This is a genomic window from Geodermatophilus sp. SYSU D00965 (assembly GCF_054050075.1).
Genome location: NZ_JBJGYQ010000014.1, coordinates 1 through 56,591 on the forward strand (window position 1 = coordinate 1; position 56,591 = coordinate 56,591).

The following is a 56,591-nucleotide window of genomic DNA, read 5'->3' on the forward strand; positions in this document are numbered from 1 at the left end:
CACGCGGGCATCGTTGTTTCGACCCGCCGGGGCCCCGCACCCCGCGGGAGGGCGGGGCCCCACCCCCCCCCCCCCCCCCCCCCTCGGGGGGGGGCGCGCTGCTGCGTTCTCAGGCGGTGGGGCTCTCCTGCGTCCGCTCGATGGTGAACTTCTCGACGCTGACCTGGGTGCCGTCCTCCTCGAAGGAGACGGTCGTCAGCTGCAGCTTGATCCGGTCCCGCAGGCCCGGCGGCGGGGTGTCGCCGCCGCAGCGGCGGCGGACCAGCGCCTTGAACTCCTGCTCGATGCCGAACTGCCGCAGGCACGGCGAGCAGTCCTCGAGGTGCTCGGCGATGACGTCCCGCCGGGCCTCGTCGGTCTCGTGGTCCAGGAACTCGAAGACGTGCGACAGGACGTCGTCACACGAGTTGATCTCGATGGGCTCGCCGGCCCCGCGACCGTCGTCGCTCACGAGTGGCTCGCCTCCTCCCCGGCCCCGGCGCGGACGAAGCCGCGCTCGCGTGCGTAGTCGGCCAGCAGCTTCTGCAGCCCGCGCCGGCCGCGGTGCAGGCGGGACATCACCGTGCCGATGGGCGTGCCCATGATCTCGGCGATCTCCTTGTAGGCGAACCCCTCGACGTCGGCGAGGTAGACCGCCAGGCGGAAGTCCTCGGGCAGCTGCTGCAGGGCCTCCTTGATGTCGGAGTCCGGCAGGTGGTCCAGCGCCTCGATCTCCGCCGACCGCAGGCCGCTGGAGCTGTGCTCCTCGGCGGCGTAGAGCTGCCAGTCCTGCACCTGGTCGGTGGGGTACTGCTGCGGCTGGCGCTGCTTCTTGCGGTAGCTGTTGATGTAGGTGTTGGTCAGGATCCGGTACAGCCAGGCCTTGAGGTTGGTGCCCTCGGCGAACTGGTGGAACGCCGAGTAGGCCTTGACGAAGGTCTCCTGGACGAGGTCCTCGGCGTCGGCCGGGTTGCGGGTCATCCGCAGGGCCGCCGGGTAGAGCTGGTCGAGGTAGGGCAGCGCGTCCCGCTCGAACCGGGCGTCGCGCTCGGCACGGGTCTCGGCCACCTCGGTCCGGCTGCCGCCCTCGCGCGCCTCGGGTACCTCCACGGGGGTGGCGGCGGCCTGCTCGGCCGACTCCACCTGGGGCGTCTGGTCCGCGGACTCCTCGGGCACCGACCGTCCTCTCTGCGGGCCCCGGACGCGGGACACCGCCTCGGCCGATCCTAGCCGCGCCGCATCGGGGCGGCCCGGGGGACGCCGGTTCCCGGCCCGCTGCCGGGTGCTGCTGGAGAGGGTGCTGCTCACGGCCTGTCCAACCGCACCGGAGCCGGGCTCCATTCCCTGCGCGGCGGGGATCACCGCAACCCTGGCTAGGCTGCGGCGCCGTGGCGGCGACCCCGGCGGTGCGGGCTCTGGAGAAGGCCCGCGTGGCCCACACCCTGCACCCCTACGACCCCGAGCACCCGTCCGACCAGGGCCACGGCGAGGCGGCGGTGGCCGCGCTCGGCGCCGACGCGCGCCAGGTGTTCAAGACCCTGGTGGCCCGGGTGGACGGCGTCCTCACGGTGGCAGTCGTCCCCGTCAGCGGCACCCTGGACCTCAAGGCCCTGGCCGCCGCCGCGGGTGGCCGAAAGGCGGCCATGGCCGACCCGGCCGACGCCGAGCGGACGACGGGCTACGTGCTGGGCGGGATCAGCCCGCTGGGGCAGAAGAAGGCGCTGCCGACCGTGGTGGACGAGTCGGCGCTGGCCTTCGAGACGGTCATGGTCAGCGCCGGGAAGCGCGGGCTGCAGGTGGAGCTGGCCCCGGGCGACCTGGTCCGCCTCACGCGGGCGCGCACCGCCCCGATCGGCCGCTGAGGAAGGACCCGTGCCGGCGATCATGGCGCCGTGACCACTCGGGCACCCTGATCCGTGGTCACCGCGCCATGATCGCGGCGGGAGCTCAGGCCGCCGGGCGGTCGTAGGTGGTGAGCAGCTGGTCGACCGGCGCGTGGTCGTCGGTGAGCACCTCGGCGTCCCCGGTGAAGCGGACCAGCTCCTCGCCCTGGGCCACCTGCCAGGCGAGGTCGTGCCGGCGCATCGCGCTCTCGATGGCGTCGGCCGGCAGCGGCCGCTGCGAGGCCACCGCGACGACGTTGCCGCCGTCCTCCCCGGCCAGCACCGGCGCGCGGGCCAGCAGCAGCACGTGCGGGAAGACCTCCCGCAGCGTGGCCAGCTCGGCCTTGATGAAGCCCAGCGGTGGGCGGTCGATGAGGTTGGCGACGTACACGCCGTCGTCGGTCAGGGCGTCGTCGACCAGGCGCAGGGCCTCGACGGTGGTCAGCTGCCAGGGCACCGACAGCCCGCCGAACGCGTCCCCGACGACGACGTCGCGCTGACCCGGCGCCTCGTCGGCCAGCCCGACGCGGGCGTCGGCGACGCGCACCCGCAGCCGGTCGGACTCGGCCAGCCCGAGCTGCTCGCGGTCCATGGCGACCACGCCCGGGTCCACCTCCAGCACCAGGCTCTCGGTGCCCGGCCGGGTCGCTTCCAGGTACCGCGGCAGGGTCAGCCCGCCGCCGCCGAGGTGCAGCGCGGACAGCGGCTCCCCCTCCGGCTGCGTTCCCTCGACCACCGCGGCGATCGCCCGGACGTACTCGAACTGCAGGTACGTGGGGTCGGCGAGGTCGACGTAGGAGTGCCGCAACGTGTCCAGCACCAGCACGCGGCCGGTGTCCCGCTCCGGGTCGGCCACGACGCGCGCGCAGTGGTAGGCGGTCTCGGACTGGCACGGGGTGGGCGCGACCGCGGCCAGCAGCGTCCCGATGACCGCGAGCAGCAGCAGCGCGACCGGCACCCGGCCGGTCCCGCCGGAGGACCGCCGGCGCAGCAGGACGCCGACGGCCACCCCGACCGCCGCGGTCACGACGCCGGTGCCGACGAGGATGCCGCTGGTCGGGAAGACGGCGATGAGCAGGAAGCCGGTGACGAACGTGGCCGCGATGCCGCCGAGGGTGCCGATGCCCGACAGCCGGCCGACCACCGAGCCGGTCTCCTCCAGGCTGGCCAGCTGCAGCTTGACCACCATGGGCGGCACCGCCGACAGCAGCGCCGCGGGGACGACGACGGCCACCGCGGCCAGCAGCAGCACGCTGCCGGCCTCCGGCCCGGTCAGCCACGACCCGGCGAAGCGCACCAGCGGGAGGACGGCGACGACCAGCGCTCCCCCGGCGACCATGAGCGGCGCGATCATCCGCCGCGGGTCGGCGCGGTCGGCCGCCGCTCCCCCGGACCACGCGCCGACGGCGATCGCGGCCAGCGCGAAGCCGATGACCGCGGTGTTGGTCTGCAGGGTGATCCCGACGTAGGGAGCGATCAGCCGCAGCCCCGCGATCTCCAGCACCAGCACCGCGCCGGAGGACAGGAACGTGACGACGGCGGCCACCCACCCGGGCAGCGCGCCCGGCCGGCTGCCCTGCGCGACCGGCGGCAGCGCCTCCTCGACACCGGCCACGTCAGAAGAGGGCGGGCTGGTCGGCCGGCGGGCTGACCGTGTCGACGCGGGCCTCGAGCTCCGGGCCGTTGTTGTGCACGTTGTTCACGGCGGTGCCCACCGGCCGCAGCTCCAGCCCCTCGACGACCTGGGGCGGGGTCGGGGCGGTCAGCGCGTCGACGTCGTCGCGGGCGGGGTCGAGCCAGTCCGCCCAGCGGTCCCGGGGCAGCACCAGGGGCATCCGCTCGTGGATCTCCGTGAGCGCCCCGACGGCCGGCTCGGTGATGATCGTGCAGGTGTAGAGGCGGTCGTCGCCCTTCCCCCACACCTCCCACAGCCCGGCGAAGGCGAGCACCGAGCCGTCCTGCGGGGTGATGTAGTACGGCTGCTTGCCCGGCTTGTCCAGCCGCTTGGCCCACTCGTACCAGCCGTCGGCGGGCACCAGGCAGCGACGGGAGCGGGCCGCCGAACGGAACGCCGGCTTCTCGGTCAGCGACTCCACCCGCGCGTTGAGCATCCGGTTGCCGACCGAGGGGTCCTTCGCCCAGGAGGGCACCAGCCCCCAGCGGACGGTGCGCAGCTCGCGGTGCCCTCCGCCGGTGGGGCTGCCCCCGGCGTCGCGCTCCTTCTTGTGCCGCACGACGTAGACGTCCTTGGTCGGGGCGACGTTGTAGTCGGCCGGCAGCGCGGACTGCCCCTCGGCGCGGACCGCCTCGAACTCGAGGACGAGGTCCTCGGGACGGCGACTGGCGGCGTAGCGGCCACACACGGCGGCACTCCTCCCTGCGGGCGGACGGCGAGCGGACTGCTGGCGGCGGCCCGGCGGACCGTGCTCGCGAGCCTAGATCGCCCTTCCGACATCCGGCGTCCCCGGCGCGTGCTGCCAGGGGCGAGGGGTAGGACGGGACCGGACACACCCGAGCACCGCGACGGAGGCACAGAGCAGTGACCACCACCGAGACCACGCCGGCCGGCAAGACCGCCAGCACCACCGGCGACCGGCCGTACGCGACCGTCAACCCGGCCACCGGGCAGACCGAGAAGGAGTTCCCCTTCCTCGACAGCAGCGAGGTGCCCGGCGTCGTCGAGAAGGCGCACGCGGCCTTCCAGCAGTGGCGTCGCCGGCCGGTCGAGGAGCGCGCGTCGATCGTGGGCCGGATCGGCGAGCTGATGACCGAGCGCCGCGACGAGCTGGCCGCGCTCATCACCCGCGAGATGGGCAAGCCGGTCCGCGAGGCCACCGGCGAGACCATGCTGGTCGCCGGCATCTTCGACTACTACGCGAAGAACGGCCCGCGCTTCCTGGAGCCCCGGCCGATCGACGTCATGGACGGCGAGGCCGTCGTCGTCAACGAGCCGACCGGCGTCCTCCTCGCCATCGAGCCGTGGAACTTCCCGCTGTACCAGGTGGCCCGCGTCGCGGCGCCCAACCTGGTGCTGGGCAACGCGATCCTGCTCAAGCACGCGGAGAACAACCCGCAGACCGCGCTCGCCCTCGAGCAGCTGTTCTCCGACGCCGGCGTCCCCGAGGGCGTCTACACCAACCTGTTCCTGCGCATCTCCGACGTCGAGCAGGTCATCGCCCACCCGCACGTGGCCGGCGTGACGCTGACCGGCAGCGACCGGGCGGGCAGCGCCGTGGCCTCCCTGGCCGGCAAGTACCTCAAGAAGTCGGTGCTCGAGCTCGGCGGCAGCGACCCGTTCATCGTGCTGGACGCCCCCGAGGTGCAGCAGACGGTGAAGGCCGCCGCGATGTCGCGGACCATGAACGCCGGCCAGGCGTGCATCGCCGCCAAGCGGTTCATCGTCATGGACGACGTCTACGACGAGTTCGTGGGCGGCCTCGCCGAGGTCTTCTCGGACCTGCAGCCGGGCGACCCCAGCGACCCGTCGACCCGGCTGGGCCCGCTGTCCTCCGAGCGCGCGGCGGCCGACCTCACCGCCCAGGTGCAGGACGCGATCGACAAGGGCGCGACGGTGCTCGCCGGCGGCGGCCGCCCCGACCGCGAGGGCGCCTACGTGCACGCCACCCTGCTGGCCGACGTCACCCCGGAGATGCGGGCCTACCGCGAGGAGCTGTTCGGCCCGGTCGGCGTCGTCTACCGCGTCAGCAGCGAGGACGAGGCGGTACGGCTGGCCAACGACACCCCGTACGGGCTGTCGGCCACGGTGTTCAGCAGCGACGTCGAGCGCGCGCGGAAGGTCGCCGACCAGGTCGACTCCGGCATGGTCTGGATCAACTCGCCGTCCGGGACGTCGCCGGAGCTGCCGTTCGGCGGCGTGAAGAACTCCGGGTACGGCCGCGAGCTCTCCGAGCTGGGCATGTTCGAGTTCGCCAACCGGCGTCTCGTGCGCGTCGCGGGGGCCAAGAAGGCCAAGCCGGCCGACGCCGCGGCCGCGGGCTGAGCCCTCCCCTGCCCTGTCGCGCCGGCCGGCCCGTCGGCGCGACAGGGCAGGATGACCCCCATGCACGAGGTCTGGACGACGCCGTACCGGAGCACGCCGGTGGACGCCGTCGTGGCCCTGCCCGGCTCCAAGTCGCTGACCGCCCGCGCGCTCGTGCTCGCGGCGCTGGCCGACGGCCCCAGCCGGCTGGTGCGCCCGCTGCGGGCGCGCGACACCGAGCTCATGGCCGCGGGGCTGCGGGCGCTGGGCGTCGCGGTCGTCGACGACGGCGAGGACTGGCTGGTCACGCCCGGAGAGCTGCGTGGCCCGGCCGAGGTGGACGCCGGGCTGGCCGGGACGGTGCTGCGGTTCCTGCCGCCGGTCGCCGCGCTGGCCGCCGGGCCGGTGCGGCTGGACGGCGACCCGCGGCTGCGCGAGCGCCCCAACGCCGGGCTGCTCGCGGCGCTGCGCGACCTGGGCGTCGAGGTCGACGACGGCGGCCGCGGCCGGGCGCCGTTCACCGTGCACGGCACCGGCCGGGTGCGCGGCGGCGCGGTGACCGTGGACGCCGGCGAGTCCTCGCAGATCGTCTCCGGTCTGCTGCTGGCCGCCGCCCGCTTCGACGAGGGCGTCGACCTGGCGCTGGCCGGCGGGCTGCCCTCGATGCCGCACGTGGAGATGACCGTCGAGTCGCTGCGGGAGCACGGCGTCTCGGTGGCCGCCACCGACCGCGGCTGGCGGGTGGCCCCCGGCCCGATCGCCGCCCGCGACGAGGTGCTCGAGCCCGACCTGTCCAACGCCGCCCCCTTCCTCGCGGCGGCACTGGTCACCGGCGGCCGGGTCACCGTGCGTGACTGGCCGGCGCGGACCACCCAGCCCGGCGGGCAGCTGGACGACCTGCTGGGCCGCATGGGCGCGTCGGTGGCCCGGGTGGACGACGGCCTGCAGGTCACCGGCGCCGGCGGCGTCCGGCCGCTGGTCACCGACCTGGGCGAGGTCGGCGAGCTGACCCCCGTGCTGGCCGCGCTGTGCGCGCTGGCCGACGGGCCCTCCCGGCTGACCGGCATCGGCCACCTGCGCGGCCACGAGACCGACCGGCTGCAGGCCCTCGACGAGGTGCTCACCGCGGTCGGCGCGGCCGTGGAGCAGCTGCCCGACGGGCTGGTGATCACCCCCGGCCCGCGCCGTCCGGCCCGCCTGGACTCCTACGCCGACCACCGCATGGTCCACGCCGCCGCCGTCCTCGGGCTGGCGATCGACGGCGTGGAGGTGGCCGACCCGGGCGCGGTGAGCAAGACGCTGCCCGACTTCGTCGAGCGGTGGAACGCGATGCTGGGAGTCGAGCGCTGAGCCCCGCGAAGACGACGCGCTCGCGAGCACCGCAGGGAGGTGCCCGCCGCCGACGGGGAGTGGGCATCGCAGCGCGCGCCGGCGAGCGAGGAGCGGAGCGACCGCGGAGGCGGTTGACGGCGTCGACCGAGGAGCGGGACGAGCGCGGAGTCGAGCCGTGAGTCCGCGCAGGAACGACCGCCGGATGGACGAGGACGACGTCCGGGTCCGGCCCAACCCCCGGGGGTCGCGGCCGCGCACGCGCACCCGGCCGGCGCACGGCGACGCCGTCCCGGGGCTGGTCGTCGCCGTCGACCGGGGCCGGATGACGGTGCGGGTCGAGGGGCCAGACGGCGCGCCGGTCGACGTCACCGCGATGCGCGCCCGCGAGCTGGGCCGGCACGGGGTGGTCGTGGGCGACCGGGTCCGGATCGTCGGCGACACCAGCGGTCGGCCGGACACGCTCGCCCGCATCGTGGTCATCGAGGAGCGGACGACGTCGCTGCGGCGCACCGCCGACGACACCGACCCCACCGAGCGGGTGGTGGTGGCCAACGCCGACCTGCTGGTGGTCGTCACCTCGGTGACCGACCCGGACCCGGCCCTGGGCTTCCTCGACCGCTGCCTGGTCGCCGCCTACGCCGGCGGCCTGGAGCCGCTGCTCTGCCTGACCAAGACCGACCTGGCCAGCCCCCGGGAGCTGCTGGACCGCTACGCCGGGCTCGAGGTGGACGCCGTCCCGATGTCGCGGGAGACGCCGCTGGACGAGCTGCTCGCCCGCCTGGAGGGGCGGATGAGCGTGCTGGTGGGCCAGTCCGGGGTCGGCAAGTCGACCCTGGTGAACCGCCTCGTCCCGGACGCCGACCGGGCCACCGGTGAGGTGACCAAGGTGGGCAAGGGCCGGCACACCTCGTCGTCGGCGGTGCTGCTGGACCTGCCCGGTGGCGGCACCGTGATCGACACCCCGGGCATCCGCTCGTTCGGCCTGGCGCACGTCACCGCCGAGGACGTGGTCGCCGCGTTCGACGACGTCGCCGAGGCCGCCGTCGACTGCCCGCCCGGGTGCGGGCACACCGCCGACGACCCCGACTGCGTGCTGGACGCCTGGGCCGACGCCGGCCCGCCGGCCCGCCGGGAGCGGCTGGCGAGCCTGCGCCGGCTGCTGGACGCCGTCGGCCAGCTCGGCCCCGGCTACTAGGAGGACCCCGTCCTCCTCACCGCTCGCAGGCTCGCGGCGAGCCTCTGGACGGGGCCGGGGCCGGGCTACTGACGGCCCGGCTGCCATCCCCGGCGGCGGAACAGCCCGCGGCGCGGTTCGGTGAACAGCGCGTCGTCCATCGGCTCGTCGACGGCCTCGATCCGCAGGTCGAGGCCCGGCGTCAGGCTCTCCGGGTCGTCGATCCACACGCAGACGCCGGTGCCGACGTCGAGCCGCACGCGGTACCGCTCGGGGTAGTCGGCCAGCACCGCGTCGACCACACCGGCGGCGGCCTGCGCCTCGTCGACGTGCCGCGAGCGGAGCAGGGTGCAGCAGGTGCAGCGCGGGTCGTAGGCCCGCGTCGTCCGGACCAGTGCCTCCCACGCCGGCCGGCCCCCGTGCTCGACCTCGACCACCGCGTCGACCTCGGTGCCGGGGAGGTCCGGCGCCCCGGTGTCGGGGTCGCGGCCGTCGGCGAGCTCGACCGGGTCGAGCATCGCCACCCAGTCGTAGCTCTGGTACATCGGCGCGTCGAAGGAGACGTCGTCGGGGCGGCGCGCGACCAGCCCGTCGGACCGGTACGCCGCCGCGGGCCCCTCGGTCGCCCACGGCAGCGTCACGGTGCGGCCCCCGTCGGCGGTGAGCACGCCGACCTGCTGCCGCTGCTCCCGGACCACCTGCAGGAGCCGCCCGTCGAGGGTCTCCACCCGGAGGAGGTCGGGGCGGCGCAGCCAGGCCCGCAGGGTGTCCGGCCGCCAGGGGTTGCCCGGCCAGCGCACGGTGAAGCGCAGCGTCGACCAGCGCCACGGCGAGGACCGGGCGAGGGCGCGGAAGGCGTCGGCGTCGGGCACGCCGGCCAGTCTGCTGCCCGTGATCATGGCGCCGCGACCAGGTTTCGGGCGGTTTCCGTGGTCCCGGCGCCATGATCACGGCGGACGGTGGGGGCTCCTACACGTCGACCCAGCCGCCGGTGCGCCAGTACAGCCCCGCCTCGCGGGAGAGCAGCCCCTCGTCGACCAGGTAGCGGCGCAGCGCGGCGGTGTCGGGGTGCCACACGGCCAGCAGCGCGTTCACCTCCCGCTCGGGGTAGCGGACGCCGACGTCGAACACCCGCACCAGGTGCTCCAGGACCAGCCGCCGCTTGCTCTGCTGGGCCGGGATGGAGACCAGCCGGCCGTCACGGACGAACGCGGACAGGACGGCGTCCTCGGCGGGGTCGTCGGAGAGCGGCGTGGGCGGCGGCGCGGCCTCCGCGGCGGCACGGGCCGCGGCGCCGAACCGGTCGGTGAGCAGCGCGAGGTCGTGCCGGTCGCGGCGCACCAGGCCGGCGCGGGCCAGCCGGCGGGCGGCGAGGGCGACGTCCTTGAGCGGCAGCCCGGATGCCTCCGCGACCTCCTCGATCGTGCCGGCGCCGAGGGCCAGCGCGGCGACCACCTTCAGGCGGGCCGGGTCGGCCAGCAGCCCGGCGATCGTCGCGGCGTCCACACCGCGACGGTATGCCGCGGCCCGACCGGGGGTAGGCCCGGGACATGGTGAGCCCCATCGACATCCAGAAGGCCCTCAAGGGCATGGACTACCCGGCGACCAAGGACCAGATCCTCGAGCACGCCAAGGGCAGCGACAAGGACGTGCTGGACGCGCTGCAGAAGATCGAGGACCGCGAGTACGAGGGGCCCAGCGGGGTCAGCTCCGCGGTGTTCGACTGAGCGCCCGCTAGGTTCGGTGCCCATGACACCGGGCCGGGACTACACGGGGGACATGCACCTGGCGCACGTGCTCGCCGACCAGGCGGACGCGATCAGCATGGACCGCTTCCGCGCGCTCGACCTCCAGGTCGACACCAAGCCCGACCTCACGCCGGTCACCGACGCCGACCGGGCGGTCGAGGAGCAGTTGCGCATCACGCTGGCCCGGGCGCGCACCCGCGACGCGGTGCTCGGCGAGGAGATGGGCGTGACCGGCCACGGGCCGCGGCGGTGGGTGCTCGACCCGATCGACGGGACGAAGAACTTCGTCCGCGGCGTGCCGGTGTGGGCGACGCTGATCGCCCTGTTCGACGGCGACGAGCCGGTGGTGGGACTGGTCTCCGCCCCGGCGCTCAACCGCCGGTGGTGGGCGGCCAAGGGCGTGGGCGCCTGGACCGGCCGGCGGCTGGAGTCGGCCACCCGCTGCACCGTGTCGAAGGTCGGTGCACTCGGTGACGCGAGCCTGAGCTACTCGAGCCTGTCGGGCTGGGAGGAGCGCGGCCTGCTCGGCGGTTTCCTCGACCTGACCCGATCTGTGTGGCGGACCCGCGCCTACGGCGACTTCTGGAGCTACGTGCTGCTGGCGGAGGGGGCGGTCGACGTCGCCTGCGAGCCGGAGGTCTCGCTGTGGGACCTCGCCGCGCTCGACGTCATCGTGCGGGAGGCCGGCGGCCGGTTCACCGACCTCTCCGGCGTCCCGGGCCCGGCGGGCGGCAGCGCCCTGGCGACCAACGGTGCGCTGCACGACGCGGCGCTGGAACTGCTCCGCCCGCGCGGCTGAACGGCCTCGGCCGGGCCCGCACGGGCCCGGCCGAGGACGGCCCCCTGCAGGGCCCCGCCGCGAGCTTGCGAGCGGTGGGGGGCAGGGGGTCCTTTCTCAGTGGCCGGTGCCCCACCCGCGGTCGGTGGTGCCCGACCCGCGGCCGCCCTGGAACCGCCGGCGGGCCTCGTCGATCTTCGCCCGGGTCTTCGGGTCCTTGGCGAACTGCTGGGCCTTCTCCGTGAACTGCGCGATCGTCCGCTTGCCCTGCGGGGTGTTGGCGTACTGGGTGAGCTTGCTGAACAACGACGCCATGCCGCTATCGCCTCCTCGGCCTCCGATGTGGACTCGTCCGGTCAACGGTGCCCGCGATCGCGCGGTTCCACACCGCTCACGCCCCGCGCCAGCGGTCGCGGGCCACGCGCAGCTCCGGCGAGGGGCGCGGCTCGACGGCCGACCCCGTCTCCGGGCGGGCGAGCACCTCGGTGCCGGTCCCCCGGCCGGCGAGCAGCGCGGCGCCCACCGCTGACGCGCTGCGGAGCGCGACGGTGCGCACCGGCTCCCCGAGGACGTCGGCGAGCAGCTGCGCGACGACCGGCGCACGCCCCCCGCCCCCGGTGAGGACCACCGGACCGCGGCCTCCGAGCAGGTCGGCCGCCGCCCCCACCGCGAACACGACGCCCTCCACGGCGGCGCGGGCGAGGTCCGCGCGGGTCGTGCCCGCGGACAGGCCGGTCCAGCTGCCCCGGTCGGCCGGGCCGGCCACGCCGCCGCGCTCGCCGGTGAGGAACGGCCGGAAGACCACTCCCCCGGCGCCCACCGGCGCACCCGCCGCCGCCTCGAACAGCTCGGCGCTGCTCAACCCGAGGACGCCGCACACCCACGACCAGGCCAGCCCGCCGTTCTGCAGCGCGGCCATGGCGTACCAGCCGCCCTCGACGTCGGCGTAGCAGTGCACCGGCGGGTCGTCGGCCGGCGCCGGCACCGCAGCCGGCCGCAGCACCTGCGCGCCGGTGCCCAGGTTGACCTGCCGGGCGCTCCCCGTCCCGGCCGCGAGCAGGGCCAGCGGCGTGTCCGCGCCGCCCACGACCACCGGCACCTCCCCGACCGGCAGGCGGGCCTCCCCCACCACCTCCGCCGACGGGCGCACGGCGGGCAGCAGCGCCGGGTCGATGCCGGCGGCCCGCGCGGCCGGCGTCGACCAGGTGTCGGCGACGACGTCCCACAGCAGGGTCCCGGAGGCGTCGCTGCGGTCGGTGACCCGCGGGTCGGCGTCAGGCACCAGGCTGCTGCGCAGCGCGTCCTTGGGCAGCAGCACCGCGGCCGCCCGCCGCACCAGGCCGGGGTCGTGCGCGGCCAGCCAGGCCAGCACCGGCCCGGTCATGCCGGGCACCAGCGGGTTGGCCAGCGCTGCCCGGTCGTCGTCCGGCAGCGCGCGCCAGCGAGCCACCTCGTCGGTGGCGCGGGCGTCCGGCCAGAGCACCGCCGCAGCCAGGGGCCGCCCGGCGGCGTCGGCCAGGACGGTGCCGTGCATCTGCCCGGACAGGCCCAGGCCGCCGATCCGGCGGCCGGCCAGCGCCGGGGTCACCTGGGCCAGGGCGTCGTCGAAGGCGCGGCGCCAGGCGGCCGGGTCGGTCTCGGCCCACCCGGGCCGGGGCCGGTCCAGCGGGTAGCCGGCCTCGCCCTCGGCGAGCACGGTGCCGTCGGGGTCGAGGACGACGAGCTTGAGCCCGCTCGTGCCGAGGTCGGCGCCGAGCAGGACGCCGGTCACCGGGGTGCGTGCGCGAACCCGCCGGTGCGGCCGTTGCGGTCGGCCAGCAGCCCCGCCAGCGTGCTCACCGCGATCTCCGCGGGGGTCCGCGAGCCGATGTCCAGGCCGATCGGCCGGTGCACCCGCGCGACCTCCTCCGGTGGCACCCCGAGGGCGGCCAGCGCCGCGACGTGCGGCCCCTCGTGCCGCGGGTTGCCCATCACCCCCACCCAGCGGACCGGCCGGGCCAGCGCGTCGCGCAGTACCTCCCCCAGCTCGGGGCGGTGGTGGTCGGTGACGACGACGTCGGCGTCGGCCAGGTCGCCGTCCAGCTCGGCGAAGGCGGTCACGTCGGCCCCGCGCGCGGGGTCGGGGTCGAGCAGGACGACGCGGAAGCCCAGGTCGGGAGCCCACCGGCCGAGCACCTCGGCGACCGGCGAGGCGAAGACGGCGACGAGGGTCCGGCCGGTGACCTCGGGGGACGGCGCGCCGTGGGCCACCCCGCAGTTCGGGTCGGCGCTCATGCCGCGCCCCGCTCCGGGCTGTCGCCGTAGGCGTAGGAGGCGTCGGCGTACCGGCTGCCCTCGGCCACCCCCGGCGGGGCGATCGCCGACAGCCGGGCCAGCTCGTCGTCCGACAGCTCGACGGCGGCCGCGCCGGCGTTCTCCTCCAGGTAGGCCCGCCGCTTCGTGCCGGGGATCGGGACGACGTCCTCGCCCTGCGCCAGCACCCACGCCAGCGCCAGCTGACCGGCCGTGCAGCCCTTGGCCTCCGCGAGCGCCCGGACGGCGTCGACCAGCCGCAGGTTCGCGGCGAAGGCGTCCCCGGTGAAGCGCGGGTGGCCGCGCCGGAAGTCGTCGGCGGCGAAGTCCTCGGGGCTCTTGATCGCCCCGGTGAGGAAGCCGCGGCCCAGCGGGCTGAACGGCACGATGCCGATCCCGTGCTCGCGGGCGACGCCCAGGACCTCCCCCTCGAGGTCGCGCGTCCACAGCGACCACTCGCTCTGCAGCGCGGCGATCGGGTGGACGGCCACGGCGCGGCGGATGGAGGCGGCCGACGCCTCCGACAGCCCGAGGTGCCGGACCTTGCCCTGCTGCACCAGCTCGGCCATCGCCCCGACGGTGTCCTCGATCGGCACCCGCGGGTCGACCCGGTGCTGGTAGTAGAGGTCGATCACGTCGACGCGCAGCCGGCGCAGGCTGGCCTCGGCGCAGGCCCGCACGTTCTCCGGGCGGCCGTCGATCGCCATGCCGCCGTCCCGGCGGGACAGCGAGAACTTGGTGGCCAGCTGGACCTCGTCGCGCCGCCCGGCGATCGCCTCGCCGACCAGCTCCTCGTTGTGCCCGTCGCCGTAGACGTCGGAGGTGTCGAGGAAGGTGACGCCGAGGTCCAGCGCCCGGTGGACGGTGGCGATCGACTCGTCGCGGTCGGCGGCGCCGTAGCTCTGGCTCATCCCCATGCAGCCGAGGCCGAGGGAGGAGACGACCAGGCCGTCGCGGCCGAGCGTGCGGGTACCGACAGGTGGGTGCGAGGTCACCCCCGCATCCTCGCGCCGCGGGTTCGACGGCCGCCACCGGCCCGGACCCGGACGGCGGTCCGGCTACGCGAGCAGCACCGGCAGCCGCTCCAGGCCGTGGACGATGACGCTGCGCCGGTGGCGCAGCGCCTCCGGGGGCACCGCCAGGCGCAGGCCGGGGAACCGGTCGAGCAGCGCCCGCAGGGCCACCTCCCCCTCCAGGCGCGCCAGCGGGGCACCCAGGCAGTAGTGCAGCCCGTGACCGAAGGCCAGGTGCCCGCCGGCGTCGCGGTCGGGGTCGAGCAGCTCGGGCCGGTCGAAGCGGTCCGGGTCCCGGTTGGCCGCGCCCACCGACAGCGTCACCACCGACCCCGCGGGGATGGTGGTGCCCGAGTACTCGACGTCCTCGGCGGCGAAGCGGAGCGGGGCGTTGTGAACGGGGCCGTCCCAGCGCAGGAACTCCTCGACCGCCGCGGGGACCCGCTCCGGGTCGGCGAGCAGGTGCTCGCGCAGCGCGGCGTCGGTGGCGACACCCAGCACCGCGTTGCCGATGAGGTTGGCCGTGGTCTCGTGGCCGGCGATGAGCAGCAGCACGCCCATCGCCACGACCTCCTCGGTGCTGAGCTGGTCGCCGGCGTCGGAGACCTCGACCAGGGCCGAGACGAGGGCGCCGTCCGGGGCCCGCCGCTTGGTCTCGACGAGGGCGTACAGGTACTCCGCCAGTCCCCGGGTGGCCTGCTGCTCGTCGGCGTCGTCGTGGTCGTCGACCAGCGCGCGCGACCAGGCCCCGAAGGCGTCGCGGTCGGTGTCGGGCACCCCGAGCAGCTCGCAGATCACGGCCATGGGCAGCGGCACCGCGTAGCCGGCCAGCAGGTCGACCGGCTCCCCGGTGGGCAGCGCGTCGAGCAGGCCGGCGGCCAGGGCCTCGATGCGCGGCCGCAGCTCGGCGGTGCGCCGCGGGGTGAAGGCCCGGGCGACCAGCCGGCGCAGCCGGGTGTGGTCCGGCGGGTCGAGCAGGATCATCATCGAGCCGAACGGGCCGGGCAGGCGCGGGGCCTGCGCGCGGACCTCCGGCGGCAGGGTGGCCCGGTGGTCCTTGACCAGCCGGGGATCGGTGAAGGCCGCGCGCACGTCGTCGTAGCGGGTGACCAGCCAGGTGGTGCCGCCCCGCGGCAGCGCCACCTCGCGCACCGGGGCCTGCGCGCGCAGCCGCTCGTAGGCCGGGTAGGGGTCCCCCCAGAACGAGCCCTCGAACACCGAGTCGTCGACCGCCGTCACCTCGGGCCCCCCTGCCTCCGCCGGCTCACCGGCCCAGCGTCGGGGCCGCCGACCCCGGCGGCAAGACGGAACAGGGGTGTCGCGGTCGCTCACCCCCGCGACAGGCGGTCGATGCGGCGCATCTCGTCGTCGGTCAGGGAGAAGCCCCCGATCGCCAGGTTGGCGCGGATCCGCTCCGGGGTGGCCGACTTGGGGATGACCACGACGCCGTGCTCCACGTGCCAGCGCAGCACCACCTGCGGCGGGGTGACGCCGTGCGCGTCGGCGACCTCGCGCAGCACCGGGTCCCCGAGGTCGGTGTTCTTGAACGGGCTGTAGCCCTCCAGGACGACGTCCCGCTCCCGGTGCCCGGCCTGGACCTGCGCGTCGTACCTGGCCGGCGCCCAGCTGACCTGGTTGACCTGCGGCGTCACCCCGGTCGCCCGCGTCAGCCGGTCGACCTGCTCGAGGGAGTAGTTGCTGACCCCGATCGCGCGGGCGCGGCCGGCCTCGCGGGCGGCGACGAAGCGCTCCCACACGCCCTCGCCGGCGCCGCCGAGCGGCCAGTGGATCAACCACAGGTCGACGGCGTCCACACCGAGCGCGTCCAGCGACGCCGCCAGGGTCCGGTCGGGCCGGCCGGCCTCGCGGGGCGGCAGCTTGGTGGTCAGGAAGACCTCGTCCCGGTCGACGCCGGAGTCGCGCAGGGCCCGCCCGACCTCCGCCTCGTTGCGGTACATCGTCGCGGTGTCCAGGTGCCGGTACCCGGCGTCCAGCGCGGTGCGGACGGCGTCGTAGCAGGTCGGCCCGGTCAGCTGCCAGGTGCCGAACCCGAGCAGCGGCATGCGGCCGCCGCCGGCGAGCGGCACCGCGGGGACGGCGGTCTCGGTCATGCCGGGCCGGTGCCCGCCACCGCGCCCGACGACACCCCGCGCGGGCGCCTCCCGTCTGGTGGGATGGACGGCGACGGGCCGGCGACCGGCCGGCCGCCTGGGAGGGCCCCGTGCACTACGCCGAGTCCGTCGTCGACCTGGTCGGCAACACCCCGCTCGTGCGGCTGACCTCCGTCACCCGGGACCTGGGGCCGGACGCGCCGCTGGTGCTGGCCAAGGTCGAGTACCTCAACCCCGGCGGGTCGGTGAAGGACCGGATCGCCGTCCGCATGGTCGACGCCGCCGAGGCCAGCGGCGCGCTGCGCCCGGGCGGCACCATCGTGGAACCGACCAGCGGCAACACCGGCATCGGCCTGGCCCTGGTCGCCCAGCAGCGCGGCTACCGCTGCGTCTTCGTCTGCCCGGACAAGGTCGGCCAGGAGAAGATCAACGTGCTCAAGGCCTACGGGGCCGAGGTGCACGTGTGCCCCACCGCCGTCGACCCGGCCGACCCGCGCTCGTACTACTCGGTGTCCGACCGGCTGGCCCGCGAGCTGCCCGGCGGGTGGAAGCCCGACCAGTACTCCAACCCGGCCAACCCGCGGTCGCACTACGAGACCACCGGCCCGGAGATCTGGGCGCAGACCGAGGGCCGGGTCACCTGCTTCGTCACCGGCGTCGGCACCGGCGGAACGATCAGCGGCACCGGCCGCTACCTCAAGGAGGCCTCCGGCGGGCGGGTGCGGGTGGTGGGCGCCGACCCCGAGGGCTCGGTCTACTCCGGCGGCACCGGCCGGCCCTACCTGGTGGAGGGCGTCGGCGAGGACTTCTGGCCACCCGCCTACGACCGCACCGTCGCCGACGAGATCATCGCCGTCACCGACGCGGACTCCTTCGCGATGACCCGCCGGCTGGCCCGCGAGGAGGGGATGCTCGTCGGCGGCTCCTGCGGGATGGCGGTCGTCGCCGCGCTGCGCGCCGCCGAGCGGTTGACGGCGGACGACGTCCTCGTCGTCCTGCTGCCCGACGGCGGTCGCGGCTACCTGAACAAGATCTTCAACGACGAGTGGATGGCCGACTACGGCTTCCTCGAGGAGACCGGCGGGGAGAGCGTCGGCGAGCTGCTCGCCGCGAAGTCCGGCACCACTCCCCAGCTGGTGCACACCCACCCCAACGAGACGGTGCGCGAGGCGATCGACATCCTCCGCGAGTACGGCGTCAGCCAGCTGCCCGTCGTCCGGGCCGAGCCGCCGGTGACCGCCGGCGAGGTGGTCGGGTCGGTGTCGGAGAAGGCGCTGCTCGACGCGCTGTTCGCCGGGCGGGCGAGCCTGTCCGACCGGGTCGAGCGGCACATGTCCCAGCCCCTGCCGATCATCGGCTCCGGCGAGCCGGTGAGCGCCGCGGTGGCCGCCCTCGGCGAGGCCGACGCGCTGCTGGTGCACGAGGACGGCAAGCCCGCGGGTGTGGTCACCCGCCAGGACGTGCTCGGCCACCTGGCGGGATTCGCGCCTACGGTCGGGGCACAGTGACCGAGCTCGCGAGGTCACCGATGACAGAGCCGGCGCCGGTCCCGGAGCCGACGAGCGCCAGCGAGGAGGCCCTGTGACCGGCTTCAACACCCGCGCCATCCACGCCGGGCAGGACCCGGACCCCGCGACCGGCGCGGTGATCGTCCCGGTGCACCTGACGACGACCTACAAGCAGGACGGCGTCGGCGGGCTGCGCGGCGGCTACGAGTACAGCCGCAGCGGCAACCCGACCCGGACGGCGCTGCAGGAGGCCCTGGCCGCGCTCGAACAGGGCCGGCACGGGCTGGCCTTCGCCTCCGGCCTGGCCGCCGAGGACACCCTGCTGCGGACGGTCTGCGAGCCGGGCAGCCACGTCGTGCTGGGCGGGGACGCCTACGGCGGCACCTTCCGGCTCATCTCGAAGGTCGTCTCGCGCTGGGGGGTCGAGCACACGCCGGCCGACCTCAACGACGTCGACGCGCTGCGGGCGGCGATCCGGCCGACGACGCGGGTGGTCTGGTGCGAGACGCCGACCAACCCGCTGCTCAACATCGCCGACATCGCGCTGCTGGCCGAGGTCGCGCACGAGGCCGGAGCGCTGCTCGTCGTCGACAACACCTTCGCCTCGCCCTACCTGCAGCAGCCGCTGACGCTCGGGGCGGACGTCGTCGTGCACTCCACGACCAAGTACCTCGGCGGGCACTCCGACGTCGTCGGCGGCGCGCTCGTGGTCGGGGACGACGCCGACCTCGCCGAGCGGCTGGCCTTCTCCCACAACGCGATGGGCGCCGTGGCCGGCCCGTTCGACTCCTGGCTGGTGCTGCGCGGCATCAAGACCCTCGGCGTCCGGATGGACCGTCACCAGGCCAACGCCGCCCGGATCGCGGAGTTCCTGCTCGGCTCCGACGCCGTGACCTCCGTGCTCTACCCGGGCCTGCCCGACCACCCCGGCCACGACATCGCCGCGAAGCAGATGTCCGGCTTCGGCGGGATGCTGTCGTTCCGGCTGGCCGGTGGGGAGGACGCCGCACTGCGGGTGTGCGAGCGGGCGCAGGTGTTCACCCTCGCGGAGTCCCTCGGCGGCGTGGAGTCGCTGATCGAACACCCGGCGCGGATGACGCACGCCAGCGCCGCCGGCTCGCCGCTGGAGGTGCCCGGCGACCTGGTGCGCCTGTCGGTCGGCATCGAGGACGTGGAGGACCTGCTCGCCGACCTGGAGCAGGCGCTGGCCTGAACGGAGTGCGGCGGTGCAGGGGACCTGGACTGCCGCACTCCGCTGTGACTCAGTCGGCCAGGGAGAGCGCCTGGGTCGGGCACTGGGCGACGGCGTCGCGGACGGCGGCGAGCTGGTCGGCGCCCGGCTCCGGCCGCAGCAGCGTGACCACGCCGTCGTCCCCGACCTCGAACACCTCCGGGGCCAGCAGCTCGCACGTGCCCGAGCCGACGCAGCGCTCGAGGTCGACGACCACCCGCATCACGCCACCCCCGTCAGCCGGGCCGGCAGCCGCTTGAGGCCGTTGACGAACGAGGAGCGCAGCCGGTCCGGCGGCCCGTCGACCGCCAGGTCGGGCAGCTGGTCGAACAGCGCCCGAAAGGTCACCGCGATCTCCCGGCGGGCCAGGTGCGCGCCCAGGCAGAAGTGCGGCCCCCGCGACCCGAACCCGACGTGCGGGTTGGGGTCGCGGGCGAGGTCGAGGAGCTCCGGGGCGCGGAAGACGGCGGGGTCCCGGTTGGCGGCGGCGTAGAACAGCAGGAACTTGTCCCCGGCGGTGAACTGGTGGCCGTTCACCTCGCCGTCCCGGGTGGCGGTGCGCCGCATCCAGGTCACCGGGCTGGTCCAGCGCACCACCTCCTCGACGGCGGTGCGGTCCAGCCCCGGGTCGGCTCTCCAGCGGGCGCGCTGCTCCGGGTGCTCGGCGAGGGCCAGGACGCCCTGGGAGATGGCGTTGCGGGTGGTCTCGTTGCCGGCGACGAGCAGCAGGATGAAGAACGAGGCGATCTCCTGGTGGGACAGCCGCTCGCCGTCCACCTCGGTGGTGACCAGGGCCGTCGTGAGGTCCTCGCGGGGGTCGGTCAGCCGCTCGGCGGCCAGCCGCTCCATGAGGGCGGCCAGCTCCATGCCGGCGGTCAGGAACGCGGTGAGCGTGTCCTCCTCGTTCTCGATGAGCTCGGGGTCCCCGCCGGAGAGGATGACGTTGGACCGCGAGAGCACCCCGGGCCGCTCCTCCTCGGGGATCCCCATCATGTCGCAGATGACCTGCAGCGGGATCGGCGCGGCGAGGTCGGCGACGACGTCGATCCGCCCGTCGGAGGCCTCCGCCGTCCGCCGGGCCCGGGCCAGGACGTCGTCGACCACGGCGCGCACCGAGTCCACGGTCCGCTCGAGCATGCGCGGGGTGAACGTCTTCGACACGATGCGGCGGATCTTGGCGTGCCGGGGGTCGTCCATGCTGATCAGCGACCCGTAGAACTCGTTGAGGTCGGCCGGGATGTCCTGGATGGACACCGCGCCCCTGCCCGAGCAGAACACGGCCGGCTGCGAGCTGATCGCCTCGACGTCGGCGTAGCGGGTCACCGCCCAGTAGCCCGGGCCGGCCGGCAGCATCGGGATCTCCGGCTCGGCGAAGAAGGCGAACGGCCGCTCCCGGCGCAGCGCGGCGAAGGCGGCGTACCGCTCGGCCGGCGGGTGCAGCCACCAGTCGCGGTCGGAGAGGTCCAGGGCGTCGAGGTCGATGTCGGCGGGGTCGATGGTGTCCGGTGCGGTGGCCTCCACGGTTCCGGTCCTCCCCTGCGAACGGTCAGCAGTGACCGGTCACGCTAGAGAGGAGGCACCGGAACGCACAACACGGTCGCGAGACGACGGAGGGCCCGGCCACCGTGGTGGCCGGGCCCTCCGAGGAGTAGCGGGGACAGGATTCGAACCTGTGACCTCTGGGTTATGAGCCCAGCGAGCTACCGAGCTGCTCCACCCCGCGTCGCACCTCCACCATACACGGCTCTCCAGAAGCCGCCGCGGGGCCCCGGTCACTCGCGCGCGCCTCACGCTCCGTACCGCTCTCGCGACCTACAGTCTCGCCCGTGGCGGAGGTGGCGACGAGCAGCTTCGTCGGCGACCCGCAGCCGGTGGAGGTCTTCCACGCCGGCGCCTGGTTCCCCGGCGAGCTCCTGGGCTGGCGGTTCGACGAGACGGGGACCTGCCGCGTGCGGGTCCGCTGCGTGGTGGGCGGCCTCCGGCACACCGCCTGGACCGACCTGTCCCACCTGCGGCTGCCGACGGCCGACGTCCCGCCCCCAGCGGACGACGCTCCGGCTCCCCCCGCCGCCGTCCCGCACCAGCGCCCCACCGCGGCGGACGACGACACCGGACGGCACCCGCTGCTGACCGACTGGGGCCGGCACGAGCAGGCCGCGCCGCTCCCCCGACCGCGCCGCTCCGGCCTCGTGGACTGGCTGACCGCGGGCTGACCTGGCGTCGCCCCGCCTCAGCGCGACGAGCTCGCCGGGCCGGCGTTCGCGGCGACGGCTACCGGTTCTCCTGACGGTCCCGAGCGCCGGTGGTCAGCCGGTCCGGCTGCGGCGGTGGGCCACGGCGGCCAGGGCGCCGGCGCACAGGCGGAAGTCGGCCCGCCGCTCATCCACCTCCCGGCCGGCGAAGGCGACCGTCCCGGCCAGCGGCTCGAGGAGCCCGACGAGCGTCTGCAGCAGCGTGGACTTGCCCGCACCGTTGGCCCCGACCAGTCCCAGCGCCCGTCCCGGCTGCAGGCAGACGTCGACGGGTGCACACACCGGCGAGCCCGCGTAGCCGGCTTCGAGGGCCGCCGCGAACAGCAGTGCGGTCAGGGTCGTTGCACCGGTCATCGTCCCGCCACGCTAGGCCACCGACCGCGCCCCTCCGGCGACCACGCGGGGTGCAGGCCCTCCGCAGACGCGACAGGGGCCCTCACAGTTCCTGTGAGGGCCCCTGTCATCTGTAGCGGGGGCAGGATTCGAACCTGCGACCTCTGGGTTATGAGCCCAGCGAGCTACCGAGCTGCTCCACCCCGCGTCGGTGAGACCACCATACCCCTCCTCCGCGGCGGTGCGCACGCGGCCCCGGGGTGGGCCCCACCACAGGCCGTCACCCGCCGCCGGACGCCGCCTGCGCCGACTGGTAGGCGTCCACCGCCGCCTGCAGGTCGGCCAGCGCCTGGCCCTGCGCCGCGAAGTCACCCGAGCGCTGCGCGTTCTGGAGCGCCTGCAGCGCGGAGTTGATCGCGTCCACGGCCGACTGGAGCTCGGGGGTGTTCGCCGTCCCGCCGTCCGCCGGGGGTGCCGGCGGAGTGGTGGGCGCCGGCGTGGTGGACGGCGAGGGGCTCGGCGTCGCCGGCTCCTCCGACGTCCCGTCGCTGTCGGTCGCCGACTCCCCCGCCCCGGCACCGAAGACCTGGTCGAGGGCCTCGGCGAGGGTGTTGGCGTAGCCCACCCGACCGCCGTAGTTGACCAGCACCTTCCGCAGCAGCGGGAAGGAGTTGTCGCCGGTGCCCTCGACGTAGAGCGGCTGCACGTAGAGCAGACCGTCGCCGCCGATCGGCAGGGTCAGCAGGTTGCCGAACACCGCCCGCGACTCCTGGCTGTTGAACAGGGTCACGTCGGGCCGGACCTGGTCGTTGGTGTTGAAGGACTGCTGCACCTGCTGCGGGCCGCGGAAGGGCGTGTTGCCCGGCAGCCGCAGCACCTGGATCTCCCCGTAGGTCTCCGGGTCGCTGGACGCGGAGATGAACGAGGAGAGGTTCTCCCGGCGGAAGGCGTTGAGCGCGCTGGTGAGCTGGAAGCTCGCCTGCTCGTCACCGGGCCGTTGGGCCAGGATGTAGTACGGCGGCTGGGCCTCCTGGGTGTCCTGCGTCGGGTCGGCCGGCACCTGCCAGCGGTCGTTCTGGTTGTAGAAGTCGACCGGGTCGCTGACGTGGTAACGGGTCAGGATGTCCCGCTGCAGCTTGAACAGGTCCTCCGGGTAGCGCACGTGGCTGACCAGCTCGTCGGACATCTGGTCGCGCGGCTCGACGACGCCGGGGAACGCCTTCATGTAGGTCTGCAGGACCGGGTCGTCGACGTCCCACTGGTACAGGGTCACCGTGCCGTCGTAGGCGTCCACAGTGGCCTTGACCGAGTTGCGGATGTAGTTGAACTGCTCGTTGGGCAGGGCCGTCGTCCCGGTGCCGGTGAGCGCGTCGGTGGCGGCCTCGCCGAGCTCCATCGACTCGGAGTACGGGTAGGAGTCCGAGGTCGTGTAGCCGTCGAGGATCCACTGGATCCGGCCGTCGATCACCGCCGGGTAGGGGTCGCCGTCCACCTCGAGGAACGGCGCGGCCTTCTCCACGCGGTCCCGCGGGTCGCGCACGTAGAGCACCTTCGAGGCGTCGTTGACCGCGCTGGAGAGCAGGAAGTTGCGCTCCCGGTAGTAGATGGCGAAGGTCAGCTGCCGGAAGAAGCTGCCGATCGCGACGCCACCCTCGCCGGTGTAGGTGTTGTTGATCTGGCCCTCGTCCGACCCGTCCTCGGGCTGGTCGAACTCCCGCGGCGTGGCCCCCTCCGGCGCGCCGACGACCGAGTAGTTGTCGTTGCCGATCAGCTCGCCGTAGTAGATCCGCGACTGCTCGACGTCGATGGTGCCGGTCGTCGGCAGGTCCCGGGTGGTGAAGTTGGGCTCGCCGCCCTCCTGGCCGGTCACCACCTGGTTGGCCGGCGCCGCCACGAAGCCGTTGCCGTGGGTGTAGACGGTGTGCCGGTTGATCCAGGTGTCCTGGTTCTCCGACAGCGCGTCGCTGTTGAGCTCGCGCACGGCGACGACGTAGTCCCGGGTCTCGCCGTCGATCGTGTACCGGTCGATGTCGAGCTTCTCGGGGAAGCCGTAGACGTTGCGGATCTGCTGGCGCGCGGTGAACGTGTCGGCCAGGACGTTCGGGTCCAGCAGCCGCGCGTTGGGGATCGTCTGCGTGTCGTTGCGCAGCTCCGCCTGCGCCGCCGCGGTGTCGACCGACTCGCCGGTGCTGTCCTGGGCGTAGTCGACGTACTCCACGTCGGAGAGGTCGTAGGCGTCGCGCGTCGAGGCGATCGCCCGCTCGATGTAGTCCGACTCCCGCTGGTCGGCGCTGGGCCGGACGACGAACTGCTGCACGATCGCCGGGTAGGCCACGCCGATCACCAGGCTCGACAGCAGCAGCAGCACCAGGGCGGCGGCCGGCAGGCGGAAGTTGCGGACGACGACGTTGGCGAAGAACGCGACGGCGCAGACGGCCGCGGCGAACACGAGGATCGTCTTGGCCGGGAGCAGCGCGTTGACGTCGGTGTAGCTGGCGCCGTTGAACAGCTCGCCGCGGTCGGAGTAGACCAGCCCGTAGCGGTCCAGCCAGTAGGCCACCGCCTTCAGCGCCACGAACAGCCCGAGCAGCACCGACAGCTGGATCATCGCCGCCGACGTCAGCTTCTGCCCCGGCGTCTGCAGCCGCAGCCCGCCGAACACGTAGTGGGTGAGCAGCGAGCCGATCAGCGCGAGCAGCACGATGGCGAAGCCGAAGCCGAGCAGCAGCCGATAGAAGGGGTAGTCGAAGACGAAGAACGACAGGTCCAGGCCGAACTGCGGGTCGGTCCGGCCGAAGTCGGTCGCGTTGCGGAACGTCAGCCAGGTCTCCCAGTTGCCCTGGGCGGTGAACCCGGCGAACAGGCCGAGGACGACGGCGACCGCGGTCAGCACCAGGGTGCGGCGCGGCTCCAGCGACTGCCGGTAGCGCTCCAGGTTCTGCTGCTCCAGCGACATCGGCCGGAACGTGGGGCGGAACCGGTAGGCGAGGTAGATCGCGAGGGCGGTCAGGCCCCCGGTGGCCACACCGGCCACGGCGAACAGCAGCGCGCGGGTCTGCAGTTCGGTCCAGAAGACCTCGGTGTAGCCGGTCTCGTCGAACCACAGGTAGTCGACGTAGACGTTGGTCAAGGTCCCGATGGCCGTGAACAGCACCAGCAGCACGGCGATGGCCCCGATGACCACCTTCGCGCGCCGCGACAGCGTCGGCACGGACACGGGGGGCCGCATGGCCACGAGCGGTCTCCTTCAGTTGCGGTCGTGGCGGGCAGCCACGGACGTCCCGACGGCGGGTCGCCGGGATGGCCGGCACGGGCCTCCCGGCACCGATCCGGTCAACCCAGATCAACGCGCGGGACCGCGCCGGGTTCCCACCACCCGCTGTCGCGGACAGCTTCCCCCACCGCACCCCGGCTGTGTCGCCGGGGCGCGCTCAGCAGGTTTGCGGTGTGCGCCCGGCGCGGAAGTCGGCCAGCGCCTCGAGGGCGTCGTCCAGGGTGGCCACCCGGGCCGTGAGCAGCCCCTCCTGCGGCGCGGCCAGCGCGTCGGCGCAGTTGTCGGCGGGCACCAGGAACAGCTCGGCGCCGATCTCCGAGGCGGCGACCATCTTCAGCTGGATGCCGCCGATCGGGCCGACGTCGCCGTCTGCGTCGATCGTCCCCGTCCCGGCCACCAGGGCCCCGCCGGTCAGGTCGGTGTCCCCGACCAGGTCGAGGATCCCGAGGCTGAGCATCAACCCGGCCGAGGGGCCGCCGACGTCCTCGATGCGGATGTCGACGTCGAACGGCGCCGACGGCTGCTCGCGGACGAGCACGCCGAGCAGCGAGCCCCCGTCGTCCTCCGCGGCCCGCGTGGTGACCGTCGCCGTCCCGGGCCGCCCCAGGCGGGTGTAGTCGACGGCGACCGACGAGCCGGCGGGGATCGAGGCCAGGACCTCGTCCAGGGTCTGCACGTCGGGGACGGCCCGGCCGTCGACGCGCTCGACGGCGTCGCCCTCCTCCAGAGCGCCGTCGGACGGCGAGTCCTCGGTCAGGCCGCGCACGACCACCTTGACCGGGTACCCGAGCTCCGACAGCGCCGCCGCCTCGGCCGCCTCCTCGGAGGTGAGGAACGCCTGCCGGTTGGCCTCGCGGGTCTCCTCCTCGGTGCGGCCCGTCGGGTACACCGACTCCTCCGGGACGACGCTCACCTCGTCGTCGAACCAGCCCTTGACCGCCTCGACCAGGCTCAGCCCGGCGCGGCTCACCCCGACGGTGGTGAGCGTCAGCTCTCCGTCGACCTCGTTGCGCTCGCGGCCCTCGACGCTGATGACCGGCTCTCCGTCGATGTCGCCCAGGGTGTTGAAGGTCGGCCCCGGCACCTGCGCCACGTAGGGCACCGGCACCGCGGCGCCGAGGACGCCGAAGACCACGAGCAGCACGACACCGACGCTGAGGACGGCGATCCGACGGGTCACGACCGGCCAGCTTAGGAGGCCGGGCTGAACGCGGCCGGGGCCTCGGCGGTTCCGGGTTGCGCTGCGGGCGGACGCGGACTCCGCACGGAGATCACCACGTCTACCGTGGTGGCATGAGCGATCTCCCGTTCGGCTTCGGCCTCCCCGATCGCGACCCCGAGCGCCGCGACCAGCCCGGAGCCGGCGGCGGCAACGACCCGTTCGGCTTCGGCGCCCTCTTCGGTGGCGGCGCGGGCGCGGGCACGCCCGAGGAGCTGCTCGGCAAGATGCCGCTGTTCGCCGAGCTGCAGAAGCTCATGAACTGGTCCGGCGGGCCGGTCAACTGGGACCTCGCCCGCCAGGGGGCGATCAGCACGCTGGCCACCGGGTCCCAGCCGACGTCCGAGGCCGAGCGCGCCGCCGTCGCCGACGCGCTGCGCCTGGCCGACCTCTGGCTGGACCAGGTCACCGAGCTGCCGTCGGGGGTGGACCGCGCGCTGGCGTGGTCCCGCGTGGAGTGGGTCGAGCAGACCCTGCCCGCGTGGAGCGAGCTCATCGACCCGCTGGCCGAGCGGGTGGTCGGCGCCATGACCAGCGCGCTGCCCGCCGAGGCCGCGGCGATGGCCGGCCCGCTGGCCGGGATCATGGGCCGGATGGGCGGGCTGATGTTCGGCGCCCAGGTCGGCCAGGCGCTGGGACGGCTGTCCGGCGAGGTCCTCACCAGCACCGAGGTGGGCATCCCGCTGGCCCCCGCCGGCGCCGGCGTGCTCCTGCCGCAGAACGTGGCCGAGTTCGCCGCCGGGCTCGACCGCCCGGCGGAGGAGGTCCGGCTGTTCCTGGCGCTGCGCGAGGCGGCGTCGCAGCGGCTGTTCGTGCACGTGCCCTGGCTGCGCCAGCAGCTGCACGACGCCGTGCACGCCTACGCCCGCGGCATCAAGGTCGACCGCGAGGCCATCGAGCGCGGCATCAACGAGGCCATGGGGTCGATGGGCGGCATCGACCCGAGCAACCCGGAGAGCATCCAGCAGCTGCTGGGCAGCGGGTTGCTCGAGCCGGAGGAGACGCCGGAGCAGCAGATGGCGCTGCGCCGCCTGGAGACCCTCCTGGCCCTGGTCGAGGGCTGGGTGGACGCCGTCGTCGCGGCCGCCGCCGGTGAGCGGCTGCCCGGCCACGGCGCGCTGGCCGAGACGATGCGCCGGCGGCGGGCGTCGGGCGGTCCGGCCGAGCAGACCTTCGCGACGCTGGTCGGCCTGGAGCTGCGGCCCCGGCGGCTGCGGGACGCCGCCACCGTCTGGGGCGCCATGGCCCAGCGCCACGGCAACGCCGAGCGGGACCGGCTGTGGTCCCACCCGGACCTGCTGCCGACCTCCGACGACCTCGACGAGCCGCTGGACTTCGTGGCCCGGCAGGGTGTGGACGACGAACTCCGCGCCCTCACCGAGGACCCGACCGAGGAGCCTCAGAAGCCCGACGACCCGCAGGACGACACCAAGGACTGAGCCCGGCATCGAGCGCCGGGGACGGCACGCAGCCGGGGTGGACCGGTCGCGTGGGTCCGGAGGACCGCGATGTGCTCAGTCCACGAGGTCGTCGCCGCCGGCGGCCGGAGCGGGGCCGTCGGCGTGCGAGAGCTCCACGCCCTCGAGGAACCCGCGGGCGCGCTCGGCCCGCGGGTAGCGCGCCACCAGCGCCCAGAACGTCGCGTCGTGGCTGGGCTCGATCAGGTGCGCCAACTCGTGCACGAGCACGTAGTCGACGACGTACTCGGGCATCGCCCGCAGCCGGCTGGACAGCCGGATGGTCCGGTCGGCCGGCGTGCACGACCCCCAGCGGCGCTGCTGGTTGTCCACCCAGCGGACGCTGGCCGGCTGCGGCACGCCGTCGAGGTGGGCGTCCGACAGCGCCCGCGCACGGGACATCAGCTCGTCGTCCCCACCGAGGGACCGGCGCCGCCGCTCCTCCCGTGTCTGCAGCTTCGCGACCATCTGGGCCACCCAGCGGCGCTCCTCGGCCGGGCTGAACGCCGCCGGGATGAGCACGACGGTCCGCCCGGACTCCCGGTAGGCGGTCACCGTGCGGCGGCGCCGCGCGCTGCGACGGACCTCCACGTCCTCCGGCAGCACCGTCGCCGACGCGCTCCGGTCCGACCGGTTCGCGGGGAGGGCGCGGGAACCCCGGCCGTCCTGCGGGAACGGGGCGGCGGCGGAGCGGGAGGTGTCGGGGGACGTTCCGGGCACGCAGGCACCGTAGCCACCGCCGGCCCGCGACGCCGCACCACCGCGCCCTCGGCGCGGGCATGTCGCACGGACGGTGGACAGAAGGGCCCTCGTCCCGGGGACGGGCACCCCGCCGATCCGCCGTCCACAGCTCACGGAGCGGCGTTCGCGCAGGTCGGACGGCGAGTCGCGAGCTGCTCCAGCGGCCGGTGCACCGCCTCGTCCCCCGTTCGCGCACAGGGACACGCCGAGGCGTCCCCACGCCTTCCACAGGTGTGTCCACAGGCTGTGGGTGGAGCCTCCCCCGTCGAGCGAGTGGGCGGGCGCGCCGCGGGTAGCGTTCCGCAGGACGGCGCCCGGGACGGGCACCGAACAGGCCTGGAGAAGAGGAGGCACCGTGGCGGAGAGCTACAACGGCTACTGCGTGAAGTGCAAGGAGAAGCGCGACTTCGACGGCGAGGTCAAGGTCAGCGAGTCCGGCCGCCGCATGGCGCAGGGCACCTGCCCCGTGTGCGGCACCAAGATGAACCGGATCCTCGGCAAGGCCTGAGACCCTCCGGCCACGGACGGCGGCACCCGCGCGGCGGGTGCCGCCGTCGTCGTCTCCGGGGTCTGTGGACCCGCCGCCCCCTGTGGACGACGCAGGCGCGGCGGGGCCGGCGGCTGCGAGCCTGCCGGGGTGGACGACACCGCACACCCGCTGCTGCCCCCGACGGTCCCCCTCCTGCGGCTGGCGGGGCCCGGCTCCCACGGCGAGCTCCAGGTGGGCGGGGCCGACTCCACCGACGGGCTGCGCGTGAGCCCCGGCCCGCAGGAACTCCCCGCCCTGCTGCGGGGGCTGGACGGGCGGCGCACCCAGCGGCGGGTCGTGGCCGACGCGGCCCGGGAGGGGCACGACCCCACCGCGGTGAGCACGCTGCTCGACGGGCTGCGAGCGACCGGTCTGCTGGTCGACCTCGACGCCGCCGACCTGCTCGCCTCGGACGCCGGGCCGGCCGCGGCGGCGCGGACCCGGTCCGAGCTCCCCGTGGCCGCCGCGCGGGGGCCCCGGCAGGTGTCGCCGTGGCGGACCCGCCGCGGGGCGTCGGTGATCGTCGAGGGCGCGACCCGGGTCGGGGTGCCGCTGGCCGCCGTCCTGGCCGCGAGCGGGGTGGGCCGGGTGAGCGTCCGGGACGCCGGACCGGTCACCGCCGGGGACGCCGTCGTCGGGGGCCTGGACGCCGCGGACGAGGGCCGCCCGCGAGCGCTGGCCGCTGCCGACGCCGTCCGCCGCGCCAGCCCGCTGGCCGACCTCGGCCCGCTGCCGCCCGGCACGTCCGGTGACCTGGTCGTGCTCACCGCTCCGTGGGCCGCCTCCGATCCGCTGGCCGCGGACCTGCAGCGCCGCGGCGTGCCGCACCTGGTGGCGACCGTCCGCGGGCAGACCGGCGTGGTGGGCCCGCTCGTGGTCCCCGGGGCCACCAGCTGCCTGACCTGCGCCGAGCTGCACCGGCGGGACGCCGACCCGGGGTGGCCGGCGCTCGCCGCCCAGCTGACCGCCGCGCCCGCGCCGCCGGGCGGGGCCACCGTCACCTGCCTCATGACGGCGGCGACCGCGGCCGTCCAGGTGCTGGCCTACCTCGACGGCAGCGGCGCACCGGCGTCCCTGGGGGCGACCGTGGAGCTGCGCCCGCCCGACCTCGTGCCCCGGCTGCGTCGTTGGCGGCCCCACCCCGACTGCGGCTGCGGAGCGCCCGACCCAGGCCTCGATGGGGGGACATGAGGGAGGTCTCCCAGCGCCGCACCCACCACTCGGGGACAATGGCGGGCAGAGTGCGTCGACGGCCCGCGGGGGGCGTGTGCTGCCGTGACGGCGGTCCAGAGAGCCAGCAGCGAGGAGAACGCGTGACCGAGACCGGACGGGGGATCCCACGGGGTTCGGTCTCCCGGACCGCGCGGCTGGCCTCCCTCCCCCTGGGCGCCGCCGGGCGGGCGACCCTGGGCATCGGCAAGCGGCTGTCCGGCCGGCCCGCCGAGGCGGTCACCGCCGAGCTGCAGCAGCGCACCGCCGAGCAGTTGTTCGCCGTCCTGGGTCAGCTCAAGGGCGGGGCGATGAAGCTGGGCCAGACGCTGTCGGTGTTCGAGGCCGCCGTCCCCGAGGAGGTCGCCGCGCCCTATCGCGAGGCGCTGGTGAAGCTGCAGGAGGAGGCGCCGCCCATGGCGGCGCGGACCGTCCACGCGGTCCTCGCCCAGCAGCTGGGCGGCAGGTGGCGGGAGCGCTTCCGGCACTTCGACGACGCTCCGGCGGCGGCCGCCAGCATCGGGCAGGTGCACCGCGCCACCTGGCGGGACGGCCGCGACGTCGCGGTGAAGATCCAGTACCCGGGGGCGGCCACCGCACTGATGGCCGACCTCAACCAGCTGTCGCGGTTCGCCCGGCTGTTCGCCGCGCTGTTCCCGGGGATGGACGTCAAACCGCTCATCGCCGAGCTCAAGGCCCGGGTGGTCGAGGAGCTGGACTACGGGCTCGAGGCCGACGCGCAGCGCGCCTTCGCCGCCGCCTACGTCGACGACCCGCAGCTCGTCGTCCCCCGGGTCGTGGCCAGCGCGCCCAAGGTGATCGTCTCCGAGTGGCTCGAGGGGACGCCGCTGTCGCGGATCATCGCCTCGGGCACCAGGGAGCAGCGTGACCGTGCCGGCCTGCTGATGTCGGTGCTGCACTTCTCCGGACCCCAGCGCGCCGGACTGCTGCACGCCGACCCGCACCCGGGCAACTTCCGGCTGCTGGCCGACGGCCGGCTGGGGGTCATCGACTTCGGTGCCACCGCCCGGCTGCCCGACGGGCACCCCGAGCCGATCGGCCGGCTGGTGCGCTGGGCGCTCGAGGGTCGCGCCGAGGACGTCCTGGCCGACCTGCGCACGGAGGGCTTCGTGCGGCCCGGCGTCGAGGTGGACGCCCAGGGCGTGCTGGACTACCTGCTCCCGCTGCTGGAGCCGATCGCCTCGCACCACTTCCACTTCACCCGCGGCTGGATGCAGGAGCAGGCCACCCGCGTCGCCGACCCGCGCAGCGAGGCCAGCCGGCTGGGCCGGATGCTCAACCTGCCACCGGCCTACCTGCTCATCCACCGCGTGACGATCGGCTCGATCGGGGTGCTCTGCCAGCTCGACTCCGCCGGTGACTTCCGCAGCGTCATCGAGGAGTGGCTGCCCGGCTTCACCGGCTGAGGGGGCGCGGGTCCAGCCGCGGGGTCACGGGTCCAGCCGGGCGTCACGGGTCCAGCCGCGCCTCCAGGTCGCGGAGGTGCTCCCGCGCGCACGCCGGGCACAGCACGGTCAGCGGCCCGGGCTCCCGCGGGCCGGTCGAGCCGGTCGGCCGGGGCGGGGTGCTCGACGACCAGCCGGTCGCGACGTCGGCCACAGTCCCCCTCCGGCCGCACCGGGCGCAGCTGAGCTCGTCGTCCACTCCCCCAGCCTGCGCGCCGAGGCGCTCCGAGCACAGAGGCGGCCGGGCCCCGGACGCACCGGGAGCGTCCGGGACCCGGCCGCGGATCGGGCGGGGGCACGCAGGCCCCCGCGGACGGACCGCCGTCAGCGCACGGCGGCGCTGGCCCGCGCGGCGCGCCGCGTCGCCTGTTCGGCGCGACGGGCCCAGCGGCGGGCGGCGCGCAGCCGGTGGGCGCGCGCGGCGGTGTCGGCCTCGGCGCGCAGTTCGCGCAGTCGGTCGACGGCGAGGTCGTACTCGATGGTGTGCACGTCAGTCCTCGATGGTCCGGGTGCCCGCCGCTCGGCGGGCCGGGATGGGTGGTGGGTGGTGCGTGCGTCGGGTCCGCTCACGCGACCGCGACCTTGCGGGGCCGTCCCCGCGGCCGCTTCCGCGGGATGACCACGCCGCGCTCGAAGATCTCGCCGCCCCAGACGCCCCACGGCTCGCCGCGGTCCAGGGCGCCGGCCAGGCAGGCGTCCCGGACCGGGCAGCTCGCGCAGAGGGTCTTGGCCTGCTCGAGCGCGGCCGGGCTCTCGGCGAACCACAGGTCCGGGTCGGTCCGGCACGGCAGCGGGAGCCGCACCGGGGCCGGGGACACCGGGGTCACCGGCCGTCGGGGAAGGGAACCGCCGGTCCGGGGGAGCCCGGGTCGGCGGTGGGTCGTCGGGCGGTCGATCGCCTGCTGCACTGCCGCTCCTCCTCGTACTCGTCGTCTGCAGCCGGCGGGGGCCCGCCGACCGGGGGTCGGGGCCGGGTGCCGCGGGGACGAAAGAGAGAGGCCGCGGAGCCCGGTGTCGGGTTCCGCGGCCTCGAGGAGGACCGGTCGAGCGCTAGCTCAGCGGTCTCCTCGAGGAGTGGATCCCGAGGGTGGTGCCGTCGTTCTGCTTGTCCTGGATGACGTCGGTGCGGGTGCCGAACTCATCGGTCCCGGGAGTGGCGACACGGCCACCGCCGGTGGGCACGAGGTCGAACTGCGGCGCGCCGGGGACGTCGGTGCCGAAGACCGGGGCGACGGCGGGCACGCGGGAGCACGCGCCGGCGACGACGCCGGTCAGGGGCAGGGCACGGAGGCGGGCGGCGGCGGGCGGCGCGACGAAGGCGGCCGGACGCGCGGCGAGGCTCCCCGGGCCGGAGACCCCGGCGGGGGTGGCGATCCACGTCGTGGTGATCATCGGTCCCCCTCCTTCCCGGGGTCGGATCCCGGCCTGCCGGCCGGTCTCGGGCTTGGTGCGGCTCGGGGCGGTGCCCCGAGCGCGAACAGGACAGTAGGGGGCCGTCGCGGAGGGGGTCAACGCAATTAATCCGGCCGTGTCGGAGTGACCCAGCTCACCCGTCCGCCGTCACCGACGGCGACGCGTCAGGAACCGACCGTCGCCAGCACGTCCTCGCCGTAGAGCTCGAGCTTGCGCGCCCCGATCCCCGGCAGCGCGGCGAGCTCCCGCAGCGTCGACGGGCGGGACTCGGCGATGGCCTGCAGCGTCGCGTCGGTGAAGACGACGTAGGCAGGCACCGACGCCGACGCAGCGGCCTCGCTGCGCCAGGCCCGGAGCCGCTCGAACAGCTCTCCCGCCTCGCCCTCGAGGACCACCTTCGGGCGCTTCTGCCGCCGCGCCGGCGGAGCGGCGGTCGGGGTCGACTCCGGGACCAGTCCGGTGAGGAACCGGCTCCGCGGCCGCGACCGGCGGCCACCGGGGTTGCGGGCCAGGGACCACGACAGCGTCAACTGCTCCCGGGCCCGGGTGACGGCCACGTAGAGCAGCCGCCGCTCCTCCTCCACGGCCTCCGGGCGGGACAGCGACTGCGCGATCGGGAGGACGCCGTCGACCAGACCGACGACGAACACCGCGTCCCACTCCAGGCCCTTGGCCGCGTGCATCGAGGCCAGGGTGACGCCCTGCACCGTGGGCGCGTGCTGGGCGTCGGCCCGGGCGGCCAGGTGGCCCACGAAGCCGGCGAGGTCCATCGTCGGGTCCTCGGCCACGAGGTCGACGGCGAGGTCGACCAGCGCGGCCAGGGACTGCCAGCGGTCGCGCGCGGCTCCGCCCGGCGGCGGGCGGTGCTCGACCCAGCCGGTCGAGGCCAGCACGTCGCGCACGGTGGGCACCAGCGCCCCGGGCTCGGTGCCGCCGGCGGCCGCGCCGCGCAGCAGCAGGACCGCCTCGCGCACCTCCGGCCGTTCGAAGAACCGCTCCCCGCCCTTGAGCACGTACGGGACGCCCGCGGCGCTCAGCGCGTTCTCGTAGACCTCGGACTGGGCGTTGATCCGGAACAGGACCGCGATCTCGGCGGCCGGCATCCCGGCCTCGACCAGGGCGCGGCAGGCCTGCGCGACCGCGGCGGCCTCGGTCGGCTCGTCGGGGTGCTCGAAGAAGCGCGGCGCCGGCCCCTCGGCCCGCTGGCCCAGCAGCCGCAGCCCGGGCAGCCCCTTGCGCCGCGGCGCCTGACCGATGAGCTTGTTGGCCAGCGCCACGACCTGCGGGGTGGAGCGGTAGTCGCGCTCGAGCTTGACCACCTCGGCGTCGGGATAGCGGTCGGCGAAGCCGAGCAGGTAGTCGGGGTCGGCGCCGGTGAAGGAGTAGATCGTCTGGTTCGGGTCGCCGACCACGCAGACGTCGGCCCGGCCGCCGAGCCAGGCGTCGAGCAGCCGCTGCTGCAGCGGGTTGACGTCCTGGTACTCGTCGACGACGAAGTACCGGTACTGGTTGCGCACCTGGCGGGCGACGTCCGGGTGCTCCTCCAGCGCGTAGGCCGTGACCAGCAGGAGGTCCTCGAAGTCCAGGACGCCGTCGCGCTGCTTGGCCGACTCGTAGCTCGCGTACACCTGGGCGACCGCGGCCGGCTCGAACGGCGGCTCGCGGCCGGCCGCCTGGGCGCGGGCCGGGTAGTCCTCCGCCGTGGCCAGCGTGGTCTTGGCCCACTCGATCTCGCTGGCCAGGTCGCGCAGGCTGGTGCGGTCGGTCGACAGCCGGGCCCGGGACGCGGCGGTGGCCACCAGCCGCAGCTTGTTCTCCACCAGCCCCGGCATCGGGCCGCCGAGCACCTGCGGGGCGAAGTAGCGCAGCTGGCGCATGGCCGCGGCGTGGAAGGTGCGCGCCTGCACGCCGCCGACCCCGAGTCCGGCCAGGCGCCCGCGCAGCTCACCGGCGGCCCGGGCGGTGAAGGTGACCGCGAGGACCTGCTCGGGCACGAAGGCACCGGTGTGCACCCCGTAGGCGATCCGGTGGGTGATCGTGCGCGTCTTCCCGGTGCCGGCACCGGCGAGGATGCAGACCGGCCCGGAGACGGCCTGGGCGGCCGCGCGCTGCTCGTCGTCCAGCTGCGCGAGCACCGCCTCGGCGCCCCGGACGACGCCGGGCGCCCCGGCGATCTGCGACATCGGGCCCCCCGTCTCTCTCCCTCGATGGCCGCCCTCATCCTCCCAGCCGCCACCGACGCACGCGGGAAGCATCCCCAGGCGCGCGGCGTTGACCCCCCGCAGTGGCCGGACTCCACCGCGCCGCCACCCCGATCCCCAGGGAGGACCCCCTCGATGAGTGCAGCGACCGCCGCCGTGACCATGTACACCACCACCTGGTGCGGCTACTGCGTGCGGCTGAAGAAGCTGATGCAGCGCGAGGGGATCCACTTCGCCGAGGTCGACATCGAGCGCGACCCGGCCGCCGCGGACATCGTCATGCAGGCCAACGGGGGCAACCGCACCGTGCCGACCCTCGTGTTCGCCAACGGCAACGCCCTGACCAACCCCAGCATCGACGAGGTCAAGGACCAGCTCGCGCAGACCGCGGAGGCGTGACGGCGAGTGGTCCCCCAGACTCGGTGTGCGACGAGGCATGATCGTCCGACGAGGGCTGTGACGACCACGGCCCGCTGACGTCCCGGCACCCGGCCGGGCCCGCCTTCCCGGAGGACGCCGTCGTGAGTTCGAGCGTCGAGCACGCAGCCGCCGCGGCCGCCTGCCCCGACGACGCGCTCGGGTCGGAGGGACCCGCGGTCGTGGTGGCCCGCACCGGCCGGGGCTGGTCGGTCCTCGCCCCCGGTCGCGCGGAGGACGTGGGCGACCTCGTCGAGGGCATGTCGCTGGCCGACCTCGTCGCCGAGGAGCTGGGCGCGCTGGTCGAGCCGGGCCGGACGGCGCGGCGCGCCGCCCGCGGCCCGGTCGGGCCGGCCGATCCCGACGCCGACCCGCGCGAGGCCCGCCTGGCCGCCCTGGAGCGGACGGTGGCCCAGCTGGAGCACGCACTGGCGGCGCGGGTGTCCACGGAACGGGCGATCGGCGTCCTCGCCGAGCGGCACGGCATCACGGCGCGGTGCGCGTTCGAGCTGCTGCGCGGCAGCGCGCGGTCCCAGGGGCGGCCGGTCGCCGAACTCGCGCGCGAGGTGCTCGAGGAGCTCGAGACCCGCGCGCAGCCGGAGGCTCCGGCCGACTGCGCCCTGCTCCGGCCCGGCACCTCGGCCGCCGGCGACGCAGCGGCCGGGAGCCGGGAGGCCGCGGAGGGCCGGTCCTGACCCGTCCGGAGCCGCTGACGCCGGCGGCGCTGGCCGACCGGCTGGCCGGACTGCTCGGCGACCTGGCCCCCGAACCGGGCGCGACCGCGCTGCGGGTCGCCGTGGACGGTCCGGACGTCGCCGCGCCCGGGGTGCTCGCGGACGCGGTGGCCGAGCGGCTGCCGGCGCTGGGGCGGCCCGTCGCCGTCGTCCCCGCCGGCGGGTTCCTCCGCCCGGCCTCGCTGCGCTTCGAGCACGGCCGGACCGACCCGGACGCCCGCTACACCGACTGGCTCGACGCCGGCGCGCTGGCCCGGGAGGTCCTCGACCCGGTCGGGCCCGGCGGCTCCGGGCAGTACCTGCCGGTCCTGTGGGACGTCGTCCGCGACCGGGCGGCCCGCGTCCCCCCGCAGCCGATGTCGCCCGGCGGGGTGCTGCTGGTCCCGGGACCGCTGCTCCAGGGGCTGGGGCTGGCGTTCGACGTCGTCGTCCACCTGCGGGTCGCCCCAGCGGCCCGTCGCCGGCGCACCCCGGCCGAGCAGGCGTGGGAGCTGCCCGCCTTCGACCGCTACGACGCCGAGGTCGACCCCGTCGCCCTGGCCGACGCCGTCGTCCTGGCCGACTCCCCCGACCACCCCGCGCTGGTGCTGCAGGGCCGGTTCGGCTGAGGACCCTCAGCCGAGGTCGCCGGCCACCCAGCGGTCGATGATGTGCCGGGCGATGGAGACCGCCGGGGGCAGCGCCCGCGGGCCGGCGCCGGAGCGCAGCTCGTCGCGGGTGAACCAGCGGGCCTCCTCGATCTCGGTGGGGTCCAGCCGGAGCGTGGGGTCGCCCTCCACGCGGGCGGTGTAGCCGAGCATCAGCGACTGCGGGAACGGCCACGGCTGGCTGCCGACGTACCGGATGTCGGTGACCCGGACGCCGACCTCCTCGGCGACCTCCCGCGCGACGGCGGCCTCGGCGGACTCCCCCGGCTCGACGAACCCGGCCAGGATCGAGAACCGCCCCGGCGGCCAGACCGCCTGCCGGCCGAGGATGCACCGGTCGGCACCGTCGTGGACCAGCATGATCACCGCCGGGTCGGTGCGCGGGAACAGCTCCGCGCCGGTCACCGGGTCGCGCCGCACCCAGCCGGCCCGCTCCACGGTCGTCTCCGCCCCGGACAGCGGGCTGAACCGGTGCCGCTCGTGCCACTCGAGGATGCCGATGGCCTGGGCGAGCAGGCCCGCGTCGAGGTCGTCGAGGTCGGCGCCGAGCTCGCGCAGCCCGCTCCAGGCGTCCACCGGCCGGCCCCCGACGGTCAGCCGCCGGTCCCCGCGGACGGCGGCGTAGAACACGCCGTCGGCCTCCCCGAGGAACACCGCGCCCTCGGGCAGCTGCGGCCGCTCCTCCCAGAGCAGCCGGGGACCGCCGTCGCCCTCCTCGACGGGCACCTGGCGGCGCTCGTCGACGGTGAGCACCCGCACCGGCCGGCCGCCGGTGGGGTCGGGCCGAGAGCGGGCCAGGTGGCTGCGGTCGTGCGCGGAGCGGGAGAGCACCGGCACCTCACCCGGCGGGGACGGCCGGCTCTCCGGCCACGAGCCGCGGGCGGGGTCGTGGATCGGCGGGTTGTCGGCCGGCGTGCTGCCGCCGTCGGGGACGGTCACGCCGACACCTCGGCCGAGGCGCGGACGTCGACCGGGCCCAGCGCCCGCAAGCCGTCGGCGACCCGCTCGGCGTCCCCGACCACCACCGCGGTCAGCGCGGCCGGCTGCAGGTAGCGGCGGGCCGCGTCCTGCACCTGCTCGACGGTCACCTCGGCCAGCGCCCGCTGGTGCTCGGTCAGCCAGCTCGGCGGCAACCCCGCGCCGACCAGCGCCGACAGCGTGCTGGCCAGGCCGGCGTGCGTGGCGGTGGACAGCGCCATGCTGCCCAGGACGTAGCGCCGGGCGCCGTCCAGCTCCTCCGGGGTGACCGGGGTCAGCGCCATCCGGCCCAGCTCGTAGAGGACCTCGAGCATCGCCGGGCCGGTGACCTCGGTGGCGACGTCGGCCTCGACGAGGAACGACGACGCGCCGGCGAGGTGGTCGACCGAGCTGCGCGGGCTGTAGCTGTAGCCCCGCCGCTCGCGGATGTTCTCGACCAGCCGCGAGGAGAAGTAGCCGCCGTAGACCATGTTGGCCAGCCGCACGGCGGGCAGGTCCGGCTCGGTGCGGCTCGGGGCGGGGCCGCCGAGCCGGAGGTTGGACTGGACCGCGCCGGGCCGGTCGACCACCTCGAGGTGTCCCGGGGCCGTCGTCGGTGCCGGCGGGGCGGCCACCGCCGTGCCCTCGCCGGTCCAGCCGCCGAGCGCCTCCCCCACCGCCTCGACCGCGGCGGCCGGGTCGAGGTCCCCGACGAGCACCAGGGTGCTGCCGGCGGGCAGCACCCGCTCGCGGTGCAGCTTGCGCAGCGCCGGGCCGCGGACGGCGGTGACCGCCTCCGGAGCGGGCAGCTGCTCGGCGTAGGGGTGGGTGCCGTAGCGGCGGGCGGCCAGCGCGGTGCGGGCGATCACGCCCGGCTGCGACCGGGCGATCGAGATCCGCTCGGCCACGCGGGCCCGCTCGGCCTCGACCTGGTCGGCCGGGTAGGTGGCGGCGGTGAGGACCTCGGCCAGCACGCCGAGCACCGGGGCCAGCCCCTCGGACAGCAGCGTGGTGGCGAACAGCAACCGGTCGGGGTCGGCCGAGACCGACAGCTCCCCGCCGTGGGCCTGGAACAGCTGCGCGATGCCGGTCGCGTCGTGCGCCTCGGTGCCGAGCAGGACGGCGCCGGACAGCACCGACGCCCGGGCGGTGTGCGCGGCCGCGGTCCGCGCCGTCGCGGCGGCGAAGGGCACCCGCAGCCGCAGCTCCACCAGCGGGACGCCGGGTCGCGGGACGACGACCAGGCGCAGCCCGCTGGGCAGGGTGGCCTCGGTGACGGCGAGCTCCGGCTGCGGACGGGGCTCGCCCAGCGGCGGGACGAGAGCGGGCTGGCTCACGACCGTCCTCCTGTCGCGCGCAGTTCGAGGATGGCGGCGGTACCGGGGTCCAGCCCGCGGGCGGCGGTCCGGACCTGGTCGGGGGTGACCGCGGCGAGCCGGGCCGCGAGCTCACCGGCCAGCTCGGCCCGGCCGTGGATCAGCTCGGCGGTGCCGAAGGCCAGCGTGCGGCCGAGCACGGAGTCGGCCTGGCGCAGCAGCTGCGCCTCGGCGCGGGCCTGCACCCGGGCGAGCTCCTCGGACCCGACGCCCTCGTCGGCGATGCGACCGATCTCCTCGTGCACCGCGGCGAGCACCTTCTCGACGGTGACCGACGCCGGGTGGTGGACCTGGGTGGTCAGCAGCGTCGCGTCCCGGACCTCGAAGGGGTCGCCGAACAGGCCGACGTAGCTGCTCTGGGCCACGGCCAGTTGGTCGTCGTGGACGAGCCGGCGCTCCAGGCGGGAGGCGTCGCTCTCGCTGAGCAGCTCGGCGAGCAGGACCGTGCCGAGGTAGGTGTCGAGGTCACCGACCGGGTCGGGGACCCGCCAGCCGATCGCCACCGCGGGGGTCGGCGCCAGGCGGTCCTCCACGACGCCGGAGCGGACCCCCGTCGGGGACGGCTCGCCGGTGGCGACGGTCGGCGGCACGTCCCGCGCCTCGATGGGGCCGAACCAGCGGCGCACCAGCCGCTCGGTCTCCTCCACGTCGAGGTCCCCACCGATGCACACGACCGCGTTGCCGGGCGCGTAGTAGCGGTGGAAGAAGTCGGCGGCGTCCTCGACGGTGGAGGACTCGAGGTCGACGAAGGACCCGTAGCCGTCGTGGGTGTTGGCGAAGCTCTCGAAGGCGATCTGCGGCAGCTGCAGCCAGGGGAAGGCGCCGTAGGGCCGGTTGAGGACGTTGACCCGGATCTCCTCCTTCACCACGTCGATCTGGTTGCGGAGGTTCTCCTCGGTGATGGCCGGCGCCGCCATCCGGTCGGCCTCGAGGAAGATGGCGCGCTCCAGCGCCTCGGCGGGCAGCGCCTCGTAGTAGTTGGTGAAGTCCTGGTGGGTCGAGCCGTTGAAGGTGCCGCCCGCGGCCTGGACCAGGCGGGCGTGCTCCATCTTCGGCACGTTGGCCGAACCCTGGAACATCAGGTGCTCGAAGAGGTGGGCGAACCCGGTGCGGCCTTGCGGCTCGTTGCGCATCCCGACGTCGTAGGAGACGGTCACGGCGACCACCGGCACGCTGCGGTCGGGTGCGAGCACGACCCGCAGCCCGTTCTCCAGTCGGAAGCGCTCCACCGGGTGCCGGAGGGTGAGGTCGGCCCCAGCTGCTGTCACGTCCCGACAGTAGCCGGGCGCGCCGACCGGCCGTCGTGCGGTGACCCCCGCCGTCGCCCGAGCGGAGGAGCCGGCCGGCGCGCCGCCGGGCCCGGCGCGGTCCGGCCGGGCCCGGCGGCTGCACGGGGGAACGGTCAGTCGTCGCCACCGCGGCCCCGACCGCGGCCGCGCCCGGAGTCGTCACCGGGCCCGTCGTCCGAGCCGTGACCGCCCCCGACCCGGCCCGCCGAGTCGTCGGAGCCGCGCCCGGTCGCCGGGGCGTCGTCTCCCCCGCGGTCGCGGCGGTCGTCGCGCGGCCCCTCGACGGCGAAGCGAGGACTGCCGTCGACGCAGCTGACCGTCACCTCGACCTCCTGCGTGCCGTTGCGCCACTCCACCTGGCCGGGCCGCGGGGAGTCGTCCGCCGTCCACCCGGGCGCCGGCGTGCCGCTGAGCGAGACGCCGTCGCCGTCGCAGGTGGCGGAGACGGTGCCGGCGACGGTGACCTGCTCGCCGACCGAGGGGTCCGCGGGCGCGGGATCCGCGGAGCCGGACGATGGGGTCGGCTGCTGGCCTCCGGTGGCGGCAGCGGGTTGCGTCACGGACGAGGCGTCGGCGCCGCCGACCGAGGCGGCGAGGATGCCGAGACCGACGGCGGCGGCCGCCGAGGCGGTCCAGAGGGTGCGCGAGGCGCGGGTTCGTGTCATGGGCCGACCCTGTCGCCGGCCTGGTCAAGGTCGCGCTAAGGAGCGGCCAAGCCCAGGTCAGAGCACCTCGACGGCGTCGATGACCCGGTCGATGACGCCGTAGAGCTCGGCGTGGGTGTTGGGGATCGAGATGTAGAGCAGCGCGGGCGCGGGTCGGCCGACGTCGACGAGCAGCAGCGCCGCCCGCTCCCCCGTGGCGTCGTAGCCGCCCACGTCCCAGGACAGGTCGAACTCGAACAGGTGCGCGGCGGCGCCGTCGACGGTGCGGCCCTCGTCGCGCAGCACCCGCCGCTCGTTGGGTGCCGGGTAGTAGTTGGTCCGCACGCTGTCGGCGACCTGGGCGAGGGTCCCCTGCAGGCTGCCCGGCCCGGCGTAGCCGAACTGCTCGACCAGGGGGCCGGAGGTGCACTGGGCTATGAACGTGCCGCCGTCGGGCGTGACCTCCTGGGTCGTGAAGAACTGCCCGGCGACCGACGCCGTCTCGACGACGACGCCGAGGTCGTACTCGTACCAGCCGTCGCCGAGGAACGGGTAGGAGATGCCGGCGGCCTCGTCGATGATCCGCACCGTGCCCGGCGGGAAGGTCGGCCCGGCGGCGACCGAGGGGCCGGCGGCGTCGGTGGCGTCGTCCCCACCCCCGGACGGCCGGCCGACGAGAAAGCCGATCAGCACGACCAGCACCACGCCCAGCACGGAGAGCCCGACCACCCAGCCCGTGCGGGCCCGGCGCGGGGAGGCCGCCGGCGCCGGCGGGACGGCCGGCTGGGGCTGGGCCCGCACCGGCGGTGCCTGGACGGCGACCCCCGGCCCGGCGGGCGTGGTGACGTCCGACCAGGCGGTCCCGCTCCACCAGCGCACCATCCCGGGGGCGCCGTCGGGGTCCGGGTACCAGCCCGGCGGCGCGCTCCCCGTCTGCCCCGCGTCCGTCACGTCTGCACCCTAGGACGGCGGGCGGAGCCGGCGGCTCACCGCCGGGCGGTCGGGAACGCGACGGCGGCGAGCTCGCGCCACAGGTGCGCCGCCGCCTCCGCGCCGCGGTGCAGCATGGGCAGCAGCACCCGCTCGTTCGGCGAGTGGATGCGGTCGGTGGGCAGGCCGGCGCCGAGGAACAGCAGCGGCGCGCCGAGGACGTCGACCAGGTCGGCCTCCGGCCCGCTGCCGCCCTCGCGGGTGAACAGGACGTCGGCGGGGTCGGTGTCGAACGCCTGCCCGATGGCGGCGAGCAGGGCGGCCATCGCCGGGGAGTCCAGGTCGCTGGCGCACGGCGAGACGCCGCCGGCCGGGACGTGCACGTCGGCCTCGATGCCCTCGGGGGTGTTCGCCGCGACCCAGGCGCGGACCTGCTCGGCGAGGTCGGCCGGCCGCTGGTCGGCGACCAGCCGGAAGGTGATCTTGGCGTGCGCCTCGGCCGGGATGATCGTCTTGTGCCCGGGGCCGGTGTAGCCGCCCCACATCCCGTTGACCTCCGCGGTGGGCCGGGCGCCGATCCGCTCCAGCGTGCTGAACCCCGCCTCGCCGGTGGCCACGCGCGAGGCCGCGGGACCGGCCAGCCACGCCTCCTCGTCGAACGGCACGCGCGCCATGAGCTCCCGCTCGCGGTCGGTCAGCGGCCGCACCTTCTCGTAGAAGCCGGGCAACGTCACCCGGCCCTGGTCGTCGTGCAGGCTCGCCAGCAGCGCGGCCATGGCGTGCAGCGGGTTGGGGACGCCGCCGCCGAACGAGCCGGAGTGCAGGTCGACGTCCGGCCCCCGCAGCGTGATCTCGGCGTCGGCCAGCCCGCGCATCGCCACGACGGCGCTGGGGACGTCGGGAGCGGCCATGCCGGTGTCGCTGACCACGACCACGTCGCAGGCCAGCCGGTCGGCCTTCGCGCGCAGCAGGTCGGCGAAGTGCGGGGAGCCGGACTCCTCCTCCCCCTCGACGAGCAGCTTGACGGTCACCGCCGGGGTGTCGCGGCCGGTGGCGGCCAGGTGCGCGCGGATGCCGAGCAGGTGGAACGCGACGTTGCCCTTGTCGTCGATGGCGCCGCGGGCGTGCAGCTCCGGGCCGTCCGGTCCCTCGACGACGGTCGGCTCGAACGGCGGGTGCACCCACAGCTCCGGCGGGTCGACCGGCTGCACGTCGTGGTGGCCGTAGACGAGGGCCACCGGGGCACCGGGGTCCGCCGACGGCCACTCGGCGAATACCGCGGGGGCGCCCGCCGTGGGCCAGATCTCCACCGTCGGGAAGCCGGTGCGGCGCAGCGCCTCGGCCAGCCAGGCCGCGCTCTCGGCGACGTACGCGGCGTGTGCCGGGTCGGCCGAGATCGACGGGATCCGCAGCCACGCGTCGAGGTCGGCGTGCAGGTCGTCGAGGTGCGCGGTCACGAAGTCGCGTTCGGGGCTGGCCACGTCGTCCGACGGTAGCGGCGGGCGCGCGGGCCGCCGTCCCCGGCTAGCTTCAGCGCATGGCCGGAGCGCTGCTGCAGGTGGACGTCGGCGACCTCACCTTCGACGTCCGGGCCGACGGTCCGGACGACGGCCGCCCGGTGGTGCTGCTGCACGGCTTCCCCGAGACGTCGGCGTCGTGGGCGGCGGTCACGCCGCTGCTCACGGAGGCGGGGCTGCGCACCTACGCCGTCGACCAGCTCGGCTACTCCCCCGGCGCCCGGCCGGCGGAGGTGGAGGCCTACGCGCTGCCGAACCTGGCGCAGGTCACCGCCGACCTGATGACGGCGATGGACGTGCCGCGGGCCGACGTCGTGGGCCACGACTGGGGCGCCATGGTGGCCTGGACCCTGGCCGCCTGGCACCCCGACCGGGTGCGCTCGCTGACCGCGGTCTCCGTGCCGCACCCGACCGCGTTCACCGCCGCCTGGCGCGCGGATCCCGAGCAGCAGGAGCGCTCGGCCTACATCCGGCTGTTCTGGCAGCAGGGCAAGGCCGAGGAGGTGCTGCTGGCCGACGGCGCCCGCCGGCTGCGGCGGATGTTCGGCGACGCCGTCCCGGCCGAGGCCGTCGACGAGTACGTGGCGGTGCTGTCGGCGCCGGGCGCGCTCACCGCCGCGCTGAACTGGTACCGGGCGATGAGCTCGAGCACGCCGGTCGACCCGGTGGACGTGCCGACCACGTTCGTGTGGAGCGACGACGACGTGGCGATCGGCCGCACCGCCGCGGAGGGCTGCCCCGAGCACGTCACCGGTGACTACCGGTTCGTCGAGCTCGCCGGGGTGAGCCACTGGATCCCCGAGCAGGCCCCGGAGCAGCTGGCCACCGCGATCCTGGACCGGATCGCCTCGTCCTGACGCTCAGCGGGCGGTGCCGGTGACCAGGGCGAGCAGGCCGGCCTCGTCGAGCAGGTCGACCGGGCGGACGGTCACCCCGGCGGCGACGTGGTGGAACCCGGCGCTGACCTGCTCCACCGGGACCCCGGCCAGCCGCGACCAGCCCAGCCGGTAGGCGGCCAGCTGCACGCCGGCCGCGGCCAGGTCCGCACCCGAGGGCGGCGGCCCGGTCTTCCAGTCGACGACCTCGTAGCCGCCGTCGCCGTCGGCGAAGACCGCGTCGATCCGCCCGCGCAGCGTGAGCGGACCGAGCGGCGTCTCGAAGGGCACCTCGACCTCGACCGGCTGGCGGTCGGCCCACTCGCTGGCGAGGAACGCCGCCTGCAGGTCGGCCAGCGCGCTGTCGGGCGCGGCGAACTCGTCGCCGGAGCCGGGCAGCTCGTCGAGGTCGACCAGCCGTGCGGCGCCGAATCGCTCCTCCAGCCAGGCGTGGAACGCGGTGCCGCGCCGGGCCAGCGGCGCCGGGGCGGCCGGCATGGGCCGGCGCAGCCGGCGGGCCAGCTCCGCGGGGTCGCGGCGGAGGGCCACCAGCGCCGACACCGACAGGTGCGAGGGCAGCGGCACGTCGACGGTCGGGCTGGCCGCCGCGGCGCGCTCGCGCAGCAGCAGGTCGGCGTCGCGCACCCACTGGTCGACCAGCGGATCGGGGTCGCCGAGCCGGAGGTCGGCGTCGAGGGGGTGCGGCGGGGTCCCGGTGAGGAGCTCGGCGGCGGCGGCCAGCGCGCGGCGGCGGCCCGGCGAGAGGGGGTCGGCCGGCCAGACCCCGACCGGCCACTCGGCCAGCGCCGGGTTCTCCGCGCCGTCCTCCGGCGCCGGCGCCCAGTGCAGGACCGTGCCGGCGCCGGCCTCGCAGGCCTCGCGCACCGTCTCCAGCAGGGACGACGGGCCGTTGGGCCGCACCCCGTCGCGCCACCAGCTGCCCGAGCAGACCAGCAGCTGCCGGGCCCGGGTGACGGCGACGTAGCCCAGCCGGATCTCCTCGCCGGTGCCGAACTCCTTCCAGTCCTCGACGTACTGCTCGAGGGCCTCCTTGACCGCCGCCTGGTCCCCGGAGCCCGGCACGGGCAGGCGCAGCTGCGGCAGCTCCGCGCGGTCGACGGTGCGCAGGTCCACCGGCACCGCACCCGGGTCCTTGATCCACGAGTCGCTGGCGCCGGGCTTGGCCGGGAACTGGTCGGCGGTCAGGCCGGGGACGGCGACGACGTCCCACTCCAGGCCCTTGGCCGAGTGCCCGGTGAGCAGCTGCACCGCCTCGGGGTTGACCGCCACCTCCCCCGGCTCCAGCCCGCGCTCGCGCTCCTCGGCGTCCCGCAGGTAGCCGAGGAAGGCGGGCAGGGACGGCAGCTCGGCGAGCTCGGTGAACTGCGCCGCCACGGTGTGCAGCGCGTCGAGGTGGGCGCGGGCGCCGGCCGGGCTGACCTCGGGGGCGCTGGCCAGCTCGGTCTCCAGGCCGAGGGTGCGGGCCACCTCGTCGACCAGGTCGGGCAGTGACTCCCCGAGCCTTGCCCGCAGCGAGCCCAGCTCGGCGCCCAGCCGGCGCAGCCGTCGGTGGCCCTCGGCGGAGTAGTCGTCGGCGTCGCCGAGGTCGTCGAGCGCCTCCACGATGCTGCCCCGCTCCTGGGGCGGCTCGGGCGCGCCGTGCTGCTGCGCGCCGGCCCGGTGCGCGTCGCGCTCCGGCCGGCGGGAGTGCACCAGCGCGCGGGCGCGGGCCTCGAGCGCGGCGAGGTCACGCGGGCCGATGCGCCAGCGGGCGCCGGTGAGCAACCGGCCGAGCGCGTCCCCGGCGGTGGGGTCGACCAGCACGGTGAGGGTGGCCACGACGTCGGAGACCTCGGGGACCTCCAGCAGGCCGCCCAGGCCCACGACCTCCACCGGCAGGCCGCGCTCGCGCAGGGCGGCGGCGATCCCGGGCAGCTGCTTGCGGGTGCGGGCCAGGACGGCGACGGTCGGCGGGCGGCCGTCCGGACGGCGACCCACCACCGGGTCCGTGCCGTGCCAGCAGGCGGCGAGCCGGTCGGCCAGCGCGGCGGTCTCCTCCGCGACGGTCTCGTAGAGGCCCACGGTGACCGCGCCGCGGCCGGCGGTGGGTGCCGGCGAGAGGTCCGGCAGCGGCACCTCCGGCGGCGGCAGCATCGCCGACACCGCGTTGGCGACGGCGAGCACGGCCTCGTCGTTGCGCCAGCTGGTGGCCAGGGTCAGCCGCTCGGCGCGCCGGCCGCGGACCCCGGGGAAGGTGCGCGCGAAGCGTTCTATGGTGCCCGCCGACGCCCCGCGCCAGCCGTAGATGGACTGGCGCGGGTCCCCGACGGCGAGCACCGGGTGGCCGGTCTCCCGGCCGAAGAGCGCCTCGAGCATGCGCAGCTGCCCGACGCTGGTGTCCTGGTACTCGTCGAGCAGCACGACCTTCCAACGGGCCCGCTCGCGGCGGCCGACCTCCGGCGCGGAGACGGCGATGCGGGCGGCGGAGGCGACCTGGTCGGCGTAGTCGATGGAGCCCATGGCCCGCTTGCGCGCCTCGAACGCCTCCACCAGGGGCAGCAGCGCCACCCGCGCGCGCTGGCGGGCGAGCATCTCGACGACCGGGGCGTAGGGGCCGCGCTTGCGCGGCGCGTCCGCGTAGCCGGCGACCTGCGCCTCCAGGCGGGCGGTCCAGGCGCGCAGGGCGGCCGGGGTCACGTCGTGCTCGCCCATCTCCGCGGCGAGGGCGAGCACGTCCTCGACCGTGGTGAGCAGCGACAGCGGGACGTCGTCCATGTCGCCGGTGTAGGCGGCGACGACCTGGGCGGCCTGCCCCCAGCACATGGCCGGGCCCAGGACGCCGGCGCCGGGCTCCACGCCGATCCGCAGCCCGTGCTCGGCGACCAGGGATGCGGCGTAGCCGTGGTAGGTGGCGACGGTCGGCTGGGCGATCTCCAGCCGCTCCTTGAGCTCCGGCTCGGTGTCGGGGTGGCGGGCCAGGGCGCCCAGCCGCAGGTGGATGCGCTCGTTGAGCTCGCTGGCCGCCTTGCGGGTGAAGGTGAGGCCGAGGATCGCCTCGGGCTCGACGACCCGGTTGGCGACCAGCCAGGAGACCCGCGCGGCCATCGTCTCGGTCTTGCCCGACCCGGCCCCGGCGACGACGACGAGCGGCCGGTCGGCGGGTGCGGCCACCACCCGGGCCTGCTCCTCCGACGGCGCGTAGGACAGCCCGCAGCGCGCGGCCACCTCGGCCGGGGTCAGCAGCCGCCGCGGTTCCGGCTGCGGCTCGAGTCCGCCGTCGAACAGGTCGTCGAAGGACAGCTGTTCGGTGGTCACGCGGTCACCTGCCGGCCGCGCTCGTGCAGCGGGCAGCTGCGACGGGCCGGACAGCGTGAGCAGTGCGTGCCGGTGCGCACCTCGAAGGCGCCCGCGCCCATGCCGTTGCCGACCGCGGCGATCAGCTCACCGGCGGGGGTCTGCTCCAGGGGGACGTCGGCCGGCAGCGGCTCCTGGTGCTGCTCCTTGGCCTTGGCGCCGGTGCCGACCTGCAGCAGCGCGGCGCCGCCGGGGACGGTGCCGTGGCCGGCGAAGGCACCGGCGGCGACGGCCACCTGGTAGGCGGCCAGCTGCCCGTGCTCCTCGACGTTCTTCGCCGCGGTCTTGCCGGTCTTGAGGTCGACGACGACCAGCCGGCCCTCGGCGTCGCGCTCCAGCCGGTCCACCTGCCCGCGCAGCCGCGCCCGGCCGACGACGACGTCGAAGTCCTCCTCGGCGGCGACCAGCTCGCGCCGGTTGGCCGCGTGCCAGCGCAGGAACCGGTCGAGCATCTGCTGCGCCGAGGCGCGCTGGCGCTGGTCGGACCACCCCGGGCCGAGGTCGAGCGTGTCGAGCTCGGCGGCCAGCGCGTCCGGCGCCTCGGCCGGCGGCAGCCCGTCGGCGACCCGCTGGGCGACGGCGTGCACCGCCGAGCCGACGGTGCGGGTGGCGTCGGGCGAGGCCTCCGCGCCGACCGCGCCGAGGACCCAGCGCAACGGGCAGCGCTGGAAGGTCTCGATCGCCGAGGGCCGCACCCGCACCGTGGCGTCCTCCGGCACCAGCGGGGCGTCGTCGGACAGGGGCGGCAACCCCCACCACTGCGCGGGGGCCGCGCCCGGGACGCCCTCGTCGGCCAGCCGGCGCAGCACCGCGGCGGCCGCCGACCGGCGGGTGGCGGGGGTGTGCGGGTCGGTGACCGCCCGGCGCAGGTCGGCGACGAGCGCGGGCAGGGTCAGGGAGCGGGGCAGCTCGGTGAGCGGGCGGCCCTCCTCGGGGGACGGCGCGACCAGCTCCAGGAAGCGGGAGGCGGTCGCGCCGGCCTCGGCGCCGTCGAGGGCGCCCTGCACCGCGGTGACCACCAGCCGGCGGCGGGCCCGCGTGCAGGCGACGTAGAACAGCCGCCGCTCCTCGGCCAGCGCGAGGGCGCGGCGGTCCACCCGGGCGCCGTCGACCCCCGCGGCGCGCTCCACCAGCTCCTCGGTGCCGAGCAGCGAGGACCGCTCCCGCAGGTCCGGCCAGACGCCCTCCTGCACACCGGCGACGCAGACGAGATCCCACTCCAGGCCCTTGGACGCGTGCGCGGTGAGCAGGCGGACGGTCTCGTCGTTCGCGGCCCGGGCCGCACCGGTGTCGCCGGGCAGCTCCTGGGCGGCGAGGTGGTCGACGAAGGCGCGGACGTCGGCCGAGGGCAGCCGGTCGACGAAGCCGGCCGCGGCGTCGAAGAGGGCCACCACCGCGTCGAGGTCGCGGTCGGCCACCGCGCCGGCGGCCCCGCCCGCGGCGCTGGCCCGTGCCCAGCGCCCGGCCAGCCCGCTGCGCTGCCACATCGCCCACAGGACGTCCTCGGCGCTGCCGCCCAGCCCCAGTGCCGCCCGGCCTGCGGCCAGGACCCCGGCGACCCGGTGCGCCGGGCGGGCCACGTGCTCGGGGAGGGCCTCGAGCAGCGTCTCGTCGGTGAGCGCGGTGGCCAGCGGCGCGCCGCGCTCGGCGGCGTCGACGCCCTGCTGGGCCAGCGCGATGCGGACCGCCCGACGCAGCCGGCGCAGGTCCAGCACCGTCGCCCCGCCCAGCGGTGAGGCCAGCAGCGCCTCGGCCGCGGGCTCGTCGAGACCGGGCGGCGTGCCGTCGGAGCCGGGCAGCAGCGCGTCGAGGGCGCCGAGGAACGGGGCGACCGCCGGCTGGGCGTGCAGCGGCAGGTCGTCGGAGGAGATCGCCGACGGGACGCCGGCCGACGTGAGCGCCCGTCGCAGCGGGCCCAGGGCGACGGCGGTGCGGACGACGACGGCCATCTGCGACCACGGCACGCCGTCGAGCAGGTGCGCGCGGCGCAGCACGTCGGCGACGTAGGCGGCCTCGACGGCGGCGGACCCGAAGACGTGCACCTCAACGGCGCCGTCCGGGGTGCCCTCGACCGGCTGCAGCCGGCGGTGCTCCCAGGGGCCGGGCAGGCCCTCGGCGACGCGCCGGCTGATCCGCAGCAGCTCCGCGCCGGAGCGGCGGCAGACCCCCAGCGACACCCGCTCGGCGGGCCGCCCGTCGGCGTGCCGGAAGCGCTCGGGGAACTCCCCGATGCCGCGCGGCTCGGCGCCGCGGAACGCGTAGATGGCCTGGTCGGGGTCGCCGACGGCGACCAGGTCGCCGCCGCGGCCGGCCAGCAGCTCCAGCAGCTCGACCTGCGCGGGGTCGGTGTCCTGGTACTCGTCGACGAACAGCCAGCGGGCCCGGGCCCGCTCCTGGCGCAGCAGCTCGGGGTCCCCGGCCAGCTCGGCGATCGCCTCGCGCACCAGCTCCGCCGGGTCGAAGCCCGCGGCGTCGCCGCGACCGGCAGTGGCGAACGCCGTCACGGCCTCGTACTGCTCGGCGAACGCGGCGGCGTGCACCCACGCCTCGTGGCCCACCTCGCGGCCCCACGCGGCCAGCCGGTCGGCGCCGATGCCGCGCTCGGTGGCCCGCAGCAACAGCTCCCGCAGCTCGGTGCGGAACCCGGCCGTCGACAGGGCGGGGGCGAGGGAGGCCGGCCAGCGGACCGCCCCTTCCTCCTCGACGTCACCGCGCAGCAGCTGCGCAACGACGGCGTCCTGCTCGGCTGCGGTGAGCAGCCGGGGCGGCAGGTCGCCCCGGAGCAGTGCCGCCCGGCGCAGCACCCCGTAGGCGTAGGAGTGGAAGGTGCGGGCCAGCGGCTCGCGGATGGTGCGGGCCACCCGGGCGGTGATGCGGGTGCGCAGCTCGGCGGCGGCCTTGCGGCTGAAGGTCAGGACGAGGATCTGCTGCGGGTCGACGCCCCGGTCGATCCGCGCGGCGACGGCCTCGACGATCGTCGTCGTCTTGCCGGTGCCGGGACCGGCGAGCACCAGCAGCGGTCCACCCGCGTGGTCGACGACGGCCTGCTGCGTGGGGTCCAGCCGCGGCGGCGCCACCGGCTCCGGATCGGTCTGCACGAGCCGGTAGACCGGCGCACCCTCAGCCCCCCGCTGTGCCGCCACCCCTCGATGACACCACGGGCGGCCGACAGGTCCGGGACAGGTGGGACGCGTGTGGCCACGTCCGGCGGGAGGTCACCGCCGGAAGTCGCTGTTGGCGCCCTGCCCCCACCAGTCCCCGAGCGCCGCCAGAGCCTCTTGCCCGCCCCCGTAAACGGTCACCCAGCCCAGCGCGGCGTACTCGTCCTCCGTCCACACGATCGACGCGTCCGAGGTGGTCGGGTTCACGAAGCAGGCGACGTTCCCGAACTGGTTGTCGTCCAGCGTGTAGACGCCCCAGCCGCCGGTGGTCGGGCAGTCCGCGAGGGTGTGGAACGGCTGCAGCCCGTTGGCGGTGACGACGGCCTCGCCGAAGGCGCTGTCGACCGAGGCGACGTCGGCGAAGAGCTCGAACGTCGATCCCACGGTGTTCCCGCCCGCGACGGTCAGCGACGAGGGCATGCCGCAGTCGACCGCGGCCTGCTCCCCGACCCCGAGGGGAGCCGCCGTCCGGCACTGGTCGGGGTCGAAGTCGCCGGGCAGCATGGCGAGCAGCCGGTCCTGGTCCGACTGCCCGCCGAGCAGGACGACGGCCCCGATGACAACGAGCACCACCACGGCCACCGCGGCCGAGACCAGCAGCACCAGTCGGTTGCGCTTGGCACGAGTGTCCGGGGCGGGGTGCCATGCGTACGCACCCCCGCCGGGCGGGCCGGGAGGCACCCCGTGCGGCGGGGTGTAGGGCGGCCCACCGGGCTGCGACGGGAAGCCGTACCCGGGCGGCGGAGCAGGTGCCGTCTGCTCAGGACCGCCCCACGGAGGCAGCTGTCCTGCTCCCGACGGCACGCTCGGGCGCTCGCGGACCTCCGGCTCGGGTGGCCGCGGACCCGGCACGGCGCGCCCCGCGTACTCGGCGAGCACCTGGTCGATCTCCCCGGCGTTGCGGTATGTCACGTCGGGGCGCTGCCGCAGCGCACGCAGCAGGTCCAGGGCGTCGCCCCGGACGCCCTCGTCCTCCTCGGTCTCCAGGCACTCCCGCAACTGGCGGATGAGACTCCCCTGCTCGACCGGCGTGAGGTTCTCGGCCTCGATCGCGGAGCCCAGCCGCAGCAGGTAGGCGAAGGGCACCGGGGGCGGCGTCGGCAACGGGTCGGGCAGCTCGCGTCGCTGCGCCCTCGCCTCGCCGAGCGCGGAGAGCAGCCGGATGGCGGCGGCCGACGTCGGTTGCTGGTAGTCGATGACCTGGAGGTCGGCGACGGGGCTGGTGCGGAGCCTCTCCACGTGCCCGACCTGGACCGGCAGCACCGGCAGGCCGAGGTCACGGGCGTAGCCCAGCTCGGCGCGGCACGGCTTGGACGCGAACGCGTGGTCCGACGTGGCGAACAGGAAGACGTCGCACGCACGGATCTGCCTGAGGATCTCCTGCCACCAGGGGTCGCCACCGCTGAGGGCCACGTCGTGCCAGACGGCGAGCCGGGCTCCCTCGAGATCGGCGACGAGCTGCCGCACGTTCGCCTCGTCCTTGCGCGAGTAGCTGACGAAGACCTTGATCGTCATGTCTCGGTCCGTCCCGGTCGGTCGAGCCCGCAGCGAGGCCCATGATGCCGAGCCGACGGGTTCTCCGGAACACACCAGACCCCGAACCGGACCGCGTCGGTCTCGTACCGGGAGCCCTCGCATCCCGGACGCCGGCCGTGCGGCACCCCTACGATCCGCGCGTGGGCAGCCAGGACACCCCCACCTACTCCCGGGCCTTCGGCGTCGCCGACCACACGGCAGCCTGGGCGCAGCGGACACACCTCCGGCTCACCCGCGCCGAGCTCGGGCTGCTCGTCCTCGCGGCGGCCGCGGGCGCCGTACCTGAGTCGGACGGCCCGCGGGACATCGACCTGGCCGGCGTGGCGGCGGTGGTCCTGTTCGCGACCACCCTCGTGCTGCGCGCGTACCGGACGAGCGTCCGTCCCACGACCGTCTGGCAGGACGCCCGCGCCGCCGCAGAGTCGATCAAGACGCTGTGCTGGCGCTACGCCGTCGGCAGCCGGCTCTTCCCCGCGGACCTCGACGGCGCCGCGGCCGACCGGCTCTTCGTCGAGCGGCTGCGCGAAATCCTCAGGTCCATCCGCGACCTGCAGGCGGTCCAGCCGGAGGACCACCAGTACGAGGAGGTCACGCCGTGGATGCGCCGGCTGCGGGCGGCCCCGCTCGCCGAGCGCCGCAGCGCCTACGAGCGGCAGCGCATCGAGGACCAGCAGCACTGGTACGCGGGGCGGGCCCGGTCGAACCGCCGCCGGGCCCGGCGCTGGAACGTCGTCGTCCTGACCCTGGAGCTGCTCGGTGTCGTCGTCGGCGTGGTGAAGGCGTTCAGCCTGGCGGGGACCTTCAACGAAGCCGCCCTGGTGGGGCTCGTCGCCACCGTGGGGGCCGCCGCGGCGGCCTGGGTCCAGACCAAGCAGTACGCGGCCCTGGCCTCGGCGTACGCCATCGCCAACGAGGAGCTCGCCACCATCCGGGTACTGATCCCCTACGCGGCCTCCGAGGAGCAGTGGGCGGAGTTCGTGGACTCCGCGGAGGCGGCCATCTCGCGCGAGCACACCATGTGGCGCGCCTCGCGGACGAGCTGACGCCCTCGCGTCACGGCCAGGCGACCGTGGCGAGGTCGACCCGGCCGTTGCGCACCGGCACCCCCTCGGCGGCGAGCAGTTCCAGCTGCCGCACGCGGACCGGCTCGGCCACCGACCCGTCGGCGCGGACCACCCGGTACCAGGGGACTGCTCCCCCGCCCTGCGACAGCGCGCGGGCGACCCGGCGCGGCCCGACGCCGACCAGCCGGCCGATGGCGCCGTAGGTGCTCACCCGGCCGGGCGGGATCTGCTCGACAGCGTCGAACACCGCCTCGTCGACGTCATCCGGATGCGCGGAGGCGCCCGGGGACGGGTGTCCTCCGGGCGCCTCCGGCGAGGTCACAGCTGGTAGCCGCTGTTGGTCGTCCACCACTCGTAGAGCGCGGCCAGGTCGGCCTGGGTGCTGCCGGGCGCGGCGACGATGCCCTCGACGAGGGCGTTGTCGTCGGTCCAGATGATCCCCACCTGGCCCTCGTCGGCGTTGATGGCACAGGCCACCGAGCCGGAGTTGTCCGACGAGGTCCACTGCCCGACGCCGGTGGTGTCGGCGCACGTCTGACCCTCGGGGATCTCCGGCGCGCCGGAGGTGTCGGTCTTGAAGACCGAGTCGAGGGTGCCCTGGTCCGGGTAGAGGAAGAACTCCGCCTGCTGCGGGCCGGGCTGCGTGGTGCTGGCGCCGCAGCTGGCGTGCGCGATGTCGCCGTCGCCCTGCGGGTCGGCTTCGGTGCAGTCGGTGAAGTCGACCGGGAGGATCGCGAGGAGGTCCCCGCCGCCGGGGGCGGGGGCGGGCGCGCTGGAGGAGCTGCTGGTCGACGAGCTCGAGCTCGACGACGAGGTGGTCACGGCGCTCGTGCTCTCGGCGGCCGGGGTCGGCTCGTCGTCGTCGCGGAGGGTGAGGAAGAGGACGGCGGCGAGGGCGACGAGGGCCACGAGCCCGGCGACCAGGCCGATGACCAGGCCACGGCGGTTCTTGCCCGGTCCCTGCTGACCGGGCTGTCCGTAGGGGCCCGGCTGCCCGTACTGCCCGGGCTGCCCGTACTGCCCCGGCTGCCCGTAGGAGCCGGCCTGTCCGGGCTGGCCGTACGGACCCGGCTGTCCGTACTGCCCCGGCTGGCCGTAGGGCCCCTGCTGTCCGGGCTGGCCCGGCTGCCCGTAGGGGCCGGCCTGTCCGGGCTGGCCGTAGGGCCCAGGCTGTCCCGGCTGGCCGTAGGGCCCGGGCTGTCCCGGCTGACCGGGCGGCGGGCCCTGCGGCGCCCCACCCTGACCACCGGGGCCACCCTGCGGTTGCCCCCAACCTCCCTGACCCGGCTGCTGAGGACCGGGCGGGCCGTAGGGCCCCTGACCCGGCGGCGGCGTACTCATGCGGGTGACCTCCTGGTTTTCGAGAGCGCCCGCAGCTTAGAGGCCGCCGATCCGTGGATCGGCTCACCGCATCACGGCGTGCGTCACCCCCGACGGCCGAACCGGGCCAGCAGGCGGGACTGCGGCGACGCGGTGGGCGGCACGTCCAGCGGCGGGTCGATCAGCCCGGGAACGCCGTCCTCCGGCAGCCGGTCGGCGACCACGAGACCGGCGGTGACCAGGACCGGGTCCAGGTCGGTGTCCCCGCCGGTGGCGCGGGCGAGGTCCCAGGAGTGGACCGTCAGGTCGGCGGTCATCTCCTCGATGTAGTGCGCCGCGAGGAGGGGGCCGCGGGCCAGGTGCACCGTGCGCAGCAGCGCGTGGTCGTCGGCGAAGGCGGTCAGGGCGGCGTCGGCCGCGGTCTCCCAGCCGGTCAGCGGGTCGTCGCCCAGGAGGTCGGGCGTCGCGTCGGGGAACCGGCCGTCGAGGAGGTCGTACGGTTCCCCGGCGAGCAGCGGAGGTGCGCACAGCGCCTCGGCGACCAGGTGGGCCACGAGGTCGGCGACGCTCCACCCCGGCAGCGCGGGGTCCTCCCACTGCTCGGGCTTCACCGCGTCGACCCGATCGGTGAACGATGCCTGCGCCCGCTGGAAGAGCTCGAGGAGCTCGGCGGGAGAGATTTCGGACACGTCGTCAGTAGACGCCACGAGGGCCCGGACCGCCCCAGCGGGGAGCGATCCGGGCCCTGGCGACGTACTGGAACGGCCCCTGGCGAGGGGCTGGAACGGCCCCCTGCAGGGCCCCGCCGCGAGCATGCGAGTGGCGGGGGGCAGGGGGTCCTCTCAGTAGGTGGGCAGCGTCTTGTCGATCCGCGTCGCCCAGGCGGTCACGCCGCCCTGGACGTGCACGGCGTCGGAGAAGCCGGCGTTCTTGACGGCGGCGAGCACCTCGGCGGAACGGACGCCGGTCTTGCAGTGCAGCACGATCGGCTTGTCCTGCGGCAGCTGGGACAGCGCCCGGCCGGAGAGGATCTCGTCCTTGGGGATGAGCTTCGCGCCCGGGATGGACACGATCTCGTACTCGTTGGGCTCACGGACGTCGATGAGCTCGAAGTCCTTGCCGGCGTCCATCATGTCCTTGAGCTCGTCGACGGTGATCGTCGCGCCGGCCGCGGCCTCCTGGGCCTCGGTGGAGACGACGCCGCAGAACGTCTCGTAGTCGATCAGGCCGGTGATCGGCTCGCCCTGGGGGTCCTTGCGCACCTTGATCGTGCGGAAGGTCATCTCCAGGGCGTCGTAGACCATCAGCCGGCCGAGCAGCGTCTCGCCGATGCCGGTGATCAGCTTGACCGCCTCGGTGGCCTGGATGGCGCCGATGGTCGCGCAGAGCACGCCGAGCACGCCGCCCTCGGCGCAGGAGGGGACCATGCCGGGCGGCGGGGGCACCGGGTAGAGGTCGCGGTAGTTGGGCCCGTGCTCGTTCCAGAAGACCGACACCTGGCCGTCGAAGCGGTAGATCGAGCCCCACACGTACGGCTTGCCGAGCAGCACGCAGGCGTCGTTGACGAGGTAGCGCGTGGCGAAGTTGTCGGTGCCGTCGACGATCAGGTCGTACTGGCTGAAGATCTCCAGGACGTTGTCGCTGTCCA

Annotated in this window: 54 protein-coding genes and 2 tRNA genes (1 of these 56 running past the window's edge); 18 read left to right on the forward strand and 38 right to left on the reverse strand. The window is 75.6% G+C overall.

Going from position 1 to position 56,591, the window contains the following annotated elements; genetic code table 11:
* Positions 1-109 precede the first annotated feature (109 nt).
* Together rsrA and ACI789_RS14405 are read right to left on the reverse strand one after the other, a co-directional pair.
* The gene (gene rsrA / locus ACI789_RS14400) at positions 110-451 is read right to left on the reverse strand and encodes a mycothiol system anti-sigma-R factor (RefSeq protein ID WP_457010080.1); all 342 of its coding nucleotides are present in this window, start codon (positions 449-451) and stop codon (positions 110-112) included.
* A complete protein-coding gene (locus tag ACI789_RS14405; RefSeq protein WP_457010081.1) occupies positions 448-1,155 on the reverse strand; it encodes a sigma-70 family RNA polymerase sigma factor in 708 nt (235 codons plus the stop codon). The genes rsrA and ACI789_RS14405 overlap by 4 nt, the downstream gene beginning before the upstream one ends.
* A gap of 212 nt (positions 1,156-1,367) precedes the next feature.
* Between ACI789_RS14405 and ybaK the strand changes: the two genes are divergently transcribed.
* Positions 1,368-1,841, forward strand: a complete 474-nt coding sequence (gene ybaK / locus ACI789_RS14410; protein ID WP_457010082.1) for a Cys-tRNA(Pro) deacylase — start codon at positions 1,368-1,370, stop codon at positions 1,839-1,841.
* Positions 1,842-1,926: 85 nt separating this feature from the next.
* On the opposite strand, the gene ACI789_RS14415 is transcribed toward ybaK, so the two are convergent.
* Entirely contained in the window at positions 1,927-3,477 is a 1,551-nt protein-coding gene (locus ACI789_RS14415) for a fused MFS/spermidine synthase (protein ID WP_457010083.1), read from the reverse strand.
* A gap of 1 nt (position 3,478) precedes the next feature.
* Positions 3,479-4,225, reverse strand: a complete 747-nt coding sequence (locus tag ACI789_RS14420) for an SOS response-associated peptidase (RefSeq protein WP_457010084.1) — start codon at positions 4,223-4,225, stop codon at positions 3,479-3,481.
* A 176-nt stretch (positions 4,226-4,401) separates the two neighbouring features.
* On the opposite strand from ACI789_RS14420, the gene ACI789_RS14425 reads away from it, so the two are divergent.
* From ACI789_RS14425 to rsgA, 3 genes are all read left to right on the forward strand, one after another.
* Positions 4,402-5,862, forward strand: a complete 1,461-nt coding sequence (locus tag ACI789_RS14425; RefSeq protein WP_457010085.1) for an NAD-dependent succinate-semialdehyde dehydrogenase — start codon at positions 4,402-4,404, stop codon at positions 5,860-5,862.
* A 60-nt stretch (positions 5,863-5,922) separates the two neighbouring features.
* Positions 5,923-7,191 carry a 3-phosphoshikimate 1-carboxyvinyltransferase gene (gene aroA, locus ACI789_RS14430; protein ID WP_457010086.1) on the forward strand — a complete coding sequence of 423 codons (1,269 nt, stop codon included), beginning with the start codon at positions 5,923-5,925 and terminating at the stop codon, positions 7,189-7,191.
* Positions 7,192-7,348: 157 nt separating this feature from the next.
* Positions 7,349-8,368 carry a ribosome small subunit-dependent GTPase A gene (gene rsgA, locus ACI789_RS14435; protein ID WP_456918705.1) on the forward strand — a complete coding sequence of 340 codons (1,020 nt, stop codon included), beginning with the start codon at positions 7,349-7,351 and terminating at the stop codon, positions 8,366-8,368.
* Between the two features lie 65 nt (positions 8,369-8,433).
* On the opposite strand, the gene ACI789_RS14440 is transcribed toward rsgA, so the two are convergent.
* Together ACI789_RS14440 and ACI789_RS14445 are read right to left on the reverse strand one after the other, a co-directional pair.
* A complete protein-coding gene (locus tag ACI789_RS14440) occupies positions 8,434-9,219 on the reverse strand; it encodes a hypothetical protein (RefSeq protein WP_457010087.1) in 786 nt (261 codons plus the stop codon).
* Between the two features lie 97 nt (positions 9,220-9,316).
* Positions 9,317-9,853, reverse strand: a complete 537-nt coding sequence (locus tag ACI789_RS14445; protein ID WP_456918703.1) for a DUF2087 domain-containing protein — start codon at positions 9,851-9,853, stop codon at positions 9,317-9,319.
* Between the two features lie 44 nt (positions 9,854-9,897).
* Between ACI789_RS14445 and ACI789_RS14450 the strand changes: the two genes are divergently transcribed.
* A complete protein-coding gene (locus ACI789_RS14450) occupies positions 9,898-10,074 on the forward strand; it encodes a DUF2795 domain-containing protein (RefSeq protein ID WP_457010088.1) in 177 nt (58 codons plus the stop codon).
* 22 nt (positions 10,075-10,096) lie between these two features.
* The gene (hisN, locus tag ACI789_RS14455) at positions 10,097-10,894 is read left to right on the forward strand and encodes a histidinol-phosphatase (protein ID WP_457010089.1); all 798 of its coding nucleotides are present in this window, start codon (positions 10,097-10,099) and stop codon (positions 10,892-10,894) included.
* Between the two features lie 96 nt (positions 10,895-10,990).
* Here hisN and ACI789_RS14460 read toward each other — a convergent pair whose 3' ends face one another.
* From ACI789_RS14460 to ACI789_RS14485, 6 genes are all read right to left on the reverse strand, one after another.
* The gene (locus tag ACI789_RS14460) at positions 10,991-11,188 is read right to left on the reverse strand and encodes a hypothetical protein (protein ID WP_457010090.1); all 198 of its coding nucleotides are present in this window, start codon (positions 11,186-11,188) and stop codon (positions 10,991-10,993) included.
* Between the two features lie 76 nt (positions 11,189-11,264).
* Positions 11,265-12,644, reverse strand: coding sequence for an FGGY family carbohydrate kinase (locus ACI789_RS14465; protein WP_457010091.1), 1,380 nt, complete (start codon positions 12,642-12,644; stop codon positions 11,265-11,267).
* Entirely contained in the window at positions 12,641-13,147 is a 507-nt protein-coding gene (locus ACI789_RS14470; RefSeq protein ID WP_457010092.1) for an XdhC family protein, read from the reverse strand. Before ACI789_RS14470 ends, ACI789_RS14465 begins: the two co-directional genes overlap by 4 nt.
* Positions 13,144-14,160, reverse strand: a complete 1,017-nt coding sequence (locus tag ACI789_RS14475) for an aldo/keto reductase (protein ID WP_457010093.1) — start codon at positions 14,158-14,160, stop codon at positions 13,144-13,146. The genes ACI789_RS14470 and ACI789_RS14475 overlap by 4 nt, the downstream gene beginning before the upstream one ends.
* A 63-nt stretch (positions 14,161-14,223) precedes the next feature.
* Complete coding sequence (locus ACI789_RS14480; protein ID WP_457010094.1) at positions 14,224-15,417, reverse strand: cytochrome P450 family protein; 1,194 nt, start codon at positions 15,415-15,417, stop codon at positions 14,224-14,226.
* An 89-nt stretch (positions 15,418-15,506) separates the two neighbouring features.
* A complete protein-coding gene (locus tag ACI789_RS14485) occupies positions 15,507-16,289 on the reverse strand; it encodes an aldo/keto reductase (protein WP_457010095.1) in 783 nt (260 codons plus the stop codon).
* Between the two features lie 110 nt (positions 16,290-16,399).
* On the opposite strand from ACI789_RS14485, the gene ACI789_RS14490 reads away from it, so the two are divergent.
* Both ACI789_RS14490 and ACI789_RS14495 read left to right on the forward strand, forming a co-directional pair.
* Entirely contained in the window at positions 16,400-17,797 is a 1,398-nt protein-coding gene (locus ACI789_RS14490) for a cystathionine beta-synthase (RefSeq protein ID WP_457010096.1), read from the forward strand.
* A gap of 73 nt (positions 17,798-17,870) precedes the next feature.
* A complete protein-coding gene (locus tag ACI789_RS14495; protein ID WP_457010097.1) occupies positions 17,871-19,010 on the forward strand; it encodes a cystathionine gamma-synthase in 1,140 nt (379 codons plus the stop codon).
* 49 nt (positions 19,011-19,059) lie between these two features.
* Here ACI789_RS14495 and ACI789_RS14500 read toward each other — a convergent pair whose 3' ends face one another.
* From ACI789_RS14500 to ACI789_RS14510, 3 genes are all read right to left on the reverse strand, one after another.
* Positions 19,060-19,251, reverse strand: a complete 192-nt coding sequence (locus ACI789_RS14500) for a ferredoxin (RefSeq protein WP_456918692.1) — start codon at positions 19,249-19,251, stop codon at positions 19,060-19,062.
* Complete coding sequence (locus ACI789_RS14505; RefSeq protein WP_457010098.1) at positions 19,251-20,549, reverse strand: cytochrome P450; 1,299 nt, start codon at positions 20,547-20,549, stop codon at positions 19,251-19,253. The genes ACI789_RS14500 and ACI789_RS14505 overlap by 1 nt, the downstream gene beginning before the upstream one ends.
* A gap of 128 nt (positions 20,550-20,677) precedes the next feature.
* A tRNA-Met gene (locus ACI789_RS14510) sits at positions 20,678-20,751 on the reverse strand.
* Positions 20,752-20,854: 103 nt separating this feature from the next.
* Between ACI789_RS14510 and ACI789_RS14515 the strand changes: the two genes are divergently transcribed.
* On the forward strand, positions 20,855-21,241 hold the full coding sequence (locus ACI789_RS14515) for a hypothetical protein (protein WP_457010099.1): 387 nt from the start codon (positions 20,855-20,857) through the stop codon (positions 21,239-21,241).
* A 93-nt stretch (positions 21,242-21,334) separates the two neighbouring features.
* On the opposite strand, the gene ACI789_RS14520 is transcribed toward ACI789_RS14515, so the two are convergent.
* The 4 genes from ACI789_RS14520 to ACI789_RS14535 all read right to left on the reverse strand — a co-directional run bounded on the left by ACI789_RS14520 (position 21,335) and on the right by ACI789_RS14535 (position 26,067).
* On the reverse strand, positions 21,335-21,634 hold the full coding sequence (locus ACI789_RS14520; protein ID WP_457010100.1) for an ATP-binding cassette domain-containing protein: 300 nt from the start codon (positions 21,632-21,634) through the stop codon (positions 21,335-21,337).
* Between the two features lie 113 nt (positions 21,635-21,747).
* A tRNA-Met gene (locus ACI789_RS14525) sits at positions 21,748-21,821 on the reverse strand.
* Positions 21,822-21,893: 72 nt separating this feature from the next.
* Entirely contained in the window at positions 21,894-24,842 is a 2,949-nt protein-coding gene (locus ACI789_RS14530; RefSeq protein ID WP_457010196.1) for a UPF0182 family membrane protein, read from the reverse strand.
* 202 nt (positions 24,843-25,044) lie between these two features.
* On the reverse strand, positions 25,045-26,067 hold the full coding sequence (locus tag ACI789_RS14535; protein ID WP_457010101.1) for a YlbL family protein: 1,023 nt from the start codon (positions 26,065-26,067) through the stop codon (positions 25,045-25,047).
* 113 nt (positions 26,068-26,180) lie between these two features.
* On the opposite strand from ACI789_RS14535, the gene ACI789_RS14540 reads away from it, so the two are divergent.
* A complete protein-coding gene (locus ACI789_RS14540) occupies positions 26,181-27,545 on the forward strand; it encodes a zinc-dependent metalloprotease (RefSeq protein WP_457010102.1) in 1,365 nt (454 codons plus the stop codon).
* A gap of 75 nt (positions 27,546-27,620) precedes the next feature.
* Here the strand turns inward: ACI789_RS14540 and ACI789_RS14545 are convergent, their stop codons facing one another.
* Positions 27,621-28,283, reverse strand: a complete 663-nt coding sequence (locus ACI789_RS14545) for a M48 metallopeptidase family protein (RefSeq protein ID WP_457010103.1) — start codon at positions 28,281-28,283, stop codon at positions 27,621-27,623.
* A 376-nt stretch (positions 28,284-28,659) separates the two neighbouring features.
* On the opposite strand from ACI789_RS14545, the gene ACI789_RS14550 reads away from it, so the two are divergent.
* The 3 genes from ACI789_RS14550 (at position 28,660) to ACI789_RS14560 (ending at position 31,469) form a co-directional block, all read left to right on the forward strand.
* Positions 28,660-28,812: a DUF5679 domain-containing protein gene (locus ACI789_RS14550; RefSeq protein ID WP_012950213.1), complete on the forward strand. Its 153-nt coding sequence runs from the start codon at positions 28,660-28,662 to the stop codon at positions 28,810-28,812.
* A gap of 129 nt (positions 28,813-28,941) precedes the next feature.
* Complete coding sequence (locus ACI789_RS14555; protein ID WP_457010104.1) at positions 28,942-30,024, forward strand: ThiF family adenylyltransferase; 1,083 nt, start codon at positions 28,942-28,944, stop codon at positions 30,022-30,024.
* A 122-nt stretch (positions 30,025-30,146) separates the two neighbouring features.
* Complete coding sequence (locus ACI789_RS14560) at positions 30,147-31,469, forward strand: ABC1 kinase family protein (protein ID WP_456918680.1); 1,323 nt, start codon at positions 30,147-30,149, stop codon at positions 31,467-31,469.
* Between the two features lie 43 nt (positions 31,470-31,512).
* On the opposite strand, the gene ACI789_RS14565 is transcribed toward ACI789_RS14560, so the two are convergent.
* From ACI789_RS14565 to ACI789_RS14585, 5 genes are all read right to left on the reverse strand, one after another.
* The gene (locus ACI789_RS14565; RefSeq protein ID WP_457010105.1) at positions 31,513-31,662 is read right to left on the reverse strand and encodes a hypothetical protein; all 150 of its coding nucleotides are present in this window, start codon (positions 31,660-31,662) and stop codon (positions 31,513-31,515) included.
* A gap of 170 nt (positions 31,663-31,832) precedes the next feature.
* Positions 31,833-31,997: a hypothetical protein gene (locus tag ACI789_RS14570; protein WP_456918678.1), complete on the reverse strand. Its 165-nt coding sequence runs from the start codon at positions 31,995-31,997 to the stop codon at positions 31,833-31,835.
* 77 nt (positions 31,998-32,074) lie between these two features.
* A complete protein-coding gene (locus tag ACI789_RS14575) occupies positions 32,075-32,335 on the reverse strand; it encodes a WhiB family transcriptional regulator (RefSeq protein ID WP_457010106.1) in 261 nt (86 codons plus the stop codon).
* 223 nt (positions 32,336-32,558) lie between these two features.
* A complete protein-coding gene (locus ACI789_RS14580; protein ID WP_457010107.1) occupies positions 32,559-32,900 on the reverse strand; it encodes a hypothetical protein in 342 nt (113 codons plus the stop codon).
* A gap of 185 nt (positions 32,901-33,085) precedes the next feature.
* Entirely contained in the window at positions 33,086-35,104 is a 2,019-nt protein-coding gene (locus ACI789_RS14585; protein ID WP_456918675.1) for an ATP-dependent helicase, read from the reverse strand.
* 153 nt (positions 35,105-35,257) lie between these two features.
* Between ACI789_RS14585 and ACI789_RS14590 the strand changes: the two genes are divergently transcribed.
* The 3 genes from ACI789_RS14590 to ACI789_RS14600 all read left to right on the forward strand — a co-directional run bounded on the left by ACI789_RS14590 (position 35,258) and on the right by ACI789_RS14600 (position 36,881).
* The gene (locus ACI789_RS14590) at positions 35,258-35,521 is read left to right on the forward strand and encodes a mycoredoxin (protein ID WP_456918674.1); all 264 of its coding nucleotides are present in this window, start codon (positions 35,258-35,260) and stop codon (positions 35,519-35,521) included.
* Between the two features lie 122 nt (positions 35,522-35,643).
* The gene (locus ACI789_RS14595; RefSeq protein WP_457010108.1) at positions 35,644-36,234 is read left to right on the forward strand and encodes an ANTAR domain-containing protein; all 591 of its coding nucleotides are present in this window, start codon (positions 35,644-35,646) and stop codon (positions 36,232-36,234) included.
* Positions 36,235-36,335: 101 nt separating this feature from the next.
* Positions 36,336-36,881, forward strand: coding sequence for a uridine kinase (locus ACI789_RS14600; protein WP_457010109.1), 546 nt, complete (start codon positions 36,336-36,338; stop codon positions 36,879-36,881).
* A 6-nt stretch (positions 36,882-36,887) separates the two neighbouring features.
* Here the strand turns inward: ACI789_RS14600 and nudC are convergent, their stop codons facing one another.
* From nudC to ACI789_RS14630, 6 genes are all read right to left on the reverse strand, one after another.
* Positions 36,888-37,859 (reverse strand): NAD(+) diphosphatase, encoded by a 972-nt coding sequence (nudC, locus tag ACI789_RS14605; RefSeq protein WP_457010110.1) that lies wholly within the window; start codon positions 37,857-37,859, stop codon positions 36,888-36,890.
* Complete coding sequence (locus tag ACI789_RS14610) at positions 37,856-39,214, reverse strand: M16 family metallopeptidase (RefSeq protein ID WP_457010111.1); 1,359 nt, start codon at positions 39,212-39,214, stop codon at positions 37,856-37,858. Before ACI789_RS14610 ends, nudC begins: the two co-directional genes overlap by 4 nt.
* On the reverse strand, positions 39,211-40,521 hold the full coding sequence (locus ACI789_RS14615) for a M16 family metallopeptidase (protein WP_457010112.1): 1,311 nt from the start codon (positions 40,519-40,521) through the stop codon (positions 39,211-39,213). Before ACI789_RS14615 ends, ACI789_RS14610 begins: the two co-directional genes overlap by 4 nt.
* A gap of 134 nt (positions 40,522-40,655) precedes the next feature.
* The gene (locus ACI789_RS14620; protein ID WP_457010113.1) at positions 40,656-41,207 is read right to left on the reverse strand and encodes a hypothetical protein; all 552 of its coding nucleotides are present in this window, start codon (positions 41,205-41,207) and stop codon (positions 40,656-40,658) included.
* A gap of 57 nt (positions 41,208-41,264) precedes the next feature.
* Positions 41,265-42,137 (reverse strand): DUF2510 domain-containing protein, encoded by an 873-nt coding sequence (locus tag ACI789_RS14625; protein ID WP_457010114.1) that lies wholly within the window; start codon positions 42,135-42,137, stop codon positions 41,265-41,267.
* 35 nt (positions 42,138-42,172) lie between these two features.
* Positions 42,173-43,597: a M20/M25/M40 family metallo-hydrolase gene (locus tag ACI789_RS14630; RefSeq protein ID WP_457010115.1), complete on the reverse strand. Its 1,425-nt coding sequence runs from the start codon at positions 43,595-43,597 to the stop codon at positions 42,173-42,175.
* A 56-nt stretch (positions 43,598-43,653) separates the two neighbouring features.
* On the opposite strand from ACI789_RS14630, the gene ACI789_RS14635 reads away from it, so the two are divergent.
* On the forward strand, positions 43,654-44,490 hold the full coding sequence (locus ACI789_RS14635; RefSeq protein ID WP_457010116.1) for an alpha/beta fold hydrolase: 837 nt from the start codon (positions 43,654-43,656) through the stop codon (positions 44,488-44,490).
* A gap of 3 nt (positions 44,491-44,493) precedes the next feature.
* Here the strand turns inward: ACI789_RS14635 and ACI789_RS14640 are convergent, their stop codons facing one another.
* The 3 genes from ACI789_RS14640 to ACI789_RS14650 form a co-directional block, all read right to left on the reverse strand.
* On the reverse strand, positions 44,494-47,823 hold the full coding sequence (locus tag ACI789_RS14640) for an ATP-dependent helicase (RefSeq protein ID WP_457010117.1): 3,330 nt from the start codon (positions 47,821-47,823) through the stop codon (positions 44,494-44,496).
* Positions 47,820-51,005, reverse strand: coding sequence for an ATP-dependent helicase (locus tag ACI789_RS14645; RefSeq protein WP_457010118.1), 3,186 nt, complete (start codon positions 51,003-51,005; stop codon positions 47,820-47,822). Before ACI789_RS14645 ends, ACI789_RS14640 begins: the two co-directional genes overlap by 4 nt.
* A 72-nt stretch (positions 51,006-51,077) precedes the next feature.
* On the reverse strand, positions 51,078-52,538 hold the full coding sequence (locus ACI789_RS14650) for a toll/interleukin-1 receptor domain-containing protein (protein WP_457010119.1): 1,461 nt from the start codon (positions 52,536-52,538) through the stop codon (positions 51,078-51,080).
* 161 nt (positions 52,539-52,699) lie between these two features.
* Between ACI789_RS14650 and ACI789_RS14655 the strand changes: the two genes are divergently transcribed.
* Positions 52,700-53,602 carry a DUF4231 domain-containing protein gene (locus ACI789_RS14655; protein WP_457010120.1) on the forward strand — a complete coding sequence of 301 codons (903 nt, stop codon included), beginning with the start codon at positions 52,700-52,702 and terminating at the stop codon, positions 53,600-53,602.
* A gap of 10 nt (positions 53,603-53,612) precedes the next feature.
* On the opposite strand, the gene ACI789_RS14660 is transcribed toward ACI789_RS14655, so the two are convergent.
* The 4 genes from ACI789_RS14660 to moeZ all read right to left on the reverse strand — a co-directional run.
* Positions 53,613-53,870: an MGMT family protein gene (locus tag ACI789_RS14660; protein WP_457010121.1), complete on the reverse strand. Its 258-nt coding sequence runs from the start codon at positions 53,868-53,870 to the stop codon at positions 53,613-53,615.
* Positions 53,871-53,941: 71 nt separating this feature from the next.
* Positions 53,942-54,964 carry a hypothetical protein gene (locus ACI789_RS14665; protein ID WP_457010122.1) on the reverse strand — a complete coding sequence of 341 codons (1,023 nt, stop codon included), beginning with the start codon at positions 54,962-54,964 and terminating at the stop codon, positions 53,942-53,944.
* Positions 54,965-55,047: 83 nt separating this feature from the next.
* Positions 55,048-55,632 (reverse strand): TIGR03086 family metal-binding protein, encoded by a 585-nt coding sequence (locus tag ACI789_RS14670; RefSeq protein ID WP_457010123.1) that lies wholly within the window; start codon positions 55,630-55,632, stop codon positions 55,048-55,050.
* A 153-nt stretch (positions 55,633-55,785) separates the two neighbouring features.
* Positions 55,786-56,591, reverse strand: the 3' portion of a protein-coding gene (moeZ, locus tag ACI789_RS14675; protein WP_457010124.1) for an adenylyltransferase/sulfurtransferase MoeZ. It continues 355 nt past the right edge of the window; only the last 806 of its 1,161 coding nucleotides appear in the window; its start codon lies beyond the right edge, outside the window — the gene reads right to left on this strand; it ends in the stop codon at positions 55,786-55,788.

What these genes read in the sequence shown, in the direction of transcription:
- aroA (WP_457010086.1), top strand. Translation starts at nt 5,923, where the DNA reads ATGCACGAGGTCTGGACGACGCCGTACCGGAGCACGCCGGTGGACGCC.
- ACI789_RS14450 (WP_457010088.1), top strand. Translation starts at nt 9,898, where the DNA reads ATGGTGAGCCCCATCGACATCCAGAAGGCCCTCAAGGGCATGGACTAC.
- hisN (WP_457010089.1), top strand. Translation starts at nt 10,097, where the DNA reads ATGACACCGGGCCGGGACTACACGGGGGACATGCACCTGGCGCACGTG.
- ACI789_RS14460 (WP_457010090.1), bottom strand. Translation starts at nt 11,188, where the DNA reads ATGGCGTCGTTGTTCAGCAAGCTCACCCAGTACGCCAACACCCCGCAG.
- ACI789_RS14470 (WP_457010092.1), bottom strand. Translation starts at nt 13,147, where the DNA reads ATGAGCGCCGACCCGAACTGCGGGGTGGCCCACGGCGCGCCGTCCCCC.
- ACI789_RS14485 (WP_457010095.1), bottom strand. Translation starts at nt 16,289, where the DNA reads ATGACCGAGACCGCCGTCCCCGCGGTGCCGCTCGCCGGCGGCGGCCGC.
- ACI789_RS14500 (WP_456918692.1), bottom strand. Translation starts at nt 19,251, where the DNA reads ATGCGGGTGGTCGTCGACCTCGAGCGCTGCGTCGGCTCGGGCACGTGC.
- ACI789_RS14520 (WP_457010100.1), bottom strand. Translation starts at nt 21,634, where the DNA reads ATGACCGGTGCAACGACCCTGACCGCACTGCTGTTCGCGGCGGCCCTC.
- ACI789_RS14530 (WP_457010196.1), bottom strand. Translation starts at nt 24,842, where the DNA reads ATGCGGCCCCCCGTGTCCGTGCCGACGCTGTCGCGGCGCGCGAAGGTG.
- ACI789_RS14540 (WP_457010102.1), top strand. Translation starts at nt 26,181, where the DNA reads ATGAGCGATCTCCCGTTCGGCTTCGGCCTCCCCGATCGCGACCCCGAG.
- ACI789_RS14580 (WP_457010107.1), bottom strand. Translation starts at nt 32,900, where the DNA reads ATGATCACCACGACGTGGATCGCCACCCCCGCCGGGGTCTCCGGCCCG.
- ACI789_RS14585 (WP_456918675.1), bottom strand. Translation starts at nt 35,104, where the DNA reads ATGTCGCAGATCGCCGGGGCGCCCGGCGTCGTCCGGGGCGCCGAGGCG.
- ACI789_RS14590 (WP_456918674.1), top strand. Translation starts at nt 35,258, where the DNA reads ATGAGTGCAGCGACCGCCGCCGTGACCATGTACACCACCACCTGGTGC.
- ACI789_RS14620 (WP_457010113.1), bottom strand. Translation starts at nt 41,207, where the DNA reads ATGACACGAACCCGCGCCTCGCGCACCCTCTGGACCGCCTCGGCGGCC.
- ACI789_RS14635 (WP_457010116.1), top strand. Translation starts at nt 43,654, where the DNA reads ATGGCCGGAGCGCTGCTGCAGGTGGACGTCGGCGACCTCACCTTCGAC.
- ACI789_RS14650 (WP_457010119.1), bottom strand. Translation starts at nt 52,538, where the DNA reads ATGACGATCAAGGTCTTCGTCAGCTACTCGCGCAAGGACGAGGCGAAC.
- ACI789_RS14665 (WP_457010122.1), bottom strand. Translation starts at nt 54,964, where the DNA reads ATGAGTACGCCGCCGCCGGGTCAGGGGCCCTACGGCCCGCCCGGTCCT.